The following is a 57,671-nucleotide window of genomic DNA, read 5'->3' on the forward strand; positions in this document are numbered from 1 at the left end:
ATAGATATTATTCATTAGCAATTGATTCTTCTCTAGAATTACTTAAGAAATTAATCATTACTGTTGAACAACATTGTTAATGAATCGTAATGACATAAAAGGGACTCCGACTTTTGTCAGAATCCCTTTTACTTTTTATTTATGATTAAATCCAAATAGACATTTCTTTTGCAGAAAAACGTGTTGTATGATGTCCTGGTACTTTTTCTTTACCAATAGCAATCAACATCGTTGGAATATAGCGATCATCAGTTAAGAAAGTTTCTTTAAACGCTTGTTCGTTAAACCCACCGATTGCACAAGTGTTCCAACCTTTTGCAGAAGCAGCCATTATTAATTGCATAGCAGCAAGAGAAGAATTTAAAATACCTTGTTCACGATTACGTTGCTCTGTTGCATAAGCATTTTCAACGTTGGCTTTTAATTTGTCTTTTGCTTCTTGAGTCATAAAACCAGCTTCCACAGCAGGTCCGAAAACTAAGTCAACATTTTTTGCTGATTGTGTATCCGCTAATACAGCAATTACACATGAAGCATCTTTAATCTGACCTTGGTTGTATGCAACAGGTAATAACTTACCTTGAGCATTTTCACCATGGAATACAACGAATTTCCAATGTTGTAAATTCCAAGCAGATGGTGCAGTCATTGCAGCATTAAGAAGTTCAGTAATTTCGCTGCTACTGATTTCAGTAGAAGCATCGAATACTCGAGTCGAGTTTCGTTCTTTAATCATTTCAAAAAATTGTTCATTTTTCATATGAAAATACCTCCAAAAATTAGGTGCATTAGATACATTTTTATGTACTTTTTTAATATAGATAGTTCCATTATTAGAGTCAACAAATTAGTGTTGAAATAACCTAAATTTAATTTGAAATAAAGTTTAGTTTGCTTATTTTTTTATAAGAATAGCTCAGGCTTTTTTATTAATATTTTTTATGTTAGTTTATTTATGGATATTAAAAGAGGAGTGTGTAAAATGGAAGCAATTAATTTAAAAGATTTACAGGTTGGATTTATCGGAATTGGCGTTATGGGTAAAAGTATGGCAAAGCATTTAATCAATGCAGGTGCAAAATTACATATTTATAACCGTACAAAAGAAAAAGCAAATGAACTAATTGATTTAGGTGCTACTTGGTATATTACACCTAAAGAATTAGCACCAAATTGTCAGGTTATTTGTACGATGGTTGGCTATCCAAGTGACTTAGAAGAAGTTTATTTTGGCGATAATGGGATCATCCAATCTGCTTCAAAAGGAACTACTTTTATCGACTTTACAACTTCGACACCAACTTTAGCTAAAAAAATTGATGAGCTAACAAAATCAGTAGGTATGTCATCATTAGATGCACCAGTGTCAGGTGGAGATTTAGGGGCAAGAGAAGCTAGATTAGCAATTATGGTTGGTGGAGAAGAAGAAACTTTTCATAAAATGTCCGCATTATTTGAAGTTTTAGGAAAAAATATTGCGTATCATGGAAATGCTGGTAGTGGACAACATGTAAAAATGTGTAATCAAATTGCAATTGCTTCAGGTATGTTAGGAGTTTGTGAAGCCCTTGCATATGCTTCATCAGCAGGATTAGACGGTGAAAAAGTATTAGGAAGTATTTCTACAGGTGCAGCAGGCAGTTGGTCATTATCTAATTTAGCACCACGTGTTTTAAAAGGAGATTTCGAGCCGGGGTTCTATATTAAACATTTTATAAAAGATATGGGAATCGCAATTGAAGAAGCTGAGAAGATGGAACTAAATCTGCCAGGACTTTTACTTGCAAAAAAATGCTACGATGAACTGTCTAAAAATGGTTTAGATGAAAAAGGAACGCAAGCACTTTATACTTTATACGATCCGTCTCACCACATTCAATAATTTAATGAATAGAGGTTAACAAGTGCAAAATTTTCAACTTGCAAAGTTTTATCAACGATTAAGTGCGTTTTTATTCGATACGTTTATCGTTTCAGTAGCTTATGGGATCATCATCGCTATTATTACGATGAATCCTGAGAAGATATTAAGTCGTTTTAATTCTACATCAGGAAATTCAACGGTCGATTTAATCGTTATTTCAATTATTATGATCATATTATTTGTAGTTGTTCCACAATTTAATAAAGGGATGACATTTGGTCAAAGATTTTTAGCTATTAAAATGATAAAAGATAACTATGAAGAAACCACAATCATACTATTTTTCATTCGTTTTATCTTTATAGCAGGAATATCAGTTCTATTTTTAGGTGTACCATTAATAGTTAATGTTTATTTAATGTTATTTAGAAAAGACCATAAAACAATTCAGGACTTGTTATTTAAAACAAGAGTAATACAAGCTAGATAAAAAGGCAGGGGAGGATTAAGAAATCCACCCCTGCTTTTTTAATTTAATTTCTAAGACTAGTCACAAACTCTTCTAATCGATCACATGCAATTTCTAGTTCTTTCATTGAATAAGCATAAGATAATCGAATGTATGAATCTCCATATTCAGAAAAAGCTTCTCCTGGAATAACTGCTAGATTATGTTTTTCTACTAGATTTAGTGCGAACTCCATGGAAGGCATATTGAATTCTTTAATTGATGGGAATAAATAAAATGCACCTTCTGGCTTAATACAAGGTAGACCCATCTTTTCTAAACGATCAATCATATAATTACGTCTTATTTTATACTCCTTTGCCATTTCAATCGGAGAATCAATGCAATCAGTTAATGCTGTAATTGCTGCATATTGAGAGATTGATGTAGCGCATGATACGTTATACTGATGCACTTTTAAGATTTCCTGGGCTAAATAAGCAGGCGCATAGATAAAACCAATTCTCCAACCAGTCATAGAATGTGATTTGCTAAGACCGTTTATGACAATTGTCTTTTCTCTCATTCCAGGGTAACTAGCAATTGAGGTATGAGTCGTATCATATGTCAGCTCACTATATATTTCATCTGATAAAATGAATACGTCTTTCTGAGATAAGTAGTTAGCTAAATTCTCAAGTTCCTCTTTCGTTAATGTGACGCCTGTTGGGTTATTTGGATATGGTAAAACAATACAACGTGTTTTTTCAGTAATGTGTTCTTCCAATAATTCAGGTGTAATTTTAAAACCACTATTAGATGTATCTACAAAAACTGGTTTTGCACCACATGTCTGAATAATTGGTGCATAGCCAGGGTAGATTGGTGCAGGAAGAATAACCTCACATTCATCGTTAAGGATTGTTCTGAATGTAACATCGAGTGCTTGACTAGCCCCTACTGTAACGATTACTTCGTTCGTTGGATCATATGATAAAGAATATTTTTTCTTTAAAAAATTAGAAGCAGCATTTCTAAGTGCAGGCAAACCTGCATTAGGAGTATAGACTGTTTGATTTTGGTTAATTGCATGAATAGCAGCTTCTTTAATAGGTGCTGGAGTTGGAAAATCTGGTTGACCCAATGTTAATGCAATGACATTATCATATTTTTCAATTTTTTGGGCAAATTTTCTAATACCGGAGATTTGAATTTCTTTTACACTTTCGTTTATATATCTGTTCATTTTAAAACCCTCTACTTATTATTTTTATATTAAAATTAAACTTTTTAATCGAACTATTCAATGAAATTTTCTTCATTTTACCATATAATAAAAAAAGTATTTAGTAGTGAAATAATTTGATTGCCTAAAGAAGGTGAATAATAACTTGTTACAAGTAATCGGAATAACTAAAAATAAAGAAATCGACCGTAATATAACAATTGCAGATGCAAAATCAAATGATTACTTATGGTATTGGGTAGATATTGATGAACCGACCGAAGATGAGATTCAACTTTTATCAACCGAATTCAATTTTCATCCTTTAGCGATTGAAGATTGTTTGGAATATGTACAACGACCTAAACTTGACTACTATGAAGGATATCATTTTTTAATACTGCATGAATTAAATAAAATAGACTTAGAGGAGACGGAACTAGATATTTTTGTAAGTGATCATTATGTTATCACATTTCATATCCATAAAAGTCCAACTGTACAACTAGTTTTAGATAATATAGTGTCAGATCGTCGAGCTTCGAAGAGTCCACTTCATTTAACTCATCGAATTATTGATGAGCTTGTTGATAGTTATTTTCCATTAATTTATCGTTTGGAGGATGAACTCTCAGACCTAGAAATTGATCCTTTAAAGAAACAAGTAAATAATGCTGTAGAAAGATTATATGATATTAAATCGGATTTATCGAAATTAAGAAGGACGATTTTACCAACTCGTGATTTATTATATCGAATCCTTAATTCGAATCGATTTAAAGATATATCTGAACATCGAATTTATTTTGAAGATATACACGATCATTTAATGAAGCTTTCGGATATGATAGAGACCAATCGAGATTTAGCGTCCGATATTCGAGAAAGCTATTTTTCATTAAGCTCAGAAAAAATGAATAATATTATGAAAACATTAACAATCATATCATCTTTCTTTTTACCACTAACGTTTATCGTAGGTTTATACGGAATGAATTTCCATTATATGCCAGAATTAACATGGAAATATGGATACTTATTTATTTTAATTTTAATGGGATTTGTTACCATCCTAATGTACATATTTTTTAAAAGAAAAGGTTGGTTTTAAGTCGTTAAGCACTTAAGCTTGACGACTTTTCTTATATTTTAGAATACTTTGTAATAATGTGTCTTACTATGTAGAAATGTTTTTTTCGAATTTTTTGTATTAATAATTAGAAGTTTAAATAACTATGTTATAATTTGTTGAAAGAAGGGGTGGGGGACACTTTAATGCTGCAATTAAAAGATTTATTAATTCAATTTGCAATCATAATCATTCCGGTCTTTTTATACGAAATGTTCTGGCTTAGTAGATACCACAATACAAGCCCGAAACAAAATAGAATATTAGTTGGATTGCTAACTTTTTTTAATATTTTTATTTGCTTGCTTTACCCAATTCACATTAGTGAAAGCATGGCTATTACTTTTAGTATTTTATTAATCTATTCATCTATTTTATATGGTGGAAGATTGATTGGAACGATTATTATTTTAACGAAAGCAGTTTTTGTGTATTTGCTATATGGTTTAGCATCTTTGAAATCTTTTCCATTTGAAGTGATTTCGTGTATCTTACCATTTATAGTTTCACCACATTGGGTTAGTTTTTCTAAACGAAAGAAATTTGCTTTAAGTATATTAATGCCAATTTTATTTTCGTTCAGTATGGTCTGTTTGCTTTATTATGAAGCAACGGTAAATGGTATAAAAGAGTACCAATCAGATCAAACAATTTTTTCGGCGTGCATATTTTTTACTGTTTTAACAATTACAATGCTGTTTCATGTTTATTTAAGAGAGTTTTTATTTGAAAATGCTGAAATTCGTGTGCAAATGCAGAAATCAGAGAAATTGAATATGGTGAGTGAACTTGCGGCGAGTGTAGCTCATGAAGTTAGAAATCCATTAACAGTTGTAAGGGGTTTCATTCAGTTAATTGAGAATCAAGAAAGTGGAACGAATCGAGAATATATGAAACTTGTATTAGCTGAACTAGACCGGGCAGAAAATATCATTTCAGATTATTTAAACTTAGCTAGACCTCAAATTGAAGAAAAGAAAATAATCAATATGACAGAACAACTGAATGAAGTAACAACATTAATGTCAAGTTACGCCTCACTGCAGGGTGCTTTCCTACAAGTAAATGTAAATGAGGATATGTATACTGTTGGAGATCGAGCTAAGCTTAAACAAGCAATCATCAATGTTCTAAAAAATGGTGTAGAAGCTATAAAGGACACGAAAGGCTATATTAAAATTGAAGCAAATATTGAGAAAGTAAGAGATCGAGAGTACATAAGAATTGTTGTGAAAGATAATGGAGTAGGTATGTCGAAAGCACAATTGGATCGTTTAGGACAACCTTTTTATTCTTTAAAAGAAAAAGGCACAGGTCTAGGTCTAATGGTTACTTTTAGTATTATCGAAGCTCATAAGGGAACGATTGAGTATTTAAGTGAAGAAGGCAAAGGGACTGAAGTTCATATTGTCTTACCAGCTTATCTTCAAGAACAGAGTGAAGAGGTACAAATGAAAGAATAAAGAGAAGGGAAAAATCCTCTCTCTCAGACTGCCCGCCAAACGCTTGCAATCAGTCTGAAAATCAAGTTTTTTGTATTTTGTCTACACAGCTTAGAGAAGGGAAAAATCCCTTCTCTTTTCAAACTAAAAATCTTTAAATTTCATAATAGTGTAAAAGTGCTAAATAATAAACAAATTATTTTACTGACTTAGGTTTAAAAAAGAGTGATTTAATTGCATTTTTCCAGTCTCTTTCTTTTGAGGCAGCTACCATCTTCTTTGTTTCCTGTAATTCTCTAATCATCCTCATTAATTGAGCATCTCGACCAGATTCTTTTGATTTAATTTCTTCAAACATTTGCTCTAATTTTTCATCTTTTTCTTCAATTACTGTTGCTAATCCTTGAAGTTCTTCACTTTTTTCTTCAACCGAATATAAGATCTTTTCTAACTTTTGATCCTTCTCCAAGTTCTGTTTGATTAATGTTTGATTTTGGGTTAGGATTTGTTCATTTTGATATGCTAGATTCGTAATTTGGGACATAAACTCTTCAAACATAATTTGATTAGAATTTGTCGGTACAAAAGTAGTAACATTCTCTTTCGAAACGATAGGTTCCGTTACTACGTTTGATCCATTTAATGTTGAAAGAACGACTTCATCAGGTAGTTTATTATTTTCCTCTAGTACTTGTTCAACAGTCATTTCTTCAAAACGATATTCTTGGACTTCCTCATCCTCAGAAACTTGATCTGTTTGATTTGATAATGCACCAGATCCTATAACAGTCTCTTCTTTTGGTAAAGATTGCTCTAGTACGACTTCTTCAATTATTTCTAATTGTGATACAGAGTCCTCAAACTTCCCAGTATCTTGTGAAAAAGATTGCTCCATTACGCATTCATCAATTGTTTCTAGTTGAGAAAGTGAATCTTCTAAATGCTTTGTATCTTGTGAAGTTGTTTGATTGATTTCTACTACTTCGATTGATTCTAATTGGGAGACAGACGCTTCTAAAGGTGCTTCTTCTTGTAAAAGTGAATGATGGATTAATTCCGAATCAATTGTTTCTATTTGGGAATCTGCTTCTTCAACAATATCATTCTTTTTTACTTCAATTAATGCCATTTCATTCTTCATGTCAAAATTTTTATGTATGTTATTTTCTAGAGGAATATTCGGGGTGTTATTTGTAACGATTTCAGTATTTTTTTCTGTAATTTCATTCTCAATTGAAGTTGTTTCACTCACATGAACTTCAGATTGATTTTGTACTGATTGGTTATTTAATGCATATTCAACTGATTGTAAAAGATTTTCATTCGTTTGGTACTCTTTAATGATCATTTGAAATAATTCGAAATCGTTTTGATTATAGATCCTAGTATCTTGGTTCTTTGTAAATTGATAATCTTTCTTTTCTAGTTCCTTACTAATTTCTCTTACACGAGATTTACCTATTTTTAATTTCTTTGAAATGTCTTTACTTGTAAAAATTACTGACATTTGATATCCTCCTGAAAAATATGTGTTTTTAGAACATTCAATACAAAGTTAAATTTTTCCTACCTAATCTACTTAAAATAATTCTACAATGTATAACAAAGTCCATATGATTACTAAAATTAAAATCAATATATGAGGAAAAATAGTGAAAAATAGAAAATATTACTTAAAAAGTAGCATAAATTCGACTAAAAAATTGAGAGTGACACAATGTTTAATCACTCTCAAACCAAATCTTTAAATTTGTAATCTAATCTATTAAAAAGTAGACATAAAGTAATCTATTGATCCGAATTTGTCTGCTTATTTGTTTTTTCTAATCCTGCTTCTTGAAGTACAGCCTTTTGAGCTTGTCCTTTTTTACCTAAATAATTATGCTTAGCACCGAAATATAAAATAAAAAGGAATGAAATTATATTAATTACAGCATCAATTTGTTCATTATTTAGGAATTTAAACCCAAAAGAATTTAGTAACAATTGAAGTGCAAATAAGAACCCAGCAACATAACGAATAATATCTTGTAAGTTATTATTACCGAACATATCAATCACCCCCTATTGATATAGTATGCTTGTCTCACGTAATAGGTGAGACAAAACTACTATAAAATGAGAGGAAAATAATGAATTTCCGTACATTCAAATAAAAAAGGGAAGAATTAAAAACCCTTTAATTTAAAAGGTCTTATAATCTTCCCATTTAATCTATATTAATGTTATTTTAGTAAGAATAGTTTCAACTTATTTCTCTTGCTTACCTTTATTTTTACGAATTGGTTCACTCGGAAAAGTAAATGTAGAGTTATTTAGAAATGAAGAAGCTCTTAAAAATTGCCCTGGGGTATTTCTTCGGTAGTTCGATCCGTTTTTGAAATGGTTTTCAGATTTAACGTTTTGAATACCTAAGAAATGATGAAGTATTTTTTTGGCATAGCTTAATGACATGGAAACTTTTGGGTTACGATGAGTATTTTCTAATATTCCTAAATGCGGGAGAAGTTTAAAGTCTTCTTTTAACGGTGGTATATGAAAGAAAAAATCTCCACAAGCAATCAACACGTCAGATTGTTGTTTACTTGACTTGGGATTATTTGAAAAATGTAATCCAACTTTCTTAGCAATTCCTTTATCAATAAGCTTTAATATAGCTTGTCTTTTTAGTGAATATAGTTCACTTGGTTCAAGTGCTGTTTTAGCATGTTTATTTACAACAAATATTGCCTGAAAAATTTCTTCATTTGTAAAATTTAGTTTATTCAGGCTAGGTTCTTTCGATTTCATGCTTCTTGGTTACCTCCAAAAAATAATAGATATGAGTATATTATATCTTTTGTTTAAATTTTTTCAAATCAATTCTAGAGAAGTGGTTATATAATAAAAAGCTAATCGAAATAATATTCATTAATGCGACTAGCTTTTTTATTTAATTAGTATGGATAGGGTCCTATATTACCTGGCGAATTTAATCCTGCATTACTAGGTAAATAAGCACCAGGATTTACAGGTGGGTAAGGTTGTTGGTATCCAGGGTACCCGCCACCGAAGCCACCACCAAAACCACCACCAAATCCACCACCGTACGGAGGATATGCTGGGTATGGTCCATATGGCGGATAATAAGGTGGTCTAAACGCTAGTGCACCTAACGCGAATCCGCCTGCTAATCCCGCTAATCCTCCTATTATTGGCAAAAATGGGAAAAAAGGAACAAAGCGTTGTTCGTTATGATCAAAGTAGTAGGATGGAGCATGATCTTCTCTATAATAATAATTTAAATTAGGGTGATATTGATAATTCATGTATTTAACCTCCTCTCTTGTCTTCAATATTAGTGTATGGAGTACTAAAATAATTGAGCAAGTACCCATAAAAATAGGTAACCAACCTAGTATGGGTGAAATCTGTGAGAATTATATTTTTACTTATTAATTTGGCCAGTAATTTCAATTGATACGATTTCAGGTGGAGTAAATAGGCGAATTGGTAGTTTAGTTGTCCCAATTCCATTTGAAACGACTAAATGACTATTATATTTACTTGATAGGGTGTAAACACCTCGGTTGTATTTCTTTGCATAAGGAGGCATTATAAAGGACTTATATAAAGGTAAATAGATTTGTCCGCCATGACTATGGCCAGAGAGCTGAAGATTAATCGGATAGTTTTTCGTCAAATCAGCAATGTCGGGTTCATGAGCTAGAACAACTGTATAACTATTTTTTTGAATTCGTTCTAAAATGTCATTATATTGTTTGTTTCCTAGCATATAATCATCGAGACCGATAAATGAAACTTTTTGTTTTTGAACGTAATAAGTTTTTTCTTCGTTTTTTAATAATATAAAATTGCTTTCGGTTAACAGCTCTTCGTATTGTTCAGTAAAATAACCTCCATGATCATGGTTACCGTATATTGCAAGCTTTCCTATTTTTGGATTAAGTTCTTTTAAAAGCCGAATAACTTCATTCTTGTAAGAAAATTTTCGTATATCACTAACCAAATCCCCAGTAAATAGAATAAAATCAGGCTTCATTTGGTTTATATTTTTTACGACCATATTAAATCGATCTATATCTTTTTTATTATTAAAGTGAGTATCAGAGATTTGTATTAATTTAATAGTAGTATTCGAATTTAACCGATCGTCTGAAAATGTTAAATGCTTAGTTCGAATTGATGTTGGCTCAACATAGACTGAATAATAGATTGTACAAATTAATAGTAAAAAAAATGATGTAAGTTTTATTTTCAATTGTCCCCCGACCTTTTTAAAGAAATAAATACTGCATACTATATTAAATAGTTTAATTGTTAAAAATATTCTCAAAATAACAAAATGTTGTTAAACTATTGAATACAAAGGGAGTGATACGAGTGAAGGATAAGGTTGTGATCGTTACTGGTGGCTCTAGTGGTATGGGGAAAGCAATGGCTATGCGTTTTGCAAAGGATGGTGCAAGAGTGGTCATTGCGGGAAGAGATATAGAAAAATTAAATAGTGCAAAAGAAGAAATTGAACAATTTGATGGTCAAGTATTACCAATAGCTATGGATGTACGGGATCCCGAATTAATTAAAAATATGGTAAATGAAGTTGATCAAACATTTGGAACGATAGATTTCTTAGTAAATAATGCGGCTGGTAATTTTATTTGTGCTGCAGAGGATTTGTCTGTAAACGGTTGGAATACGGTTATAAATATCGTTTTAAATGGAACCTTTTATTGTAGTTCTGAAGTAGGACGGTATATGATACAACATAAAATAAAAGGTGCGATTACAAATATAATAGCTACATATGCCTGGGATGCGGGGCCTGGAGTCATTCATTCTGCATCAGCTAAAGCTGGTGTTCTTGCTATGACAAGAACTTTAGCAGTTGAGTGGGGTAGGAAATATGGAATTAGAGTCAATGCGATTGCGCCTGGTCCTATTGAGCGGACAGGTGGAGCGGCTAAACTATGGCTTTCTGAGGAATTAGAAAACAGAACAATACAAAGTGTACCACTAGGCAGATTAGGTACTCCGGAAGAAATAGCGGGACTTTGTGCATATTTATTTTCAAATGAGGCTGGTTATATTAATGGTTCTTGTTTTACAATGGATGGAGGACAGTCCTTACATCAATACCCATTCTAGAAGGAGGTTCAAAATGGATCCTTTAGACGTAATAAGTAACTTAGATAAAGTCGTACCATATTTTCAACCAATATATGGAGCCGATACACAAAATTGTGTAGGAGTAGAGGTTGTTGGTAGACTAAAACTTGAAAATTTACACAGCCTTGAATTCTTCTTTGCAAATGATTTGGTGCCAGATGACTACTTATTAGAGGTTGACAATCATATATTAATTCAAGCTCTCGATGAAGTTGTACATTCTAAATTCGATGGTGGTATTTTTATTAATCGTCACCCTTCAGCGCTTCTTTCAGATGACCCAGAAAATCTATTATCGATTTTACAATCATATGAAGAAAAGGGCATACAACTAAATAAAATTGTCATTATTCTTCAACATCAACTGTTTTATGGTTTTGAGAAAGAACTAAAAAATTTAATTACATATTATCAAACTTATGGTATTAAATTTGCGATTAATAGCGTAAATGAGAAGTTAATTAACTTAGAAAAACTTCGGTTTTTGTCTCCTGATATCATTAAAATAGATTTTAAAATGGTTCAACAACTTCATACATCATCATTTCAAGATTTATTAAATTCCGTAATTTATGTGGCAAGAAAAGTAGGGGCATCGATGTATTACGATGGAATAATCGATTCAATTCAATTAAGAAATGCATGGAAGAATGGTGGAAGATTCTATCAAGGCGCATACTTGTTTATACCACAACCATCAATTAGTCAGTTAAATCATGAATGTGAGCCACTAAAGAATGATATCTTAAAATATATTCGAGGCGAAAAGAACAAATTAATTGCGCTTAGAGATATGACTAATTTAATTCAACAAAAAGTCGAATCGACAATTAATAAATTTAAATTAGGAGCGGATTTAAATTCATTTTTAATGAATATATCAAGTGAATTAAATTCCTTTTGTTTTAGGATGTATATTTGTGATGAGGATGGTTTTCAGCAATCAGCTAACTTATTTAAAATTAATGGTGAACAGTGGGAGCTTCAAGAAAAGTATAAAGGTAGAAACTGGAGCTGGAGGCCGTATTTTTTAGAAACCGTTTTGAAAATGCAATCAAACGATCAGGGACAATTATCAGATATGTACAGAGATATTGAAACCGGTGAAAAGATTCGAACGTTTTCTTATCCAATGAATAATGGAAGCTATTTATATATTGACTTAAGTTATGATTTTTTATTTAAACATAATGAGTTACTTTTTTAACGACTCTCTTATAAGATTTAATCAGAAAATGACTGTCTTTGAAGAAAGGCAGTCATTTTCATGCTATTGAAAAACAACCATGTCAATTAAATTACCAAATTTTCGTAAAAGGAGTAGAGTGATGTTGATTTCCATTACAGGATGCTCGCTTTCCATGGGGCNNCTGCGGGGTCTTTAGCCTTCTCGCTAATCCCATAGGAGTCGAGCATCCCTCCATTCCAATCAACTTATTCATCAAAAACTGTCTGCGATAACCCCTAATCAAATAGCCTTTACTTAGAGTAATCTAACAGTGGTATATTAATCAGATTGTAGATCAATTAATATTGAACATATATTAAATTAAACAATCGAATTGGTTTTCTAAAAAAAGCTCATAATATTTTTAACTTCTAAAAAAAATCATTTCTAGTGTTATTGAAATAATGAAATTGCTCAAACATATTAACATTTAAAACCATTTAAAGATCAAAAAATGCTAATTTTATCATTATAAAATGTTCACTTAAAGTCCGTTTTCCCTTTTGACGATTTTATATTTCAACACTCTAAAAATGACTATCTTTGAAAAAAGGCAGTCATTTTTTTTGATAGCAAAAAAATTTGTCAATTAAATAAGTACTGTCATGTTGATTTCACGATGCTTTTTTTATTGGAGTGGAAGACGACTTGAGCCTTCCCGCATCTCCAAAAATTTATAATTTTATTTAAAACAAGAAAAGACAAGTACGATTGGTATTCTTTGTCTTCTTAAAAACTCTTCTTCACTTTTAAAATGTATTTGTTTTGGAGTACCTTCATGTAATTGGTCGATCCGGAATCCAGTTTTTCTTAAAAGATTAAAATATTGTTCAATTGTTCGATGGTATTTGACTACTACTTTATTCATCCATGGTTCTTTTCTTTCACCAGTTCGAAAGTAATCATCTACAATCCAATTTTCGCGTCGATCTCCTGAGAGTTTGCTTAAAAAGGAGGCAGTAGTTAATGGATGTTGTACACTAAATATAAAATGGCCGTTTTCTTTTAAGCTGTTAAATATTTTTTGAAATACTAGCTCAATGTTTGAAATATAGTGTAGTGCAAATCTAGAAGTGACAAGTTCAAATGAATTCGTAGGAAAATGATAATCCTCGATTGAAGTATGATGGATGGTTCCTACTGTATCCTTTAAATTAGTCAATGCTGCTTTAATCATGTGATCTGATCCCTCGATACCTGTATAGGTTTTAGCTCCTAGTAGTAGAAGTTCATTACCGAAGGAAGCGTCACCACAACCTAAATCTAATATGTTTTTTCGATCAACTTTCCCAATTAGTTCATTGATGATTGGTCCTTCGATTGCATTATTAGGACTATCTTCTCTATTTTTTCGTCGAATGTATTCTGAAAAAAAATCATCTTGATTGTAAACCGTTGAACCACGATACTCCATAATAACACTCCCTAACCGTTTAAAAAATTTTAAAAAAATTGAAAAGTAGACACAAATTATCTAACTTTAACATTAAATTTGATCTAGATAAAGGGAGAAATTACCTAGTAAAAAATTTTGATTTGGAGCATAGGGTTTTAGTTGATCTTAATCAAAAATCGACGAATTCATATATAATAGCCTATTTAAATTAAAAGTAGTGTTTTTCTCTGTCAACTAATGTAAAAAAGATAAGAACGATTCGTATAGTATATGTCAATATAATAATGATACGATTAGTAAAAGTTCAGCCTGAGGAGGATATAATTTGAGAGGACTTATTTCGAAAGTTCTTTTTGCATCGTCCGTCATGTTTTTTGTTTTTCATTTTATAGGAGTTGGGTAATTAGGAACTATTTTTTGGACATGTCGTTGAAACAATCTTAAAAACAAATGTAGTATAGAATGATAAAAAACACCTAAATGAATGTTTATTTAGGTGTTTTTAATTTGATAGATAATGGATTAACGTTTTTGTAATGCTGCTTCAATTTGCTCCATCTGAACGCCTCTAATAACTTCATCATCAATTATTAAAGTAGGTGTTGAGTATGAATCTAACTCAAACATCATTCTTTTTTTAGCACCTTCATCTTGTGATACGTTATATTCAATATAAGAAGCATTCATTTCTTTTAAATAATTTTTCAAAAATTCACAAGGAGGGCAACCATCTTGTGTGAATAATTCGATCTTCATAAAACGACATCCTTTTTTATTTTTTCTTAAAGCATTTGTATAAAACCATTATGACATAGAAAAATATAGTATATAAAGAAATTTGTTTTTTAGTTGAAACGACTATTTTTCTTGAATTTATCTTGAAATACAAGTATTCTTATTAATGGACACTTACATAGCTGAAATCTATCAGAAGTTTTTTGGATAGAAATTGTAAGAAAGTAAAACCTATATTTAGGGAATGACACATGGTAGAAAGGAGTTCTAATATGTCTTTATTATTAGGAATTTTAGAACGCTTAGAAAGTTTAAAACAACAAGCTACGAACGGTGAGGTTGCTCAAAGATATTTTGAAGTTAACGGTGAAAGAAAGTGTAGCGTTAAGTATTCTGAGAAAAATGAAACTTTTGAATTAGAAGTATTTCAACAAGGTGAAAAACCACAAACGTTCCCATTCGATAATATCGATATGGTAGCAATTGAAATATACGAAATTATTTCATAAGAAAAGAAAAAACAAGCTAAGCTTGTTTTTTCTTTTTTTTTTTAATATTTTATTACAAAATAGTATGGGTGTGCTAATCCCAATTCTTAATGAATACATTATTATGTATTGTTATGAATAGGGAGGTCATATACGTGAATAAAGATCAGTATCGATTTTACAATGTAAGTGAAAGAAATATGAGTTTTGATCATGTAGTTGATCGGCTATATCATTTTGTAAAAAGTGATCCTAATAAACAATATCGACTTTCCATTGGAACAGATTCTCAAGTTCATAGTAATGGAACTAAGTTTATTACAGCACTTCACTTGCATCGGGTAGGTAATGGCGCTTGGGGATGTTTACATACTTGTTGGCATCACAAGAAAATCCGAAATTTAAAAGAGAAAATATTTCTAGAAACTATGTATAGTCAGGAAATAGCTTTTTTATTATCACCCTTTCATTTAGAAAAAATTTTTAGTCCTCTTCATGAAAATGCTAATTCGAATAATTTTAGTTTTGAAATTCATCTAGATATTGGTACGATGGGGCTAACGAAAGAGTTTATACAAGAAATGACATCTAAAGTAAGTGCAATGGGCATCATTCCTAAGATAAAACCTGATTCTTATACAGCATTTAGTTATGCAAATAAATTTACAAAATAAGAAGTTTAAACTAAATAAACATTGATTAAAATGAGGATTAGGAGGGATGATGGATGTTAAGTGAACAAAATTTCACAGAAGATGAATTGTCTTTATTGGTCGACACAGTGATGAAACAAAATTATGCAATTGAACTCATTTCATCACAGATAACTGATATAGAAAATGGTTTAATGGCTGCAGGCGAGGATCAATACGAAAGATTAATACATTTATATCAAAAATTAAGGGATTTAGGGCTATGAAGACAAATATAGATGAACGTTTAGATAATAAATTATTTATCTAAACGTTTTTTTGTTTTTTGAATAGTTATAGTTAAATGAGTAAATTTTTAAGAAAAGTTAAATTGGAAAGGGGTTACAAATCTGATAATATAGGGATGGGGACATAGTCCTTAATCTAATAAAATAATGTATAGAATTTTTTCTATACAGATGATGAGCAAAGTTGTATGTGTATTTATTTGATGTTTATTTATGAATTGATAATTTCTACCATTTTTAAATACTTTTGCTTTTCTATTGGGGGACGATGTTTTTGATTAGTATTGATGGTTCACAATTTTTTGAACATAAAGTAGAAGAATTCATTATTTCAAGTGAAAAAGTAGCTCATGTACAAATTGGCAATAGTTTGGAGCATGCCTTATTAGTACTTACAAAATCTGGATATTCTTCAATTCCAGTGTTAAATCCAAAGTTTCAGTTGCTAGGTTTGATTAGTACATCTATGATATTAGATGGAATACTTGGATTAGAAAGAATTGAATTTGAACGTTTAAGCAATATGAAAGTTGAAGAGGTAATGGGAACTGAAATACCATTATTAAAAACGACTGATACACTCGCTAAAGGGCTTGAATCTGTAGTTGATCATCCTTTTGTATGTGTGGTTGATGCTAATAATACGTTTGAAGGTATATTAACTCGTAGAGCGATTTTAAAACAATTGAATAAAAATGTTAGAAGATATAATAAGCATTAACGATAAAAAAGTAAGTCATCATCAAATTGACTTGCTTTTTTAGTGTTGAACAGTCTGATCCAAATAGGTTTAAGGCAAGGGGGGCTTATGTGCAAATTGATGATATACGTTTAATAATTACTTTGTCTGAAGAAAAGAATATGAGGAAGGCAGCTGAGAGGTTGTTTGTTTCTCAACCAGCTTTAAGTCAAAGACTACAAAATTTAGAGAAGCAGATTGGTAGTGAATTGTTTATTCGCTCTCAAAAAGGTTTGATTATTACGGCCTCTGGTGAAATCATATTAAACTACGCGAAAAAGATGGAAGAAACGTATCAAACAATGTTAGAGCAGTTACAAATTTTAAAATCAGATATTTCAGGGACTTTAAAGATTGCCGTTTCATCTGTTGTTGCGCAATACTGGTTACCGCCAGTTTTAAAAAAATATGTGTCAAGCTATCCAGAAGTACAAGTTTCACTTTTTACCGGTTGGAGTAGTGAAATCACAAATCGCTTATATGAAAATGAAGTTCATCTAGCAATTGTTCGAGGAAACCAAAATTGGTTTGGAGAAAAGGAATTACTGTTTTCTGATGAATTATTATTAGTTGATACAAAAAAACATAGTCTTGAGGAATATAAAACGATACAAAGACCATTTATTCAGTTTAAAAGTAATTCAAATTATTATCAGTTGATCCAGTCATGGTGGTATGAGCATTTTAATTCATTACCAAAACATGAAATTGTAGTCGATCAAATTGAAACATGTAAGCAATTTGTATTGAATGGACTAGGCTTTGCGATCTTACCTTCCTCGGTATTACATGATGTTATTGATGAAAATATTATAAAAACACCTTTAATTACTAAAGAACAATCAGGCTTATATCGCGATACATACTTACTTTATAATCGAGATACATTGAAATTAAAACAAGTAGAAGGATTTATAGAATCAATTCGAAAAAAAAATTAAGATTAATCGACAAAATGTTGCTAGTTACTTACTAGATTTGATAGAGTATTCTTATTGATAATAATAAAGGGGGCAATTCATTATGAAATTAATGGACGCAAATGAAATTATTGCATTTATTGCAAATAGCACGAAAAAAACACCTGTAAAGGTTTATGTAAAAGGTCAATTAGACAAGCTTACTATTTCTGAATCAGTTCAATCATTTATTTCTCAAAATTCTGGAGTTTTATTTGGTGAGTGGGATGATGTTAAAGTAATCCTTGAAGAGCAAAAAGAATACATAGAAGATTATGTAGTAGAATCAGATCGTCGTAATTCAGCGATTCCACTTTTAGATGCTAAAGGTATTAAAGCTCGCATCGAGCCAGGTGCGTTTATTCGTGATCAAGTTACAATTGGAGACAATGCAGTTATTATGATGGGTGCTGTAATTAACATCGGTGCTGTAATTGGAGAAGGAACAATGATCGATATGAACGCAGTACTTGGTGGACGTGCTACAACAGGTAAAAACTGTCACGTTGGTGCTGGAGCTGTTTTAGCTGGCGTAATTGAGCCACCATCAGCAAATCCAGTTATTCTTGAAGACAATGTATTAATTGGTGCTAATGCAGTAGTTTTAGAAGGTATTAAAGTAGGGGAAGGCGCAGTAGTAGCTGCAGGTGCAATTGTTACTGAAGACGTTGCTCCTTACACTGTAGTTGCAGGTGTTCCTGCTAGAAAAATCAAAGATATCGATGATAAAACAATTTCAAAAACTGAAATCATTCAGGCTTTAAGACAACTAAATCAATAATAACAAGAAGTAAGCGTAGAATTTATTTTTCTACGCTTACTTTATAGACATTATATTAAAATATAAGTTCAGAACTGATTACAGCATTTGACTTACGAGGCGTGAAGTCTGATAAGGAGTGAAGTTACCTTAGACGGTAATGAGCATCGCTCAACAGGCGAAGCAACGAAGAAAGCGAGTGTTTGGTGGGCAGTCTGAAGCGTAGAATTATATTCCTACGCTTTTTTTGGAGGAATTAAAATGGATTCATTTATTAAAATTAGAAGGGATTTACATTTGATCCCCGAACTTGGATTTCAAGAATTCAAAACACAAGCGTATTTACTAGATTATTTATCTAGTTTAGATCAAGAAAGAATGGTAATTGATACTTGGAGAACAGGTATTTTCGTTCGAGTAAAAGGGTTAAAACCTACTAGAACAATTGGTTACCGTACAGACATTGATGGATTACCAATGAAAGAAAACACAGGTTTAGAATTTTCATCGATTCATGTAGGTAATATGCATGCCTGTGGTCATGATGTACATATGAGTATTGCACTTGGTGTTCTTACTAACCTTGTTAATGAGCCAATAAATGATGATGTCGTTTTTATTTTTCAACCTGCAGAGGAAGGTCCTGGTGGAGCGGAACCTTTACTTAAAAGTGAAGAATTTAAACCATTTAAACCAGATATAATCTATGGTTTACATATCGCTCCAGAATATCCTGTTGGTACAATTGCGACGAAACCTGGTATGTTATTTGCTCATACATCAGAGCTTTTTATTGATTTTCATGGCTTAAGCGGTCATGCAGCTTTCCCTCATTTAACGAACGATATGATCGTTGCATCAAGTCATTTTATCACTCAAGTACAATCAGTTGTATCAAGAAATGTTAATCCATTAGACAGTGCTGTCATTACGATTGGAAAAATAACTGGTGGTACAGTTCAAAACGTTATTGCAGATCATGTTCGAATTGAAGGTACGATGCGAGCATTAAGTGAAGAAGCAATGCTAAAATTAAAAAATAGAATTGAAAGTCTTGTGAATGGATTTCAAGAGAGTTTTCAGTGTAAAATAAAAGTAGATTTTGGAAGTAATTACTATGGAGTAATCAACGATGAATCGTTGACGAATGAATTCTTTAATTTTGCGAAACAATATGACGGTATTGAGGCCGTCCGTTGCAATGTTGCAATGACAGGTGAAGATTTTGGTTATATGACAAAAGAAATTCCAGGCCTAATGTTTTGGATCGGCGTAAATTCAGAATTCGGACTCCATAACCAAAAATTAAATCCAGATGAAAATGTGATTCCTTTAATGATTCGATTTATTTCGGACTTTTTGAAACAATAACAATGAAAATGATTTTCAGTTAATAATAATTATAAATTAATATTGACTTTAAATAAGTAGTTTACTATAATATCACTTGTATGATAAATAGTTACATAAATATTGGAGGTAATAACGATGGCAGAACGTTTAGTAGGAAAACAAGCACCACGCTTTGAAATGGAAGCAGTTTTAGCAAATAAAGAATTTGGTAAAGTAAGCTTAGAAGAAAACATGAAAAACGATAAATGGACAGTATTATACTTCTATCCAATGGACTTCACATTTGTATGTCCAACTGAAATCGTAGCAATCTCTGATCGTTACGAGGAGTTTGAAGATCTTGATGCAGAAGTTGTAGGTGTTTCTACAGATACAATTCACACTCATTTAGCATGGATCAACACTGATCGTAAAGATAATGGCTTAGGTCAATTAAAATATGCATTAGGTGCAGATACAAACCACGCTATTTCTCGTGACTATGGCGTATTAATTGAAGAAGAAGGTATTGCATTACGTGGATTATTCATCATCAGCCCAGAGGGTGAATTAATGTACCAAGTAGTACACCACAACAACATCGGTCGTGAAGTTGATGAAGTTTTACGTGTACTTCAAGCTTTACAAACTGGTGGACTTTGCCCAGCTAACTGGAAACCAGGTCAAGCAACTCTATAATTCTAAACAATTAAGAATTAATGTCAAAGGTCTAACTTATAGTTAGGCCTTTTTAAACACAATAACGAAAAGTGGAAGGCGTTTGTTAAAGACCGACAAGCATAAGGCAAGGGCCGAGAAAAGTTGGTTTTTACTTTTATCGGTCATTGACTTATGACCTCGAGGGTCTAACGCCTGGAACTAGACAAAACGAAAAGTGGAAGGCGTTTGTTAAAGACCCGACAAGCATAAGGCAAGGACCTAGAGGGCCAAACGCCTATAACTAGACAAAAACTAAAAGTAGAACAAGCTTACTTAGAGCTAATGAAAACAAGTAGGAGGACTATAAAATGAGACTTCGCTCACCAATGCCTGAATTAGATGGTGCAACAACAGTATTAAATGGAGAAATTCAAAAAGAAAACTTAATCGGTGACAAACCAACATTAATTCATTTTTGGTCTGTTAGTTGCCATTTATGTAAAGTAGCAATGCCAAACATTAATGCTTTTAGAGATGAATATAAAGATCGATTAAATGTAGTAAGTGTTCATATGCCAAGATCTGAAGATGATTTAGATATTGATAAAATTAAAGAAGTTGCAAACGAACACGGCATTACACAAACAATACTAGTTGATAACCAACATACTATTACAGATGCTTTTGAAAATAAATATGTACCATCATATTACGTATTTGATAAAACAGGTGTATTACGCCACTTCCAAGCTGGAGAAGGCGGAATGCCAATGTTAGAAAAGCGTGTTAATCGAGTGCTAGATGAAGCAGCAAAAGTAGAATAGTATAGATTCAATCATCACTTAAGAGACTTTTTTTAAAGTCTCTTTTTGTATGTAGAGAAAATACAAAAAATTTGAGTTTCAGACTGATTGAAAGCGCTTGTCTTTCGAGGCGCGAAGCCTGGTGAGGAGCGGAGTTACCCTTGACGGTAATGAGCACCGCTCAACAGGCGAAGCAACGAAGAANNAAGAAAGCGAGCGTTTGTCAACAGTCTGAAGAGACTTTTTTTGAAGTCTCTTTTTTGTATTATCCTAATCTTCGTCTTGAAACTAGTAGAAAGCGTATTTTATAGGTATAATTAAAGTAAACTAATCTTTAGTTTAAGGAATTATTCTGTAGGAGGAAAAAAGTTTGGAGATTCAAACAATCGCAATCTTTATCTTATGGTTGTTTTTATATGCCTACATGATTATTGCTTCAATTGATTTTGGTGCAGGATTTTATGCGTTTTATGCGATTTCAACTAAAGAAGAACCAAAATTAATTGGCTTAATAAATCGACATCTTTCATCTATTTGGGAACTTGCTACCTTATTTTTCATTTTTTTCTTTGTAGGTGTAGTTGGTATATTCCCAAGGGTAGCATATTATTATGGTGTTCCTTTATTAGTTCCGGGTAGTGTAGCAATGATTTTTTTAGCAATTAGGGGATCGTTTTATACTTTTCAGCAATATGGAGAAAATAGGAGTAAGTTCTTTTTAATTTTGTATGGCGCGACAAGTCTATTAATACCTGTTACATTATCTACTGTTTTAACAATTTCTGAAGGTGGATTTATTATCGAGAATGGAACAGATATACGATTTTATCCATTTAAATTGATTACGAATTCTTATTCTCTATCCGTTATGCTATTGGCTGTATGTTCAGTATTATTTATTAGTGCAATGTTTTTAATTTATTCTGCAAAACTAATCAATGATTCGGAGTCGGAAACTAAATTAAGAAAGTATGTACTAGTCTGGTCATTGCCAACTATTATTTCGAGTATCATCGTATTTTTATCAATGAAATTACATAATAAAGTTCATTTTGATCGAATGCATAATGTATGGGAATTCTTTCTGATCTCTTTGATTTGCTTTTGTATAGCAATTTATTTTGTTATAAAAAGAAAAAGATATGGTTTAGCGTTTATATTAGTATTATTACAATATTTCTTCGCATTTTTTGGGTATGGTATAAGTCATCTACCATTTATCTTATATCCATATTTAAGAATCGAAACAAGTTTTGCTAAGAGTAGTTTAGCAATCGTACTAATTATTCTGTTTGTTGTATTTTTTATCTTATTTACTGTGTATTTTATATTTTTAGTTCTTAATAAACCTTTTTTTATGAAAGTGTTTTTAAAAAGTAATGAAAAAAATGACTTTCAAGATTAATAAAAAAGGGCGATTTCAAAAGTATTTTTACTTTTGAAATCGCCCTTTTATCATGTACTAATGATTAAACTTCCATAATAATTGGGAGAATCATTGGTTTACGTTTTGTTTTTTCGTATAAGAAAGGTGATAAAGTATCAGTAATTTCATTTTTGATCTCAGACCATTGAGAAGTTTTACGTTCCATGATTTTGTTTAAATGAGTAGAAATCATTGCTTGTGCTTCATTTATTAAATCGCCACTTTCTCTCATATAAACGAAACCGCGTGAAATGATATCTGGTCCTGCCGAGATTTTAAATTCCTTCATATCGATGCTTACGACAACGATTACAAGACCTTCTTCAGATAAAATTCTACGGTCTCTTAAAACGATATTACCAATATCACCGATACCGCTTCCATCAATATAAACATTACCAGAAGGTACTTTACCTGCAACCATAGCCTCATCTGCACGAAGAGCTAAAACCTCACCATTATCCATGATAAAGCAGTTTTCTTCAGGTACTCCACAGTCCATAGCAAGCTTAGCATGCATGCGCTGCATTCTATATTCACCGTGAATCGGCATAAAATACTTAGGCTTCATTAGTCTAAGCATTAATTTTTGCTCTTCTTGACCGCCATGACCACTAGTATGAATATCATTTAATGAGCCGTGAATTACTTCAGCACCAGCACGGTATAGTAAGTTGATTGTACGATTTACACTCATGGTATTACCTGGAATTGGTGAAGAAGAAAATACTACAGTATCTCCAGGAATAATTTGAATTTGACGATGTGTACCATTTGCTATACGTGATAATGCAGCCATAGGCTCACCTTGACTACCTGTACATAAAATGACTAATTGATTTGCCGGAATACGATTAATTTGAGATGCATCAATAAATGTATCCTTAGGGCATTTAATATAACCTAAGTCATGACCGATCTCGATATTCGCTTCCATACTTCTACCAAAAACAGCAATTTTACGTCCAGTTGCCATAGCAGATTCGACAACTTGTTGAAGACGATGAATATTAGAAGCGAAAGTAGCAAAAATGATACGACCATCAACCTTACGGAAAATTTCACTGATCGTGTCACCAACTTTTCTTTCTGACATCGTAAAGTGAGAAACCTCACTGTTCGTACTATCTGAAAGTAAGCATAAGACACCTTCTTTTCCTATTTCAGCCATTTTAGTTAAATTAGCCGAATCTCCAACAGGTGTGAAATCAAATTTAAAATCACCTGTATGGACAACTTGTCCTTGAGGAGTTTTAACGACGATACCATAACAATCAGGAATACTATGTGTAGTACGGTAAAATGTAACACTAGTTTTTCTGAATTTGATGATGTCATCTTCTTTGATTTCTATTAATTTAGCTTTACGTAATAGACCGTGCTCTTCAAGTTTATTTTTGATTAAAGCTAAGGCAAGTTTACCACCATAAATTGGAATGTTTAATTCTCTTAATAAATATGGAATACCACCAATGTGGTCTTCATGTCCGTGAGTGATAAATAAACCTTTAATTTTTTCCTCATTTCGAACTAAGTAGGAATAATCAGGTATAACATAATCTATCCCTAGTAGCTCATCTTCAGGGAACTTGATTCCGGCATCTATTAATATAATTTCATCTTGATATTGTACTGCGTATGTATTTTTACCAATTTCCCCTAAGCCACCTAGTGCGAATACGGCAGCTTGATCATTTTTAAGAAATTTCATAAATTACGCTAGCTCCAAAATTTTAAAGCTTTCACTTTGTTTTTCGAATTCAAGATGAGCACCGGTTAAAGCTTGAACAAGCTCAATATTATAATTGAAAGGTAATAATTTCGCACGAACTTCTCTTTCACTATCTGCTTCTACATAAACTGTTTTAGTTTTTTCTCTTACAGGTACCTCTAAAGGTAATTCCTGATAGTATACTTTAAAAATCATTTAAATCTCTCCTTGTCAAATCACTATCTTCTCAATATTATAAGTGATTTTTTATATATTTTCATTCTTTTTATTGAAGATTACCTAAAATACGGTCATTTTAAAAAAAAATTTGAAATTATAGAGATATATTTCTTCTTTTTCAAAAAGTGTTTTAGCCGTTTTTTTAATTTTTTTCTAAGTTTACGTAACATTAGTTTTACCTCCTAGACATGAAATTAAACTTATATGTAGAGAACACGGACATAGTATATTTATGTGTAGTATTGAACGAAAAAACATTTTCATACAATATAATCCAAAAAACAGTTAAAATAGAGGGTATCTTAAAGTTAAGGGGAGAAGAATGTGAAGAAGTTATATGGAGCTTTGTTTTTATTAAGTATTATTTGGAGTACATCTTTTTTATTTATTAAGCTCCTTTTAAACGATATAGGGCCAGAAGCAATTGTTTTTTATCGCTGTTTCTTTGGTGCTATGACATTATTAATTATTATGTTAATAAAAAAGGTAAAGATTGATTTTAAAAATTTACCGAAAATGAGTTTAATTATTGTCATCTCATTATTTAATCATGCTATACCGTGGCTTTTTCTTTCTTTTAGTGAGACCCATCTGCAAAGTAATGAAGCGGCAGTATTAAATGCTTTTACGCCAATTGCAACACTCATTATTGGCTATTTTTTATTTTCTCAAAAAATTCATAAGAAACAATGGATTGGACTTATGATTGGGATCATTGGACTTATGATTATGATGAGTCTTAATCCATCAACAATTTTCTCGGATAATATAATTTATTCAATATTAATGTTATTTGTTACTTTTTGTTATGGGCTTGGTTCACATTTAACTAAAAAGTATTTACAACACATTGATGTAATGATTATTTCATTTTTAACCTTAGGTATTTCTGGTGTATTCGGCTTTTTTTATATGGTCGTTGTAGGGAAGGGCACTTTAAAACCATTTGTTAATTTTGAAGTTTTTAGTGGTGTATTTGGACTAGGCGTTGTATGTTCGGGGTTGGCATATTTATTATTTTATTATATGGTTAAAGAGGGAAGTGCAGAATTTGCAACAATGGTTACTTATATAGTACCTGTATTTGCTTCTATTTGGGGATTTTTCTTTTTAAACGAGCCTTTATCTTTCAAAATGATTTTAGGATTGTTAATCGTACTTCTAGGTGTATTTATTACGAATAGTAAACAGAAGTCAAAAATGAAAAACTCAAAAGCAAATGCAGCGTCTTAGTGAGGAGAGAATAATATGACTAAACCAATCGTTTTTTTTGATATTGATGGAACGATTTTAAATCATGATAAAGTAATTCCGGAAAGTACTAAGAAAGCAATTTCGGAACTTCAAAATAAAGATATCCACGTAGCGATTGCAACTGGTCGTGCGCCATTCATGTTTAAAGAAATTCGTGAAGAGTTAAATATAAATAGTTTTGTAAGTTTAAATGGACAATATGCTGAATTTGAAGGTGAAGCTATTCACAAACATGCCCTACATCCAGAACAACTTCACCAATTTACTCAAAAAGCAAAAGAACTAGGTATTCCGCTAATCTATTTAAATAACGAGACAATGAGGGCGTCAATTGATTCACATCCTCATATAAGAGAAGCAATGACATCGATTAGAATGCAACACCCTGAAGTTCAGCATGATTTTTATCATAATCGTGAAATTTACCAAGTCTTACTGTTCTGTGAAGAGCATCAAGAGCCATCTTTAACCGATGGGTTTAATGATTTTAATTTTATTCGTTGGCATGAGTATTCGTCAGATGTCTTACCAATAGGTGGATCTAAAGCGAATGGAATACTTCAAATGGTAAACCATCTTGGGTTTGATATGCAAAATGTAATCGCATTTGGTGACGGATTAAATGATTTAGAAATGATTGAAAAAGTTGGTACGGGGATTGCCATGGGTAATGCAGTGGATCCACTAAAAAAATTAGCTAATCATATCACAACGAATGTTGATGAAGATGGAATTTTAAACGGTTTAAAATGGGTCGGACTTCTTTAAGAATATAGAGAAAGTACAAAAACATGAATTTTAGACTGACTGCAAGCGCTTGTCTTTCGAGGCGCGGAGTTACCTTTAACGGTAATGAGCACCGCTCAACAGGCGAAGCAACGAAGAAAGTTAGCGTTTGTCAGCAGTCTAAAAAGAGCGATTGGTTTTCCAATCGCTCTTTTTTATTTTCTCTCTAAAGGTGAAGCACCTTCTGGAGGAGAAAAAGGATTTGTTTTATTAATATGATCATAAAACATTACGCCATTTAGATGGTCAATTTCATGTTGGAAGCAAATTGCTGGTAAACCTTTTAAACGGATTTTTACATTTCCCAATTCTGTATCGAAGCCAGTGACTGTAATTCTTGCGTAACGAGGAACATATCCAGGAACATCACGATCAACAGATAAGCAACCTTCACCACCTGATAAATAAACTTGTTCAACAGAATGACTAACAATTTTAGGATTTAATAGTGCATAACTATATAAATTATCTTGTGAATCAGTTACATGAACACCTATTGCTCTTTTATTAATTCCGATTTGTGGTGCAGCTAATCCGATACCTGATCGTAGACCGTATTCGGCAGATATTTCTGGATTCTGACTATTTATAACATACTCTAATAATGAATTAGCTAAATTAATATCCTCTACCGATGGAGGTAAGCTTACTTCACTCGAGACTGCCCTTAATCTAGGATCGCCTTCTCGAATTATATCTTTCATTGTAATCAATTGAATCTCACTCCTGTCTAATATTTCATAAATATAAGTATGTACTATTCACTAGTATTATTAATTTAGTCTAACAAATCTTTTTTAAATTGTCAGTCTCAAGGCAATAGAATGGAAAAAGGAGCGATAAAATATCGCTCCTTAAAGTTTGTGGTTATACATTAATAATAGAGGCTTACTAGTGTGAATTATAAAACGAAAGCTGCACCAACGATAATTAATAAAATGAATAGAACAACGATTAATGCGAAACCGCCGTAACCGCAACCGCATCCGCCGCCGTAACCATAACCAGGGTATCCACCTTTTCCACCGTATCCGTAACCGTACATATAATAACCTCCCTTTAAACTGTTTCCGCATATAGCGGATACTACAAATTATGAAAAACTACATAAAGTGTGTGGGTATGTGACCATTTTATTTTTTAGGACGTATAAAAAGTGTGAAAAGATGCAACATGGAAATAATAATGAAAAAAAATTGGGTGAAATTATGTATAAAAAATTCAATTCCTTATTTCTTGTAATAGTCATACTCTTTATCCTTTGTTCGGGTTGTACTTCTCAAGCAAAACAAAAGAATTTAGTCATAAATCAACTAGCTGAAATTGCTAAAATGGAACAGAAATTTCAAAAAGCTGGAGAACGTATTCAAAAACTGGAAGTAAAAGAATTGGAGTATTATGAAAAAATTTATTTATATAAAATAAGCGAAGTAAACAAAAGACAAGATTCAGCAAAACAAGCAATTAATTTATTAAATGAACGAAAAGAACGAGTCAATGAGGAGTCAAAATTAATTCACGATATAGACATAAAAATTAAAGAACTTCAAACAATAAATATTGAAACGAAGGATGAACAGTTTCGAAATGAAGTTAATAACTTTATAAAAACATGGAGAGAAAGAACTGAGTTATACGATAAATTGAATTCAAAATATAAAGATGCAATGGAAACGGATCTTTCAATTTATAACTTATTATCCCAGAAAAAAGTTGATTTAAAAAATGTAAAGAGTGAGACAAAGGATACAAATCATATTTATAAAGATGTCATTAAATATAATGATCAATTAAATCTTTATACTCAAAAATTAAATAATTTACAAAAAGACATATATGAAAAATATGGTAAATAACAGATTGGGACTAGAATTACTAAATAAAAATCGTTGTAGTACAGTTTGGAATTTATGATAAAAAAAATCCGTTATTAGCTATTTGAGTATAATTTAACGGAGTTTCTGTTATTGTATAACAGATTGCTGTTTCAAAGGTAGTACAGGGTTGAAATTTTATGGCAAATTTTTCGAAAAATCATGAATAAAATAATACAACAAAATATTTGACGAGTTTATGAACGTGTTATAAACTGTACTAGTGTTCAATGTTGTACTAGTGTAATACACGAATAGTATAAGTACAGATTTTAATTATAAGTTAAGGTTACTTGTAATTACTCTTAAGAAAATACACATGATGGATAAAGAAAATAAATCCTCCATAATTAAAGAAGGGTGTGGGTTTTAGTGGCAACTACTACGAAGAAAGTAGCTGGAAAGGAAACAACAGAAATGAAGAATACACAAACTGTTTCTGAATTAATGGATCAAATGCTTCAATTTGGTGATTCAGTTGGAACTCTTCAAATTTTAAATGAAGAGGGCGAAATCGTTAATGAATCAGCGATGCCTGATTTATCAGATGAGCAATTAAAAGAATTAATGAAACGTATGGTATGGACTCGTGTTCTTGATCAACGTTCAATTTCATTAAACAGACAAGGACGTTTAGGTTTCTATGCTCCTACTGCAGGACAAGAAGCTTCTCAATTAGCAAGTCAATTTGCTCTTGAAAAAGAAGACTTTATCTTACCTGGTTACCGTGATGTACCTCAAATGATCTGGCACGGTCTACCATTATATAAAGCATTTTTATGGTCTCGTGGACATTTAGTAGGAAGCCAAATTCCTGAAGATGTAAATGCAATCTTCCCACAAATTATTATTGGTGCTCAAATTGTTCAAGCTGCAGGTGTTGCACTTGGTATGAAATTAAAAGGCCAAAAATCTGTTGCCATTACATATACAGGTGACGGTGGATCTTCTCAAGGTGATTTCTATGAAGGTATGAACTTTGCTGGTGCTTATAATGCTCCTGCGATTTTCGTTGTTCAAAATAACAGATACGCAATCTCAACTCCAGTTTCTAAGCAATCAAAAGCTAGAACAATTGCTCAAAAAGCAATTGCAGTAGGTATTGCTGGTATTCAAGTTGATGGAATGGATCCATTAGCAGTATATGCTGCTACATCAGAAGCTCGTAAACGTGCAGTAAACGGTGAAGGTCCAACATTAATTGAAACATTAACATTCCGTTATGGACCACATACAATGGCTGGTGATGACCCAACTCGTTACCGTACAAAAGATACTGAAAATGAGTGGGAAGCAAAAGATCCAATCGTTCGTTTCCGTAAGTTTTTAGAGAAAAAAGGTCTTTGGACTGAAGAAGAAGAAAATGCAATTATCGAAGAAGCAAAAGAAGCAATTAAAGATGCGATCAAACTTGCTGACCAAGAGCCAAAACAAAAAGTTACTCATTTAATGGAAAATATGTTCGAAACAATGACAAGTAATATAGAAGAGCAATATGCAATTTACAAAGAGAAGGAGTCGAAGTAAGTCATGGCGCAAATGACAATGATTCAAGCTATCACAGATGCATTACGCGTTGAAATGAAAAACGATCCAACTGTAGTAGTATTCGGGGAAGACGTTGGAGTAAACGGTGGTGTATTCCGTGCAACTGAAGGTTTACAAGCAGAATTCGGTGAAGCGCGTGTATTCGATACACCTCTTGCTGAATCAGGAATCGGCGGATTAGCAATCGGTCTTGGAATTGAAGGCTTCCGTCCAGTACCAGAAATCCAATTCTTCGGATTCTTATTCGAAATTTTTGACTCAATCGCTGGTCAAGCAGCACGTATGCGTTACCGTACAAGCGGTCGTTTTACTTCACCAATTACTTTCCGTTCACCATTTGGTGGTGGGGTTCATACACCAGAAATGCACGCGGATAGTTTAGAAGGATTAATGGCTCAAACTCCAGGTTTAAAAGTAGTTATTCCATCAACTCCTAAAGATGCTAAAGGTCTTTTAATTTCATCTATTCGTGATAATGACCCTGTTATCTATTTAGAGCACATGAAATTATACCGTTCATTCCGTGAAGATGTACCTGAAGGTGAGTACACAATCGAATTAGGTAAAGCGGATGTTAAACGTGAAGGTAAAGATGTATCAGTATTTGCTTACGGTGCAATGGTTCACGCTGCATTAAAAGCTGCTGAAGAGTTAGAAAAAGATGGCGTATCAGTAGAAGTTGTTGACTTACGTACTGTTCACCCATTAGATATCGAAGCAATCGTTGCGTCTGTTGAGAAAACTGGACGTGCAGTAGTTGTACAAGAAGCACAAAAACAAGCTGGTATTGCTGCAAATGTAGTTGCTGAAATTAATGATCGTTGTATCCTTTCATTAGAAGCACCAGTTGTACGTATTACTGCAGCTGATACTGTTTACCCATTCTCTGAAGCGGAAACAGTTTGGTTACCAAACCATAAAGATGTAGTTGAAGGTATTCAAAAAGTTTTAAACTTCTAATCAGTTTATAACAAAAATAGAGAAAGGTATTTGATAATCCATCAATACCTTTCTTACATTATTAGATAAAATATATTAAAAAATTAATTTAACTTTGTTCGGAGGTAGAAATCTGTGTCAAACTCAGTGGCAAGTCTATTTGAATTTAGATTACCAGATATCGGTGAAGGTATTCACGAAGGTGAAATTGTAAAATGGTTTATTAAAGCAGGCGACGAAGTAAATGAAGATGATATCATTTGTGAAGTTCAAAACGATAAATCAGTAGTAGAAATTCCATCACCTGTAAAAGGGAAAGTATTAGAAGTATTAGTTGCAGAAGGTACAGTTGCAGTTGTTGGTGACGTATTAGTACGTTTAGATGCACCTGGTTATGAAAACATTAGCTTCAAAGGACAACATGCAGAAGAAGCTCCAACTACTACTCCAGTACCAGAAGCTGCTGAAGCAGTTCAAGCAAAAGTACAAGAATCTTATGAGCAAAGTGAACCAAAAACAGATGCTGCACCACTATCACCTGTTGCTGCGATTGAACCAAAAGCTCATGTAATTGCAATGCCATCTGTACGTAAATACGCTCGTGAGAAAAACGTAGATTTACGTATTGTACCAGGTTCAGCTAAAAATGGCCGTGTAACTAAAAAAGACGTAGATGCATTCTTATTAGGTGGAGTAGCACCAGCTGCTGCAGCTCAAACAGAAGTTGCAGTTGAAGTTGTAACAGAAGCGAAAGCGTCGACACAAGAAGCTCCAAAAGCAATGCCAATTCCAGAGGGTGCATATCCTGAAACTCGTGAAAAAATGAGTGGAATTCGTAAAGCAATCGCTAAAGCAATGGTTAACTCTAAACATACTGCTCCACACGTAACATTAATGGATGAAGTAGATGTAACGAAACTAGTTGCTAGCCGTAAAAAATATAAAGAAGTTGCAGCTGCACAAGGTATCAAATTAACGTTCTTACCTTATGTTGTTAAAGCTTTAACTTCTGCATTACGTAAATTCCCAGCTTTAAATACATCAATCGATGATGCTACTAGCGAAATCGTACACAAACATTACTATAACGTTGGTATTGCTGCAGATACTGATAAAGGTCTATTAGTACCAGTTGTTAAAGATGCTGATCGTAAAGCTATCTTCTCAATTTCTGCTGAAATTAATGAATTAGCTACTAAAGCTCGTGATGGTAAATTAGCTCCTGCAGAAATGAAAGGTGCTACTTGCACAATCTCTAATATCGGTTCAGCAGGTGGACAATGGTTTACTCCAGTAATTAACCACCCTGAAGTAGCGATCTTAGGTATTGGTCGTATTGCTGAAAAACCAGTAGTATTAAATGGAGAAATCGTTGTTGCTCCAGTATTAGCGTTATCATTAAGCTTTGACCACCGTATTATCGATGGTGCAACTGCTCAAAACGCATTAAACCATATTAAACGATTATTAAATGATCCAGAATTATTATTAATGGAGGCGTAAGATAAATGGTAGTAGGAGATTTTGCAATTGAACTAGATACGGTCGTTATCGGTGCCGGTCCTGGTGGTTATGTTGCAGCAATTCGTGCAGCACAACTTGGACAAAAAGTTGCTGTTATTGAAAAAGGTAATCTTGGTGGGGTATGTTTAAACGTAGGTTGTATCCCTTCAAAGGCATTAATTACTGCTGGTCACCGTTATGAAACAGCTAAGCATTCTGAAGACATCGGTATTACAGCAGAAAATGTAAAAGTTGATTTTACAAAAGTTCAAGCTTGGAAAAGCAGTGTCGTTAATAAATTAACTGGCGGTGTTGCTGGTTTATTAAAAGGAAACAAAGTTGAAGTTATTAAAGGTGAAGCTTACTTTAATGATGCTAACACTCTTCGTGTAATTACTGAAGAATCAGCTCAAACTTATACTTTTAACAATGCGATCATCGCAACAGGTTCAACTCCAATCGAAATCCCAGGTTTCAAATGGAGTAACCGTGTAATCGATTCAACAGGTGCATTAAACTTACCTGAAATTCCAAAAAAATTAGTTGTTATTGGTGGCGGCTATATTGGTATGGAATTAGGTACTGCTTATGCTAACTTTGGTACACACGTAACAATTCTTGAAGCTGGTGACGAAATCTTAAATGGTTTTGAAAAATCTATGAGTTCAATTGTTAAACGTGGATTAAAGAAAAAAGGTAATGTTGATATCGAAACAAAAGCTTTCGGTAAAGGCGTTGAAGAAACTGCAGATGGCGTTACAGTTAAATTCGAAACAAATGGCGAAATGAAAGAAATCGAAGCTGATTACGTATTAGTAACAGTTGGACGTTTCCCGAACTCTCGTGACATGGGCTTAGAAAATGTTGGTGTTGAAATTAACGAACGTGGTGTTATTACGACTGATAAACAAGCTCGTACAACAATTAATAATATTTACGCAATTGGTGATGTAATTGCTGGACCTCCATTAGCACACAAAGCTTCTTATGAAGGTAAAGTTGCTGCTGAGGCAATCAGTGGTATGTCAAGTCAAATCGAATACTTAGCAATCCCTGCAGTAGTATTTACTGATCCAGAATTAGCAACTGTTGGTTATACTAAAAAACAAGCAGATGAAGAAGGATTAGCTGTTAGTGTAGCGAAATTCCCATTCGGTGGAAATGGTCGCGCATTATCTCTAAATTCAACTGATGGATTCGTTCAATTAGTTTCTCGTAAAGAAGATGGAGTACTAGTTGGTGCTCAAGTTGCAGGTGTAAATGCATCAGATATCATTTCTGAGCTTGGTCTTGCAATTGAAGCTTGCATGAGCGTTGAGGATATTGCACAAACAATTCACGCTCACCCAACATTAGGTGAAATCTCAATGGAAGCTGCAGAATTAGCGATGGGTCATCCAATCCATGTTTTAAAATAATTACTTAAAAACCTCCTATATTTTATAGGAGGTTTTTTACTGTTCAAATTCATTTAAAACGCTTTATTCAAAGCTTAAAGTAGTTTGTTAAACATAGATGCATTAAGGGCAATACGATGGCAAAATAACGAAAAAAACGATTGTCAAAAACCTCCTATTTGTTAGGAGGTTTTTTGCATGATTAAGGCATGTCTCGCATAACGTTTAAAAAACAAACTTTCTAGTATTGATGATTGATTGGTGGGAATATTGATGCGAAAACAATTAATAGTATTAATGATACATCAACTATTTTGGGTAGGATTTTCATTTGTTTTATTCTTGTCGAAAAGGGATCAATTATATTCTAAAGTCATATTGTTTCTAGTATTCTTTTACCAGCTTTATTTAGTTGCAAAATACGTTGGAAACACAAGAAAAGCAAGTATTATTATTACTTGCTTTTATGCATCGGTATTTTTCTTTTGTCAGGCGATTGTAAATTTATTTTAAATTATCGTTTGTAAAAATACATGACTCGATTGTTAAATAATTCAAGCTTTGCTTCAATTTTTTGAGCTAAATATCTACATAGCTCATTTGCTTTGCCTTTATCACCATAAGTTGAGTTTGGTAATAGAGTAATCACGATATTTTTATCATCTTGAATAGAAACAACAAAATGTTTATAACGTGATTCATTGCTCTGTAAATAAAGTGCATCTTGGTCATCTAATTTTTTATTTGAAATAGAGTAAGGAAAGGAAACCCTTTCATAATTCCAGTCAACTTGTTGTCCGATCTTAGTTGAAGATTGTATGTAATCATTTATTAAATTATTTATTAAATTTAAATTTGCTTCTTGGTATTTTGATTTATCTACTAATTGAATGGTAGCTTGTTGAACCATTTTTAAATTTTCCCCCTAAGATGTTTTTATGAAAAACATCACTTTTAATCTGTTTTTATCATAACATTATTTCAAATTTTTAGACAAGTATTCGGTATGAATTTAATTTTTTCTTCATATGTATTAACTTACAATACTAAAACGGAGGAGTGGGTGAAACAATGTTTGAGAAATTATATGATGATCACGAAAATGTAAGAGTCCGATTTGTTGGCTTTGTTACGAACGATACAAGATACGATATTGGTATTGTATATACGAACATGTTCTTTGGAAAGCCACTCGTCATCTGCATGCAATCTAGACAATGCATTGTATTAGATCGACAGGATGTTTCATTTCCAAATCAGTTGAAATTTTTATGTAAACTAAAAAGTGAGGAAGAAGCGATGGAACTCGCAGAATATTTAGCTGACTGGCTACCGTCACCAAGTATAGAAGAGAGTTATGAATAAAAATAAATGTGTTATACTAATTAAATCGCATTCACCTTATAAAACCCCTTGAATAATCTAGTATTAGAAAATTTAAGTTATACTTATTTACCACTTGCGTAAATAAGTATAACACATTATAATGAAGTTAGTTAATTGATACAACATTATGAAAGGGGTTACAAAGATGGGAACATTCGTATGTAAATGTTGTGAAAAAACAGTAGGTCATTTCGAGGATGAAAAGGTAACAACTCTTTACGTTAAAAACTGTGAAGATTGTGAACCAACTGATCATGAAGTTTGCTAATTATAATTAATTAAAACATAAAGTCTAATAGAGTAACTATAGACATCTATAAATGAGAAATTCCACAAGGGGATCGTTTTTCCTTGTGGTTTTTTATGTTTTTATTTAATTAAATCACAAAAAAGGGAGACTCAATTAAGAATCACCCACTTTTCTTTTTATGCAATTTGAGTTTGATCTCCAATTCTTGCAGTTATAACGTCGGATGAAGCTTCGCTTGTTGTAACTGGTATTAATTTTGAATTATCTTTTAAATATTGAGCCATTTCATTCGAGTCAATTCTAGTATTTAAATTTGTTAAGAAGGCAGAAATCATCGCAAAAGGATATCTATGCATATTTAAATGGTAAATAATCTCATGTAATGAACGTATTCCGATACCATGACCATAATAATAATTACTTCCCATAGTAACAGTGTTTTCTCCTTGCCATTCTGGAGTCATTGGGTCAACTTCAGGATTTTTTATATAAACAACGTCACCAGGGGCTGGACGATCAACTTCAGCCGTTAAAATAGCTAATTTAGGGTCGTAATTCCAAGTGTATAAGTATATGCCATTATCGAATAGTTGATCAAAAATTTCATAGCCGAAAATGTCTAGAAGGGCTTTATAAAATATCATAATGATTGCAGTTGCACATTCTGTTGCGTAAAATTGTCCGTTACGAAAAATATCATAAATTCCCATGGAAGTTCTTATGCCTGGCCTAAGTCTAAAACCACCCATAGGTGTACGAATCCAAAACATTGGATTACAATATGCTCGTCTAAAAGTCCTAAATTGCATGCCGCTTGTTAATAAATCTTTAGAAGCCTGAAGTACATAAGTTCTGATTGTCAAATCAAAAGATAATTCACGGTCCGATTTATAAATATGAGACTTTTTACTGTTTGTTAAACTAGACAATATTTCTTGATAAAGTTTATTATTTGAATCTTCGCTATTTTTTAATGAAGCATGAACAATTTTATTATTCACGACTATCAATTAGTCCACATCCTAACATAAAAACAATTTTTTTGTACGAAATCAATATAATTACCTTACCTATCATATGCCTATCTAATTTAGATGTGATTTAGAATACAAAAAAACTAGGATTCATTTCCTAGTTTCTTCATGAAAGCTTTAATTATTTTAATACTTTTAACGTTAATAATTCTTCGTCTTCTGGGCCTTGAACAGGTAATCCTGCTTCAATATTCTTTTTAATATAAACTAGATTTTCAAGTGTAATTTCTTCACCAGGTAAAAAGATTGGAATTCCAGGTGGATAAACCATTACAAATTCAGCAATAATTCTACCGACTGAATCCTCAAGTGGAACAGATTCTGTTTCGGAGTAAAATGCATCCCTAGGAGAGACTGCTAAATTTGGAATCGTTGGGATCTCAACGTTTAAATTTGTATTGCGCTCTGAGATGTCAAATTCAGTTACTAAAACTTCTAGTGCATGAATTAACTGCTGAATGTCTTCTTCACTATCACCTGGTGTTAATATGCAAAGAACATTATATAAATCAGACATTTCAACTTCAATATTAAATCGCTCTCTTAACCAAACTTCAACATCATGGCCCGTTATACCCAGTTTTTTTACACTGACTAATATTTTAGTAGGATCAAAGTTGAATGTAGCCTCTTTACCAACTAAATCATAACCAGGGCAATATAAACCATTGATTGAATTAATTTTATTTCGTGCATTATTTGCTAGTCTAATAGTATTCGTAAGTAATTCTTCACCAACAGTTGCTAATCTCTTTCTTGCAACATCTAGTGAAGCAAGCAATAGATAAGATGTTGAAGTAGTTGTTAGCATACTTAGTACAGATTGTACTCTGTGGACATTCACAATGCCTTCTCTTACATTTAAAATGGAACTTTGAGTCATAGAGCCACCAAGCTTATGTACGCTCGTAGCAGCCATGTCAGCCCCTGCCTGCATCGCAGAGATTGGTAATTCGTTATGGAAATGAATATGTACACCATGCGCTTCGTCAACTAATACGGCTAAGCCATGTGAATGTGCTAATTCAACAATGCTTTTTAAATCTGCTACAAATCCAAAGTATGTAGGATTAATGACTAATACTGCTTTTGCATCAGGATTCGTTAAAATGGCCTCTTTCACTGCATTTGTCGTAATACCGTGTGAAATACCTAATTCACTATCAATTTCAGGATGAACAAAAATTGGTGTAGCGCCTGAGAAAATGATCGCAGATAAAACAGATTTATGAACATTTCTTGGAACGATAATTTTATCGCCAGGTCCACAAACACTCATTACCATTGTCATGATCGCTCCACTTGTACCTTGAACTGAAAAGAATGTGTGGTCAGCACCAAAAGCTTTTGCTGCAAGATCTTGTGCTTGTTTTATTTTACCTTTTGGATGATGTAGATCATCTAAAGGAGCAATGTTGATTAAATCGATCGATAATGCATTATCACCAATAAACTCTCTAAATGTTGGATCCATTCCATTTCCTTTTTTATGTCCTGGAATATGGAATTGAATAGGGTTCTTCTTTGCATGCTCTAATAAAGAAGAAAATAACGGCGTTTCAATTTGTTTCATTTAACATACACCCCATTTAATAAATAATAGTGTTTTTCGGAAGTGATATGTTTGTAAACAATTCAACTGTTTACTCTCATTAAGTTATAAACTGTCTTACCTTCATTTGAAAAACAAAAAGATTATATCATTCTATGAATTTTCTGTATAGAAAAATATTATAAAGTTATGGAATTTTATTCATCTGAATGAAATTATATCAATTTTAAAAATAAGAATGGAATTTAAAAAATGTGTTAAAATGGAATTTAAAAAATGTGTTAAAATGGAATTAATTAGAAAATTGTAGGAGTGAAGTAAATGGATTACCAATACCCAATTTCATATGATTGGACAACAGATGAGACAATTGAGGTAATACAGTTCTACACATCAGTAGAAAAAGCGTATGAAAAGGGAATAGATCGTGAAGTGTTAATGGCTACATACAAACAGTTTAAATCAATTGTACCTAGTATTGCAGAAGAAAAAAAATTATGTAATGAGTTAGAGGAGATATCTGGCTATTCTGCATATAGAGTCATGCAAAAAGCTAAAAATGGCGCTTCTGGTGATAAAATTAAAATGTAGTATGAAATAAGTTAATCGTTAAGAATTGAATAGTAAATAAAATCTTAAGTAAAAAATAGAAGCCCATTAAAGGATTATTAGCTACCTTTAATGGGCTTTTCTTACCTATGTATTGTTTAAATAAATCTATTAAATATTTCGTCCTGTCGAAAAATGTGTAAAGAATGGGCATAGACTTTTGTTTTTGACATATGTATAATTAAACAACACTTATATTAATTCAGTTTATACTTATCTTGTATAAAGGAATTAAAGTATTATATGTTTCTATAATACGATGGATTAGTTCTTCCTTTGTAAGTGTAATTGCTTCATCTTTTGCAATTGTAATTCCACATAGGTATTCTGCTTTTTTTACATCATGAAATCTTTGAATACCTTTATTGAATTCATCTTTATTCATTTGACTTTTTTGTATCACATCAGGCTTCATATGATCGTAAGATACCACAAAATCTTTCGGAATCATTTTGTAAAGTTTATTTTTATTCTTTTCAAAATTTATGGCAATCGATTGCTTATTTGGACTTTCGTAAATAATTCCAAAGTAAACAAACAGGTGAGTACCCCACAGTCCAAATTGGAAATGAGGAAGCATCTTGTATCCACGATTATTTGTTGCAAAAGCAATCCAAGTATCTTTTGGAGCATTTACAGTACGTCGAGCATGCTTAGCAATATGGCCAAAAAAGTTTTGATCAGTTTGTACATTTAAAAAAGGTAATATTTCTTCTTCAATTACTTTAAATTTTGGTTGAATTTCATTTTGTATAGCACTCATTCTAGTTTCTAATGTTGAGTCAGTTGTAAATATTTCAAAATCACTTTCTTTAAAAAAAGTTTGAGTCATTTTTGAACCCCCTAATTACATTATCTAATTAGTATACCATGTTTGTCCAAAACAAATGGGTAATATGTTTCTTCATAAAATAGTTACATTATAAGCTTAAACAACATATATTAGTAGCAAGATAAAAATCAGAAAATTTTGTTAATTAACTTTTACAATTTGTTTTGCCAACTTATATTCTATGGAGGGATAATGATGAGACAAGTGATTAATGCGTTAAAAAGAACTGATGCAGAAAAGAGAATTCCTGTACTTAGATTAGAATTAGATTACGAACTAGCTACACTATTCGATGCTATGACAGTCAATGATAATGAAGCAATGATTGAATCTAAAAAGAAATTAGAATTATTAAGATTAGAATTAATTCGTCTAGAAGCTTAGCGAGTTTATTTACCGAACCTTTAAATAGGTTCGTTTTTCTGTGCGCTAAATCTTCCGCTAAATGCCCAATGGTCTATCGTATGCCCACCCTCCAAAATAGTTCCTCATCTTAAATAAAAATCATTTCATTAGGTTTTTTTAGGTTAAAATTGGTAAACTGATAAACAGGACCATTAAATATAAGTTTTAGCACGTAGAGTTTGGAGTGTTTAATTATGAATGTAGACTGGAAAGAAATTGAACAATTCGCGAGGAATTTGCTTCAAGAGGCAGCTGAAAATATTAAAAGCTCTTTATACGACTCCATAACAATCAATACGAAATCAAACGAAAATGACTTAGTAACAAATAAAGATGAAGAAATTGAAAAATTCTTTTACGAAAAAATAAAAAAGAAATTTCCGAATCATTACTTACTAGGTGAAGAAGGTAAAGGCGATGATTTGGATCAAGTAACTGGAGTTGTGTGGATTCTTGATCCAATCGATGGAACGATGAATTTTGTTCACCAAAAACGTAATTTTATGATTTCTTTAGGTATTTATGAAAATGGAATCGGTAAAATGGGTTTTATAATGGATGTAATACATAATGAACTATATTTTGCTAAAAAAGGTGAGGGAGCTTATTTAAATGATCTTGAATTAACACCTTTGAAAAATGTAGTACTTGAAGAGGCTATTGTAGCTGTAAATGCTATTTGGTTAACTAAAAATCGTTATATAAACCATGAAAAATTAAGTAATCTTGTTCGAAAAGTTAGAGGAAGTAGGTCATATGGTTCGGCAGCGATGGAAATGGTCTATGTGGCAATGGGAAGGGTTGATGCATATATCACACCAAGATTATCACCTTGGGACTTTGCCGCGGGTAAAATTATTGTTGAAGAACTTGGCGGAATATGTACTACGCTCAAAAATGAAAGCCTTTCAATTCTTAAAAAAAGCTCAGTGCTAGTAAGTAACGCTTCGATTCATAACGAATTACTCACTGATTATATCGAATTTCTACAAAAATAATAAAAAGAAGGTAAGTTGGGTTACTAACTTGCCTTCTTTTATTAGTGTGTAGACAGTGTTCAAAAAAAAGAGAAGAAGTTTATAACTTACCTTCTCTTTTTAATTTAGCACGTAATGAAAAACCATAACCAACTAATGATATTGAAATAATTAGTGAAATGATAGCGCCAATAGTACTTAGTTCCGCTAGCATAATACCAACTAGAATTAAGAAGATTACGGATAAAGTTGCAACGCAGAAAAGTCTGAATTTTATGCTAGACATGGTGAATCCTCCTGTTCATAATTCTTATTTTACTCTTTGTCGAATCGGATGTAAATTTGAAAAAAATAAATCTTTCCTAAATATTTATTAATAATTTATATTTTTGATTAAACATTTTCTTGATATATTTCCGTGTGCATGTGCTATAATGTTTTAGTTAATAATGAAAATAGATGTGTAGACATTTTAGGAGTGAATATATTTTGAAAAAAAGAGAAGATTTACGCAATATAGCAATTATTGCGCACGTTGACCATGGGAAAACAACGTTAGTTGATGAGTTATTAAAACAATCAGGTACATTCCGTTCAAACGAAAACGTTAATGAACGTGCAATGGACTCTAATGATATAGAACGTGAACGTGGAATTACAATTTTAGCTAAAAATACTGCAATCCAATACGAAGGTAAACGTATTAACATCATGGATACTCCTGGACACGCCGATTTTGGTGGAGAAGTAGAACGTATCATGAAAATGGTTGACGGTGTTCTTTTAGTTGTAGATGCATATGAAGGATGTATGCCACAAACTCGTTTCGTATTGAAAAAAGCTTTAGAACAACATTTAACACCAATCGTAGTAGTAAATAAAATCGACCGTGATTTCGCACGCCCTGATGAAGTAGTAGACGAAGTAATCGATTTATTTATTGAATTAGGTGCAGATGAAGATCAATTAGAATTCCCAGTTGTATTCGCATCAGCTATCAACGGAACTTCTAGCTTAGAATCTGATCCTGCTAAACAAGAACCAAATATGAATGCATTATTCGATACAATTATTGAGCACATTCCATCTCCAATCGATAATAGTGAAGAACCTTTACAATTCCAAGTAACATTATTAGACTACAATGACTATGTTGGACGTATCGGTATCGGACGTATTTTCCGTGGAACAATGCAAGTTGGTCAATCAGTTGCTTTAATGAAACTTGATGGATCAGTTAAACAATTCCGTATTACAAAAATGTTTGGTTTCATTGGATTAAAACGTATTGAAATCCAAGAAGCAAAAGCTGGTGACTTAGTAGCAGTATCTGGTATGGAAGATATCAATGTTGGTGAAACAGTATGTCCTGCTGAACACCAAGAAGCACTTCCAATCTTACGTATTGATGAGCCAACTCTTCAAATGACTTTCTTAGTAAATAACTCACCTTTTGCTGGTCGTGAAGGTAAATTTGTAACTTCTCGTAAAATTGAAGAGAGATTATTACAAGAACTTCAAACAGACGTAAGTTTACGTGTTGAAAATACTGATTCTCCTGATGTATGGATCGTTAGTGGACGTGGAGAACTTCACTTATCAATCCTAATTGAAAACATGCGTCGTGAAGGATATGAGCTTCAAGTTTCAAAACCAGAAGTTATCATTCGTGTGATTGACGGTGTAAGATGTGAGCCAGTTGAGCATGTGCAAATTGACGTCCCTGAAGAATATACTGGTTCAATCATGGAATCAATGGGTGCTCGTAAAGGTGAAATGAGAGATATGGTGAATAATGGTAACGGCCAAGTTCGTTTAACATTTATGGTACCAGCTCGTGGATTAATTGGTTATACTACAGAGTTCTTAACTTTAACTCGTGGTTATGGAATCATTAACCATTCATTCGATAGCTACCAACCAGCTATTCAAGGTCAAGTTGGTGGACGTCGTCAAGGTGTATTAGTATCAATGGAAACTGGTAAAGCTTCAACATACGGAATTATGGGTCTAGAAGACCGTGGTGTAATTTTCCTTGAGCCAGGTACAGATGTATATGATGGTATGATTGTTGGTGAACACAACCGTGATAATGATTTATCAGTAAACGTTGTTAAAGTTAAACACGCTACAAACATCCGTTCAGCGAATAAAGACCAAACGACAACAATGAAAAAACCACGTATTATGACGCTTGAAGAATCTTTAGAATACTTAAACGATGATGAGTACTGTGAAGTAACGCCAACATCAATTCGTTTACGTAAAAAGCTTCTTGATAAAAATGAGCGTGAGCGTGCAGCGAAAAAGAAAAAATTCGCTGAACAAGAATAATTAAATTTTAAAATAATTATGATATAATAAAACCGACTAGAAATAGTCGGTTTCATTTTTGTAGACAAAGTACAAAAAATTAATATTAGTGGATCAAAAAACGAATAGAAGTATTTAGTTTTATTATTTAATAGGGGGATATGGATTTGGAAAAAGCTCCAAAGGGATTTGAATTTGTCATAACACAGTTAATAAATATAACTCATGATATTCATCTTTCAATGTGGATATTATATGGTTTAATTGTTGTATTATGTATTGTGGTATATCATTTAGGTTTCGCAAAAAAATTGAGCATCCTTAAAAGTTTAATCATTTATGTTTTGCTTATGATTGGATGTAGTTTCCTTACTTTCTTAGCTTTAAGGATACCAATTGTTGAAGCATTACTTGCAAGTGTGTTCGTGTTAGGGGTATATAAGATTCGTTTACATCAATCAAAAAAGAATAATGCTACTACATAATGTAAACTTTTTTAGAAAGTTGGTATTTAGATGAAATCTGTTCAGGATGCTTTATATAATTGGTTAACGATAAAAGTTATATATGAAGGTAGACCTTCGGATGAAGCTGCTAAAGAGACGTATGAGATGTTTGATTCGATTTTAAAAGAAGATCATCAAGTATCTAACGTGAATATAGAAAAAATGGAAGATTTTTATTTAATCACATTTACACAATCAGAAAAAGAGCGTACTACACGCTTTCCAATTGAAATGATTGATTGCTTTTTAGATCAAGTAAAAGTTAATCCAGAGAAGTATTAAAAACCTAGAAATTAATCTAGGTTTTTCTTTGTTTAAACTTTTGGTGGATTTAGACAAACAATATATCTAAGATTTAATTGTCTTTCCGAAAAAAATGGCCCAATTGACTTTCTTTTTTCAGTAGGTTGAAATAAACGTATATAGGGAAAACAATATTAAGTGGGACATTATAGATTTTAAAATTCATTTTTTGATGACTTATTAATGATTTTATATGTTTAAGTGGTTTTAACAATTTTAGTATACCAACAAACTATAGTAATTGTTTTTTCGGAAATTAAAATATTAAGAGCAATTTTTAGACATATAGTTTTAAATGAATAGTTTATAAGTTGATGTTCAATCTCTATTGACTTACAAACTGATTAATATTCTGTTACGTTACACTAAGTAAAGGATATTAAATTAGGTTTTTATCGTAAACTTTTTTAATGAATTAGTTGATTGGAATGAAGGGATGCTCGACTCCTATGGGATAAGCGGGAAGGCTAAAGACCCCACAGGCTTGCCGAGGAGGCGAAAGAATCTCGCCCTATGGAAAGCGAGCATCCTGTAATGGAAATCAACATCACTCTACTCCTTTTACGAAAATTCGGGAATTTATCGACACGTTTTTCAACAGCGTAAAAAAAGAAGCCCAATTGGCTTCTTTTTTCATAATTTACCACTCGTCATTGTCTTTTACCGGTTTTAAAAAACGGAAATTTCCTGTTGCAATTCTTTGTTCTGTTTTTATTTTAATTCGATCGTAACATTCAGAGCATGTATATGTATGGATAGGACGATTTCTTAATTTTTTTGCAATAGGTGATTCATCGCTAATAGATTCGCTTTTATCACAAATCATGCATTTAACTCTCATGTGAAATTTCTCTCCTTATATATGGAACTTAAATTAACATAATTATAACAGGTTTTAGAATATATTTTTAGAAAACAGTGGTTTTAGCAGGAAGTTTTCAATAAACTTTGAATTATATTAGTATACTCTTTATTTGAAGGAGATGAAATAGTGATGGCAAACAGTATTGAGAAAACATTATCACCAAGCTTATTAGAAGATTGTAATAAAGAAAAGATTGTTTTTTTAAGTACTTTTAACTCCGAAAAGAATGCACCAGTTACGAATGCAATTTCTTGGCTTGTTGCTTTAGACGATAAGACGATTCGTTTTGCAGTTGATCAAAGATCAGCAATTATATCGAATATCGAAGAGGTTGAAGGGGTATCATTAAGCTTATTCTCAAATGAAACAGTTTATAGTATCTCGGGAAATGCAAAAATTTTAACAAAGCAAATGCCTGGGATTCCATTAAAATTAGCGTGTATAGAAGTAGAAGTTAATGAAGTAAAAAATATATTGTTTTATGGGTCAAAAATAACAGTCGAACCAGAGTATGCAAAAACTTATGATGAGAGGGCTGCAAAAAAATTAGATGTAGCAGTTTTAAGTGGTCTTAGATCCACGGAGCTTTAAACATTAAAAAATATTCTAAAGTAGAGAGAATTTCATATAATATATTAACGGTTCGTCCATTCTTCGACTAGTAACCAATTGTAAGACCTATCAATTTAGAATTAAAACTAATTATTCTAATCTGAGTTATTTTTAGTCAGGAGGTTAAGGATTGAGTAAAATATATGTTCTCGACACCAATGTACTACTGCAAGACCCACTAGCAATCTTTTCATTTGAAGATAATGAAGTAGTTGTACCAGCTGTTGTATTAGAGGAAGTAGACTCAAAGAAGAGATATATGGATGAAGTTGGTCGTAATGCTAGGTATGTATCCAAACTAATTGATAGCTTTCGAGAACTAGGGAAATTACATGAAAGTATTCCTCTTGAAAACGGTGGTTCATTTAGAATTGAATTAAATCATCGCTCATTTCAACAATTGCAAGAGATCTTTGTTGAAAAAACGAACGATAATCGCATTTTAGCTGTTGCAAAAAACTTATCACTTGAAGAAGAAGCAAAAGAAAGCGGAAAAACAGTCATTTTAGTTAGTAAAGATACGTTAGTTCGTGTAAAAGCGGATGCACTAAATTTATTAGCTGAAGATTATTTAAGTGATCGAGTAGTGGAAGTTGATCATATTTATACCGGTTATCTAGAGTATTACATAAATACAGATTTATTAAACAAGTTTTATGAAAAAACTGAGCTTCCTGTTTCAGATATAGCGAACCATCCATTTTATCCTAATCAATTCATCGTATTAAAGGATGCTCTCGGTGGTAAGAGCTCAGCTCTTGGAGTTGTAGATAAAACGGGTACAAAAATTAAGAAATTTGTTTTCTCAAATGAACATATTTGGGGCATAAGACCAAGAAATGCACAACAGTCCATGGCCTTAGAATTACTACTTCGAGATGATATACCATTAGTTACATTGATTGGTAAGGCTGGTACAGGGAAAACTTTATTAGCTTTAGCAGCAGGTTTAATGCAAAGTGAGGATCTGCAAAGCTATAAAAAGTTATTAGTTGCGAGACCAATTGTTCCAGTTGGAAAGGATCTTGGTTATTTACCGGGTGAAAAGGATGAAAAACTTCGTCCATGGATGCAACCGATTTATGATAATCTAGAATACTTATTCAATACGAAAAAACCAGGTGAACTTGATGCGATATTAGCCGGAATGGGCTCAATTGAAGTAGAAGCTTTAACTTATATAAGAGGTAGAAGTATCCCAGAGCAATTTATTATTATAGATGAAGCACAAAATCTAACTAGGCATGAAGTGAAAACAATTTTAACTCGCGTTGGTGATAAGAGTAAAATTGTATTAATGGGGGATCCAGAACAAATTGATCATCCATATTTAGATGAATACAACAATGGATTAACTTATGTAGTTGAAAAATTTAAAGATCAAAAAATAAGTGGACATGTAAAACTAATAAAAGGCGAACGTTCCTCAATTGCCCAACTTGCAGCGGATATATTGTAATAATTAAATGCTTACAAAAGCAACATCTTACCAAAATCTATCAGTAAGATGTTGCTTTTGTTTTAAACTATAAAATAATTTTCTTGATTGAAGTAATTGGTGTTTCTTTATTTGTAGCATCAGCAAAATATAAATGTACTGGACCATCTTCAAGGATTCTCTTGCCATTGTATGAAAATGCTAAATAACTTTCATATACAGTTTCAAAAGGTAATTTTATTAATTCACCTTCTGTTTCAATCGTAACTTCTAAATCACGATTTTTCGGATTACTATTATCTATAAAATAAGAAAATGGCATTGCATACGATTCCTTAAGCCATTCTTTCTTTTGAGTAGCGTATAAAGGGCTATTATCGACCTTCGCACCTTCAACAATTTCACGATCCCAATGCTTTGAAACACTTTTCGTATATTGCTCAAGCTCATCAACCTTTTTGAAATCACCAGCTAATAAACTATCTAACTTAACCTTTCTTTCATCAAATATCCAAACACTTGGATCAATTGTTAACGGAAACTCTACATTACCTGTTAATTGAAAAACATCACTCATACTAAAACCCCTTCTATGTACTAAGTCTACCTATAGTGTACGACTATTTTAAGTAAAAAGACAAACAATTGAACAAAAATAGATCTTATTTTCATTTCAGTTTTTTTATGTTTTCAGCATTTTTATCGGTGATTAAATGACCGATTTTTTTGTAAAAATTAGATTATAAGATAAATCTAAACTCTAACATAAGAAAATTCTAATAAATAAACTGTTGCAAAAAAAATTTTTCTAAAATACATATTTGCAAAACTTTTGATTTAAGTTGATTTTTCTTAAAAAGAACTATAATATTAAATAGATAGCTTGTACGGAAGCGGAGGGAGAAAATTGAGGTCTGATGCTGTAACAGATTACAAAGATAAAGCATTTGAATTATTAAAAAAAGATGCTGAAAAAATATTAAAATTAATAAATGTGCAACTTGATCATTTAACGATGCCACAATGCCCTCTATATGAAGAGGTTTTAGATACTCAAATGTTTGGTTTATCAAGGGAGATTGATTTTGCTTCTCGTTTAGGTTTAATTGAAGTAGAACAAGGTAGAGAACTTCTTTCTGAACTTGAGCGTCAACTTTCTGCTCTACATGAAGCGTTTACAGATCAAAAGAATAAATAATTATTAGCAAAAAAAGCTCAAACAATAAATGTTTGAGCTTTTTTTTTGTGAATTTTTTTAATTGTTATAAGTAATAAATCTATTAATCTATGTTACAATATTTTTATTTAAAAAGGGAATTTAGCAAAATAGTTGAATACATAAAGTATAATTAATCAAAGCAGGGATGATTAAGTAATGTTAAAAAAATATTTGAAAAATATTGATTATATGATTTTTGTTCCATTATTAGTGTTATGTTTATTTGGATTAATCATGGTGTATAGTGCAAGCTCACCATTACCATCCATTCGTTATCAAAGTGAACATTGGCCAAGTGACTATTTCTTTCATAAGCAATTAATTGCCTTTGAGGTAGGGATGTTTGCATTTGTTTTTTTAATGTTTTTACCTGCAACTTTCTTTAGAAAAAGAATTGCCATGATATTAAATATAGCTGTAAGTATAGGATTACTTGTTGCAGTGCTACTCTTTGGTGAAGTTAGAAATAATGCAAAAAGCTGGGTATTCGGAATTCAACCAGCCGAGCTAATCAAATTCGGATCAATCGTTCTTTTAGCAGGATGGTACTCCAAAAGACAAAAGCGAATTACAAAGAACTGGAAAATGCTATTTGCTCCATGGACCATAGTAGCTATTTATATCATCCTATTGAGATTACAACCAGATACAGGTACAGCATTATTAATAATCGGTGCTTGTGCTGTAGTTTCATTTTGTAGTGGTTTTATTGTAAAGAGATTAATACTCCTATTCGTTGGTGGGATTGGTTTACTATATCCATTAATTAGTATTTGTATCAGTTTAGGGATCGGGTTAACAGATGTACAAGTTAATCGATTTTTAGCTTTCCGAAATCCTTTTGACTATGCACAAGGAATCGGATTTCAAATCGTAAATTCACTTATCGCATTTGCCAATGGTGGGCTAACTGGAGTTGGATTAGGAAAAAGTATTCAAAAACTAGGTTACTTACCTGAGCCTCATACCGACTTTATTCTAGCTATAATCGGTGAGGAAACAGGGTTAATAGGTGTAATTGTAGTTATTTTATGTATATTCATAATTGTTTGGCGTGGATTGTTAATAGCTCATCAATCAAAGGATTCTTTTGATTCATTATTAGCTACTGGGATTAGTGCAATCATCGTCATTCAATCATTTGTAAATATTGGAGGAGTTACTTCGTTAATTCCACTTACGGGTGTTCCGTTACCTTTTGTTAGTTATGGAGGAACTTCGTTAATCGTTATGCTTTCTATGGTTGGTATTTTAATGAATATTTCAATACGAAATAAGATTCATAAAGAAACTTTATAAAATCTTCAAAAATGCATTTTGAAAAAAGTTTATTCTTAATTTATTGATAATTATCTTTCATAAATACAGGAGGCTTACAAATGACTTACACGAAACAGATTAAAAAAGTTCTTGTTGCTAACCGAGGTGAAATTGCAATTCGAGTATTTCGAGCTTGCACTGAGTTAGGAATTAGAACAGTTGGTATTTATTCTAAAGAAGATGAAGGGTCATATCACCGTTATAAAGCTGACGAAGCATACATAGTTGGAAAAGGTAAAAAACCAATTGATGCTTATCTAGATATTGAAGGTATTATTGAAATTGCAAAGAAAAACAATGTAGATGCAATCCATCCTGGATATGGATTCTTATCAGAAAATATTAAATTTGCTCAGAGATGTGAAGAAGAGGACATTATTTTTATTGGGCCATATTCAAGACACTTAGATATTTTTGGAGATAAAATTAAAGCAAAGCAGCAAGCTCTTCAAGCTAATTTGCCAATCATTCCAGGGAGCAATGGTCCAGTAAACTCATTGGATGATGTAAGGGAATTTGGAGAAACTTATGGATTCCCGATTATTATTAAAGCTGCTCTAGGTGGTGGCGGTCGTGGAATGAGGATTGTCCGTACGAATGCAGGATTAAAAGATGCATACGAGCGTGCTAAGTCAGAAGCAAAAGCTGCTTTTGGTAATGATGAGGTTTATGTTGAGAAATTTATTGAAAATCCAAAGCATATTGAAGTTCAAATATTAGGGGATAACCAAGGGAATATTATTCATTTGTTTGAACGCGATTGTTCAATTCAAAGAAGACATCAAAAATTAGTTGAAGTTGCACCATGTACTTCGATTAGTGAAGAGTTAAGAAATCGAATTTGTGATGCAGCTGTTCAATTGATGAAAGAAGTAGAATATATAAACGCTGGAACAGTTGAATTTTTAGTTTCTGGTAATGATTTTTATTTTATTGAGGTTAACCCTCGCGTACAAGTTGAACATACAATTACTGAAATGATTACAGGAATTGATATTGTTCAAACACAGATCTTAATTGCACAAGGTAATAGTTTACATAGTGCTAAAGTAGGGATTCCATTACAAGATGAGATTCCAAGAATTGGATATGCGATTCAAGCACGTGTTACAACAGAGGACCCACTAAATAATTTTATGCCTGATACAGGAAAAATTATGGCATATCGTTCAGGTGGAGGTTTTGGTGTAAGGTTAGACACGGGTAACAGCTTCCAAGGTGCTGTTATTACACCTTACTATGATTCGTTATTAGTAAAAGTAACGACACATGCATTAACATTCGAAGGTGCAATTGCGAAGTTAAATCGAAATTTAAAAGAATTCCGTATCCGTGGGATTAAAACAAATATTCCATTTTTAGAAAATGTTACGACACACCCAGATTTCTTATCTGGTGAATATAATACTTCATTTGTAGATTCATCTCCGGAATTATTTGTTTTTGCAAAAAGAAGAGACCGTGGAACAAAATTATTAAATTATATCGGCAATGTAACAGTGAATGGATTTCCAGGTATATCGGAAAAAGAAAAGCCAGCTTATGATGAGATTATCATTCCAAATGTAAATCATATTAAAAGTGCTGAAAGTGGAACTAAACAATTACTAGATCAATTAGGTGCTGATGAATTTTCGAAGTGGTTAAAAAATCAACCGAATGTTTTATTTACAGATACAACGTTTAGGGATGCTCACCAATCACTGCTTGCAACAAGAATCCGTTCAAAAGACCTAATTACAGTAGCAGAACAAACGTCAAAATTATTACCTAACTTATTCTCTATGGAAATGTGGGGCGGAGCGACTTTCGATGTAGCATACCGTTTCTTAAATGAAGACCCATGGGAAAGATTATTAAATTTAAGAGAAAAAGTTCCAAATGTATTATTCCAAATGCTTTTACGTGGATCAAATGCAGTTGGATATAAAAATTACCCTGATAATCTTGTTAAAAAGTTTATTGAAGCATCGGCTCAAGCAGGAATCGATGTATTTAGAATATTTGATAGTCTAAATTGGATTAAAGGGATGGAAGTCGCAATTGATGCTGTAAGAGACAGTGGAAAGCTTGCTGAGGCATCGATTTGTTACACAGGAGATATATTAGACCCAACTCGAACAAAATATAATCTAGCGTATTATAAAGAGCTTGCAAAGGATTTAGAATCAGCTGGTGCACATATTTTAGCTATTAAAGATATGGCTGGTTTATTAAAGCCTCAGGCTGCTTATACGTTAATTAGTGAGTTGAAGGATACTGTAGATCTACCAATCCACTTACATACTCATGATACGAGTGGAAATGGTTTATACACATATGTAAAAGCAATCGAAGCTGGCGTAGATGTTGTAGACATCGCAATTGGAAGTATGTCTGGATTAACTTCTCAGCCAAGTGCAAATAGTTTATATTATGCTCTAAAAGGTTCAAAGGACGAGACAAACTTAAATATTAACGGCTTAGAGCAGTTATCAACCTACTGGGAAGGCGTTCGTAAGTATTATAGTAGTTTTGAAAGTGGTATGGTTTCACCACATACAGAGGTTTATCAGCATGAAATGCCAGGTGGTCAGTATTCTAACTTAAAACAACAAGCTAAAGGTGTTGGTTTAGGAGAAAGATTTGAAGAAGTTAAGGATATGTATGGTAGAGTAAATCAACTATTTGGAGATGTCGTAAAAGTGACACCATCTTCTAAAGTAGTTGGAGATATGGCATTGTTTATGGTTCAAAATAATTTAGACGAAGATTCTGTATATGAAAAAGGAGAAAATATCGATTTTCCTGATTCAGTAATAGAATTTTTTGAAGGGAAATTGGGACAACCTCATGGAGGATTTCCAAAGAGCTTACAACGCATCATCTTAAAAGGCAGAAAGCCATTAACTGAAAGAGCTGGTGAGTCATTAAAACCAATCGATTTTAAAGATGTTGAGGAGTATTTATTCAAGACATTAAATCGCCAGGTTACTAATTTTGATATATTAGCTTATTGCCTATACCCTAAAGTATTTATGGACTATCAAAAAAATGTTGAAAGCTACGGAGACTTATCTGTACTTGATACACCTTCTTTCTTCCATGGAATGAAACTAGATGAAGAGATTAAAGTAGATATTGAACGTGGTAAAACACTGATTGTTAAACTAGTTTCGATTGGTCAAGCTCAGCCTGATGGAACAAGAGTTATCTACTTTGAATTAAATGGTCAGCCCAGGGAAATAGTTGTTAAGGATTACTCAGTTAAATCTACTGTCGTTCAAAAAAGAAAAGGGGACACTAGTAATCCAAACCATATTAACGCAACAATGCCAGGTACTGTTTTAAATGTACTTGTTAAAAAGGGCGATGTAGTTGAAAAAGGTCAAACTTTAGCAATTACAGAAGCGATGAAAATGGAAACAACTGTCCAATCTCCATTTACAGGTGTAATAAGAGACATTCTGATTACATCAGGAGAAAGTATTTCTACAGGTGATCTTCTAATAGAACTAGATCAAAGATAAAAAGTAAAATGAAGAGCGAAGTTAGAGAAGCTGCTGTAAAAGGGCAACTCTTCTTCGCTTCAATTTTATATGTAAAAAAAGGTATTTCTTCTACAGTTAAGTGGAAGAAATACCTTTTTTAAGAGATATTTTTATTTTGAAGTAACTCAGAATTTGAGCTTTTACTTCTAGTACAAACTAAACTTTGGAAACTAAATATTGCAAACAAGCACGAGATTAAAATAGCATGTGTTAATGCAACATAAATATTTAGGTTTGTAAAAACAATTACCGCGCCACAAATTACTTGAAGTGTAACAAGAATTAAAGATACAAGCCATCCAAAATAAATGCCACGTTCATTACGATAGTATTTATAAGCATGTACAAATGCAATAATTACCCAGACGAACAAAAGAAAAGCAGCAAATCGATGCCCCATTTGAATCCATTCATGAACCTGTGTAGGAAATCCATTGTTTGCTTTACTGCATAATGGCCAGCTAGGACAAGCTAAGCTAGCATTTTCGTGTCGAACAAGAGCGCCCGTATAAACTACTAAGTATGAATAAATCCATAAACCGTAAGTATGAAATTTCATTCTTTTTCCGACGTAAAAAGAATTTTTTTGATAATTGCGATCACGTTCAAAAATTAATAATGTTAACATGACTACAGCAGCAAAACAAATTAGAGAAATACCAAAATGAATTGCTTTTACAGCTGGGACTTGACCCCAAACAACTGCGGCTGCCCCGATTAATGCTTGAGCAACTAGAAAAATACAAGAAATGATTGCTAAAAACTTTGTTTCTCTTTTATGAGGAATGACAATCCAAGCAAGCACTGCTAATAATAAAACAAATATCCCAGCAAGGCCTGATGCTGCACGATGAGATAATTCAATGACAGTTTGAATAGTTAGATGATCAGGAATGATTTGACCTTTACAAAGTGGCCATGATCTTCCACAACCGAGTCCAGAATTAGTCTTTGTTACGAGTGCACCACCCAATAAAACAATTAAAAGAATGAATGAGGTAATTAACGATACCCCTTTTAAAACACGTAGCAAGTATACCCACCCACTTTTATAAAATAATAATAATTTTAAAATTTAATTATTAAAAAAATTATTCTGTAAATAATACTTCTATATCATATAAGATTGCGACACAAAATTCAAAGGTAACCTTCATATTTAGACATAATATTTGTTTTTTCTTATCTTTGAATGTATTCATTTTTAAAATATAGAAATAATTAATTTTATAATTAAATAGTATTTAGTATTGAAAAGATAGACTGTTTACGTTAAAATTTTTTTGAAACGTACACAATTTGTTCATATATTTATCACAAAAATTTCATTAAATTTAGTTTAATAGAAGTATGTCTAAATTAAAAACTCATTATGAACCATTAAAAAATGGGTATGAAAAATGAAGTTTTGCAAAAAAAGAGGAGGATTGACTTGGAACAATTAGCTAATAATGTTTCTAAAAACGAAGAAACTAATCATCCTTCTAGTTCACTGAAGAAAGATTTACTTTCTTTAATGAAAATAGGGATCGTAAACTCTAATATACTGACAACTTTTACAGGTATCTGGTTAGCAATCCAAATAAATGGATTAGATATATTAGATTCTTTACCAAAAGCAATTATTACTGTAATTGGTTCATCACTTATTATTGCGGGATCATGTGTAATCAATAACTATATTGATCGTGATATTGATCCATATATGGAGAGAACTAAAAACAGACCAACTGTAACCGGTAATATTAAACCAAGCGTTACAATTTCGATTGGTATTCTTTTATTAATTGTGGGCTTTACATTTATGGCGTTCACAACCTTAATGGCTGTTGTATATGCATTTATTGGTGCATTTACATATATCGTACTATACACTCTTTGGACGAAACGTAATTACACGTTAAACACAGTAGTAGGTAGTATATCTGGTGCAGCACCCCCATTAATTGGATGGGCAGCAATCGATGCGAATTTGCATCCAATTGCTTGGATGCTGTTTTTAATCATGTTTATATGGCAACCACCTCATTTCTTAGCACTTGCGATGAGACGTTCTGAAGAATACAAAAGAGCGGGAATTCCAATGCTACCAGTGGTTTACGGATTTGAAATGACGAAACGTCAAGTGATGATCTGGGTATTATGTTTATTACCACTGCCATTTTACATGCAAGCTCTAGGTTTACCATTTATTATTTTTGCAACAATATTGAATATTGGATGGGTTATTTTAGGATTATATTGTTATAAACAAAAGGATGATCAAAAGTTCTCTAAACTGATGTTTATATACTCCATTAACTATTTAACTCTTCTATTTATGTCAATGATTGTGTTTACAATTTCGTTTTAATTAGGGGTATTACGGGGGATTTTTTTATTGTTTGTTTAATCTTATTTTTAAATAAGAATGAAACACTTTAAATTGAAAGAGGGGGAAGTATACTTATGAAACATTGGCGATTAGTCTCGCTAATTTCCTTGATAGCAGTTATTTTGAGTGCATGTGGACATGCAAATCAATCTACACTGAATCCTCAAGGTGAAGTAGCAAAAATGCAATACGATCTTATGAAGCTAAGTACGTTGATCATGGTATTCGTTGTTGCTGTAGTAACAGTTCTTTTCCTTTACGTAATCGTGAAATATCGTCACCGTAAAGGTCAAGAGAATATTATTCCAAAGCAAGTAGAAGGTAATCATTTCTTAGAGCTTCTTTGGACGATTATTCCTGTTATTTTACTTATTGTTTTAGCAGTACCAACAGTATCACAAACGTTTAAGCTTTCAGATGAGAAGCAAATAGCAAAAGATGAGAAGAAAAAAGATGCAATTGTTATTAATGTAAATGCTCATCTTTTCTGGTGGGAATTTGAGTATCCAAAACAAAAATTCATTACTTCTCAAGACATGTATATCCCAGTTGGTAAAAAAGTTATCTTAAACCTAAAAGGTCAAGATATCAAACACTCATTCTGGGTACCATCATTAGCAGGTAAACTTGATACAAACGTTGAAGGCGAAAACAAAATGTGGCTTTCAGCGGATAAAGAAGGTACATATAATGGATTCTGTGCAGAGTTTTGTGGTCCTTCACATTCATTAATGCAATTTAAAGTTAAAGTTGTAAGTCAAGCCGACTACGATAAGTGGTTAGCTGATATGAAGAATCAAAAGGGTCAAGCTGTAACAGCAGATGCACAAGAAGGTGAAAAAATCTTCAAACAAAGCTGTATTGGTTGTCATGCTGCAGATGCAAATGATACAAGACCACCTGCTGCACGACTTGCTCCAAACTTAGCTAACTTCGGTGATCGTGATATGGTTGCTGGTATTGCTAAAAATAATGAAGCAAACATCAAGAAATGGTTAACAAATCCGGAAGCTATGAAGCCAGGAAACCTAATGTCAGGTAAATATGGTGACTTATCAGCTGATCAGATTGATGCATTAACTGCATACTTAACTAGCTTAAAAATTGCAAAATAAATTAATGGATATGAAGCAAAGGGGGTAATACTGTGAGTTCTGTAGCGAAAAAGAAACCACTATTGTGGGACTACTTAACGACAGTCGACCATAAGAAAATTGCCATCCTGTATTTAATTGCAGGCGGATTCTTTTTCTTAGTTGGTGGGATGGAAGCGTTATTTATTCGTATACAATTAATTAAGCCAGACAACACATTTTTAGTTGGTGATGCTTATAACCAAGTATTAACAATGCATGGTACAACAATGATTTTCTTAGCGGCGATGCCGATGATCTTTGCATTTTTTAACGCGGTAGTACCATTACAAATTGGTGCTCGTGACGTAGCTTTCCCGTTTTTAAATTCTCTAGGTTTCTGGTTATTCTTCGTTGGTGGAGTTTTCTTAAACTTAAGTTGGTTCTTAGGTGGAGCGCCTGACGCAGGTTGGACATCATATGCGACACTAGCTCTACACAGTAAATCACATGGTGTAGACTTCTACTTATTAGGTCTACAAATTTCAGGTATTGGTACATTAGCAGGTGGTATTAACTTCCTAGCAACGATTATTAACATGCGTGCTCCGGGGTTAACATACATGCGTATGCCACTATTTACTTGGACAGTATTTGTAACATCAGCACTTATTTTATTTGCGTTCCCGGCATTAACAATCGGGTTAGCGTTATTAATGTTTGACCGCCTATTTGGGACTGCATTCTTTGATGCATCTTTAGGTGGAAACTCAATGATTTTTGAACATTTATTCTGGATTTTCGGACATCCAGAGGTTTACATTCTTATATTACCGGCATTTGGTATCTTCTCAGATATCATTCCAGCTTTCTCTAAGAAACGTTTATTTGGATACTCTTCAATGGTATTCGCAACAGTTTTAATTGGTTTCCTAGGATTCATGGTATGGGCTCACCACATGTTTACAGACGGTCTTGGTGCAGTAGCAAATGCAATTTTCGCTGTTGCAACTATGGCAATTGCAGTTCCTACAGGGGTTAAAATCTTTAACTGGTTATTAACAATGTGGGGCGGACA

62 protein-coding genes (2 of these 62 cut by a window edge) are annotated in these 57,671 nt (G+C 32.4%); 41 read left to right on the top strand and 21 right to left on the bottom strand.

Features of this window, described 5'->3' with window-relative positions; genetic code table 11:
- Positions 1-80, top strand: the 3' portion of a protein-coding gene (locus tag COJ46_RS14025; RefSeq protein ID WP_097975740.1) for an ArsR/SmtB family transcription factor. 220 nt of this gene lie to the left of the window's left edge; 80 of the gene's 300 nt are visible here — the last part of the coding sequence; its start codon lies off the left edge, out of view; it ends in the stop codon at positions 78-80.
- Between the two features lie 65 nt (positions 81-145).
- Here the strand turns inward: COJ46_RS14025 and COJ46_RS14030 are convergent, their stop codons facing one another.
- On the bottom strand, positions 146-760 hold the full coding sequence (locus tag COJ46_RS14030) for a nitroreductase family protein (RefSeq protein WP_097975738.1): 615 nt from the start codon (positions 758-760) through the stop codon (positions 146-148).
- Positions 761-991: 231 nt separating this feature from the next.
- Between COJ46_RS14030 and COJ46_RS14035 the strand changes: the two genes are divergently transcribed.
- Entirely contained in the window at positions 992-1,882 is an 891-nt protein-coding gene (locus tag COJ46_RS14035; protein ID WP_097976178.1) for an NAD(P)-dependent oxidoreductase, read from the top strand.
- 22 nt (positions 1,883-1,904) lie between these two features.
- Positions 1,905-2,354 (top strand): RDD family protein, encoded by a 450-nt coding sequence (locus COJ46_RS14040; protein WP_097975737.1) that lies wholly within the window; start codon positions 1,905-1,907, stop codon positions 2,352-2,354.
- Between the two features lie 43 nt (positions 2,355-2,397).
- Here the strand turns inward: COJ46_RS14040 and COJ46_RS14045 are convergent, their stop codons facing one another.
- Entirely contained in the window at positions 2,398-3,558 is a 1,161-nt protein-coding gene (locus COJ46_RS14045) for an aminotransferase A (protein WP_097975735.1), read from the bottom strand.
- Between the two features lie 145 nt (positions 3,559-3,703).
- Between COJ46_RS14045 and corA the strand changes: the two genes are divergently transcribed.
- Both corA and COJ46_RS14055 read left to right on the top strand, forming a co-directional pair.
- The gene (corA, locus tag COJ46_RS14050; RefSeq protein WP_097975733.1) at positions 3,704-4,648 is read left to right on the top strand and encodes a magnesium/cobalt transporter CorA; all 945 of its coding nucleotides are present in this window, start codon (positions 3,704-3,706) and stop codon (positions 4,646-4,648) included.
- 164 nt (positions 4,649-4,812) lie between these two features.
- Positions 4,813-6,129 (top strand): sensor histidine kinase, encoded by a 1,317-nt coding sequence (locus COJ46_RS14055; RefSeq protein WP_097975732.1) that lies wholly within the window; start codon positions 4,813-4,815, stop codon positions 6,127-6,129.
- Between the two features lie 175 nt (positions 6,130-6,304).
- Here the strand turns inward: COJ46_RS14055 and COJ46_RS14060 are convergent, their stop codons facing one another.
- From COJ46_RS14060 to COJ46_RS14080, 5 genes are all read right to left on the bottom strand, one after another.
- Positions 6,305-7,615 carry a DUF3967 domain-containing protein gene (locus COJ46_RS14060; RefSeq protein WP_097975730.1) on the bottom strand — a complete coding sequence of 437 codons (1,311 nt, stop codon included), beginning with the start codon at positions 7,613-7,615 and terminating at the stop codon, positions 6,305-6,307.
- A gap of 281 nt (positions 7,616-7,896) precedes the next feature.
- Positions 7,897-8,160 (bottom strand): phage holin, encoded by a 264-nt coding sequence (locus COJ46_RS14065; RefSeq protein ID WP_088013908.1) that lies wholly within the window; start codon positions 8,158-8,160, stop codon positions 7,897-7,899.
- Between the two features lie 198 nt (positions 8,161-8,358).
- Entirely contained in the window at positions 8,359-8,898 is a 540-nt protein-coding gene (locus COJ46_RS14070) for a YkyB family protein (protein WP_025568646.1), read from the bottom strand.
- Positions 8,899-9,044: 146 nt separating this feature from the next.
- Entirely contained in the window at positions 9,045-9,416 is a 372-nt protein-coding gene (locus COJ46_RS25355) for a hypothetical protein (protein ID WP_176522504.1), read from the bottom strand.
- Positions 9,417-9,535: 119 nt separating this feature from the next.
- Positions 9,536-10,369, bottom strand: coding sequence for a metallophosphoesterase (locus COJ46_RS14080; protein WP_176522513.1), 834 nt, complete (start codon positions 10,367-10,369; stop codon positions 9,536-9,538).
- Between the two features lie 122 nt (positions 10,370-10,491).
- On the opposite strand from COJ46_RS14080, the gene fadH reads away from it, so the two are divergent.
- Together fadH and COJ46_RS14090 are read left to right on the top strand one after the other, a co-directional pair.
- The gene (fadH, locus tag COJ46_RS14085; protein ID WP_097975726.1) at positions 10,492-11,256 is read left to right on the top strand and encodes a 2,4-dienoyl-CoA reductase; all 765 of its coding nucleotides are present in this window, start codon (positions 10,492-10,494) and stop codon (positions 11,254-11,256) included.
- Between the two features lie 13 nt (positions 11,257-11,269).
- Positions 11,270-12,484, top strand: coding sequence for an EAL-associated domain-containing protein (locus COJ46_RS14090; protein ID WP_176522512.1), 1,215 nt, complete (start codon positions 11,270-11,272; stop codon positions 12,482-12,484).
- Positions 12,485-13,187: 703 nt separating this feature from the next.
- Here the strand turns inward: COJ46_RS14090 and COJ46_RS14095 are convergent.
- Together COJ46_RS14095 and COJ46_RS14100 are read right to left on the bottom strand one after the other, a co-directional pair.
- Positions 13,188-13,919: a class I SAM-dependent methyltransferase gene (locus COJ46_RS14095; protein ID WP_097975723.1), complete on the bottom strand. Its 732-nt coding sequence runs from the start codon at positions 13,917-13,919 to the stop codon at positions 13,188-13,190.
- 504 nt (positions 13,920-14,423) lie between these two features.
- Positions 14,424-14,657: a glutaredoxin domain-containing protein gene (locus tag COJ46_RS14100; RefSeq protein WP_097975721.1), complete on the bottom strand. Its 234-nt coding sequence runs from the start codon at positions 14,655-14,657 to the stop codon at positions 14,424-14,426.
- 251 nt (positions 14,658-14,908) lie between these two features.
- On the opposite strand from COJ46_RS14100, the gene COJ46_RS14105 reads away from it, so the two are divergent.
- The 10 genes from COJ46_RS14105 (at position 14,909) to COJ46_RS14150 (ending at position 22,722) form a co-directional block, all read left to right on the top strand.
- Complete coding sequence (locus tag COJ46_RS14105) at positions 14,909-15,145, top strand: YkuJ family protein (RefSeq protein WP_056474223.1); 237 nt, start codon at positions 14,909-14,911, stop codon at positions 15,143-15,145.
- Positions 15,146-15,324: 179 nt separating this feature from the next.
- Positions 15,325-15,798, top strand: coding sequence for a ribonuclease H-like YkuK family protein (locus COJ46_RS14110; protein ID WP_387324921.1), 474 nt, complete (start codon positions 15,325-15,327; stop codon positions 15,796-15,798).
- A gap of 53 nt (positions 15,799-15,851) precedes the next feature.
- Positions 15,852-16,043 (top strand): antirepressor AbbA, encoded by a 192-nt coding sequence (gene abbA, locus COJ46_RS14115; protein ID WP_097975719.1) that lies wholly within the window; start codon positions 15,852-15,854, stop codon positions 16,041-16,043.
- A 295-nt stretch (positions 16,044-16,338) separates the two neighbouring features.
- The gene (cbpB, locus tag COJ46_RS14120) at positions 16,339-16,785 is read left to right on the top strand and encodes a cyclic-di-AMP-binding protein CbpB (RefSeq protein WP_097975717.1); all 447 of its coding nucleotides are present in this window, start codon (positions 16,339-16,341) and stop codon (positions 16,783-16,785) included.
- 89 nt (positions 16,786-16,874) lie between these two features.
- Complete coding sequence (locus COJ46_RS14125) at positions 16,875-17,744, top strand: transcriptional regulator CcpC (RefSeq protein ID WP_141437781.1); 870 nt, start codon at positions 16,875-16,877, stop codon at positions 17,742-17,744.
- An 82-nt stretch (positions 17,745-17,826) separates the two neighbouring features.
- Positions 17,827-18,543, top strand: a complete 717-nt coding sequence (dapD, locus tag COJ46_RS14130; protein ID WP_069035532.1) for a 2,3,4,5-tetrahydropyridine-2,6-dicarboxylate N-acetyltransferase — start codon at positions 17,827-17,829, stop codon at positions 18,541-18,543.
- A gap of 240 nt (positions 18,544-18,783) precedes the next feature.
- Positions 18,784-19,893, top strand: coding sequence for an N-acetyldiaminopimelate deacetylase (locus tag COJ46_RS14135; protein ID WP_097975713.1), 1,110 nt, complete (start codon positions 18,784-18,786; stop codon positions 19,891-19,893).
- Positions 19,894-20,010: 117 nt separating this feature from the next.
- On the top strand, positions 20,011-20,553 hold the full coding sequence (locus COJ46_RS14140) for a peroxiredoxin (protein WP_097975712.1): 543 nt from the start codon (positions 20,011-20,013) through the stop codon (positions 20,551-20,553).
- A 329-nt stretch (positions 20,554-20,882) separates the two neighbouring features.
- Positions 20,883-21,338: a TlpA family protein disulfide reductase gene (locus COJ46_RS14145; protein ID WP_069035534.1), complete on the top strand. Its 456-nt coding sequence runs from the start codon at positions 20,883-20,885 to the stop codon at positions 21,336-21,338.
- A 349-nt stretch (positions 21,339-21,687) separates the two neighbouring features.
- Complete coding sequence (locus COJ46_RS14150; protein ID WP_097975710.1) at positions 21,688-22,722, top strand: cytochrome d ubiquinol oxidase subunit II; 1,035 nt, start codon at positions 21,688-21,690, stop codon at positions 22,720-22,722.
- A 64-nt stretch (positions 22,723-22,786) separates the two neighbouring features.
- Here the strand turns inward: COJ46_RS14150 and rnjA are convergent, their stop codons facing one another.
- Both rnjA and COJ46_RS14160 read right to left on the bottom strand, forming a co-directional pair.
- Complete coding sequence (gene rnjA / locus COJ46_RS14155) at positions 22,787-24,454, bottom strand: ribonuclease J1 (RefSeq protein WP_097975708.1); 1,668 nt, start codon at positions 24,452-24,454, stop codon at positions 22,787-22,789.
- Positions 24,455-24,457: 3 nt separating this feature from the next.
- Positions 24,458-24,670, bottom strand: coding sequence for a DNA-dependent RNA polymerase subunit epsilon (locus tag COJ46_RS14160; protein ID WP_056468578.1), 213 nt, complete (start codon positions 24,668-24,670; stop codon positions 24,458-24,460).
- A 348-nt stretch (positions 24,671-25,018) separates the two neighbouring features.
- Between COJ46_RS14160 and COJ46_RS14165 the strand changes: the two genes are divergently transcribed.
- Positions 25,019-25,927, top strand: coding sequence for a DMT family transporter (locus COJ46_RS14165; protein WP_098566009.1), 909 nt, complete (start codon positions 25,019-25,021; stop codon positions 25,925-25,927).
- Between the two features lie 15 nt (positions 25,928-25,942).
- On the top strand, positions 25,943-26,716 hold the full coding sequence (locus tag COJ46_RS14170) for a Cof-type HAD-IIB family hydrolase (protein ID WP_097975705.1): 774 nt from the start codon (positions 25,943-25,945) through the stop codon (positions 26,714-26,716).
- A 173-nt stretch (positions 26,717-26,889) separates the two neighbouring features.
- Here COJ46_RS14170 and def read toward each other — a convergent pair whose 3' ends face one another.
- Together def and COJ46_RS14180 are read right to left on the bottom strand one after the other, a co-directional pair.
- On the bottom strand, positions 26,890-27,447 hold the full coding sequence (gene def / locus COJ46_RS14175) for a peptide deformylase (protein ID WP_097975703.1): 558 nt from the start codon (positions 27,445-27,447) through the stop codon (positions 26,890-26,892).
- Positions 27,448-27,635: 188 nt separating this feature from the next.
- Positions 27,636-27,779 (bottom strand): YjcZ family sporulation protein, encoded by a 144-nt coding sequence (locus COJ46_RS14180; RefSeq protein ID WP_069035541.1) that lies wholly within the window; start codon positions 27,777-27,779, stop codon positions 27,636-27,638.
- 163 nt (positions 27,780-27,942) lie between these two features.
- Between COJ46_RS14180 and COJ46_RS14185 the strand changes: the two genes are divergently transcribed.
- The 6 genes from COJ46_RS14185 (at position 27,943) to COJ46_RS14210 (ending at position 34,508) form a co-directional block, all read left to right on the top strand.
- Positions 27,943-28,590 carry a YkyA family protein gene (locus tag COJ46_RS14185; protein ID WP_176522511.1) on the top strand — a complete coding sequence of 216 codons (648 nt, stop codon included), beginning with the start codon at positions 27,943-27,945 and terminating at the stop codon, positions 28,588-28,590.
- A 465-nt stretch (positions 28,591-29,055) separates the two neighbouring features.
- On the top strand, positions 29,056-30,135 hold the full coding sequence (pdhA, locus tag COJ46_RS14190; RefSeq protein WP_286145513.1) for a pyruvate dehydrogenase (acetyl-transferring) E1 component subunit alpha: 1,080 nt from the start codon (positions 29,056-29,058) through the stop codon (positions 30,133-30,135).
- Between the two features lie 3 nt (positions 30,136-30,138).
- Positions 30,139-31,116, top strand: a complete 978-nt coding sequence (locus tag COJ46_RS14195; RefSeq protein ID WP_097975699.1) for an alpha-ketoacid dehydrogenase subunit beta — start codon at positions 30,139-30,141, stop codon at positions 31,114-31,116.
- 126 nt (positions 31,117-31,242) lie between these two features.
- Positions 31,243-32,598 (top strand): dihydrolipoamide acetyltransferase family protein, encoded by a 1,356-nt coding sequence (locus COJ46_RS14200; RefSeq protein WP_097976171.1) that lies wholly within the window; start codon positions 31,243-31,245, stop codon positions 32,596-32,598.
- Between the two features lie 5 nt (positions 32,599-32,603).
- On the top strand, positions 32,604-34,016 hold the full coding sequence (gene lpdA / locus COJ46_RS14205) for a dihydrolipoyl dehydrogenase (RefSeq protein WP_097975698.1): 1,413 nt from the start codon (positions 32,604-32,606) through the stop codon (positions 34,014-34,016).
- A 252-nt stretch (positions 34,017-34,268) separates the two neighbouring features.
- Positions 34,269-34,508, top strand: coding sequence for a hypothetical protein (locus COJ46_RS14210; RefSeq protein WP_097975696.1), 240 nt, complete (start codon positions 34,269-34,271; stop codon positions 34,506-34,508).
- Position 34,509: 1 nt separating this feature from the next.
- Here COJ46_RS14210 and COJ46_RS14215 read toward each other — a convergent pair whose 3' ends face one another.
- Positions 34,510-34,905 (bottom strand): DUF1885 family protein, encoded by a 396-nt coding sequence (locus tag COJ46_RS14215; protein WP_097975694.1) that lies wholly within the window; start codon positions 34,903-34,905, stop codon positions 34,510-34,512.
- 161 nt (positions 34,906-35,066) lie between these two features.
- Here COJ46_RS14215 and COJ46_RS14220 point away from each other — a divergent pair, with 161 nt between their 5' ends.
- A complete protein-coding gene (locus tag COJ46_RS14220; RefSeq protein ID WP_097975693.1) occupies positions 35,067-35,360 on the top strand; it encodes a DUF3055 domain-containing protein in 294 nt (97 codons plus the stop codon).
- Positions 35,361-35,526: 166 nt separating this feature from the next.
- Entirely contained in the window at positions 35,527-35,649 is a 123-nt protein-coding gene (locus COJ46_RS14225) for a GapA-binding peptide SR1P (RefSeq protein WP_097975691.1), read from the top strand.
- Positions 35,650-35,807: 158 nt separating this feature from the next.
- Here the strand turns inward: COJ46_RS14225 and COJ46_RS14230 are convergent, their stop codons facing one another.
- Entirely contained in the window at positions 35,808-36,632 is an 825-nt protein-coding gene (locus tag COJ46_RS14230) for a protein-glutamine gamma-glutamyltransferase (protein ID WP_286133553.1), read from the bottom strand.
- A 154-nt stretch (positions 36,633-36,786) separates the two neighbouring features.
- A complete protein-coding gene (locus COJ46_RS14235; protein WP_097975687.1) occupies positions 36,787-38,238 on the bottom strand; it encodes an aminotransferase class I/II-fold pyridoxal phosphate-dependent enzyme in 1,452 nt (483 codons plus the stop codon).
- A gap of 300 nt (positions 38,239-38,538) precedes the next feature.
- Between COJ46_RS14235 and COJ46_RS14240 the strand changes: the two genes are divergently transcribed.
- On the top strand, positions 38,539-38,808 hold the full coding sequence (locus tag COJ46_RS14240; RefSeq protein WP_097975685.1) for a UPF0223 family protein: 270 nt from the start codon (positions 38,539-38,541) through the stop codon (positions 38,806-38,808).
- Positions 38,809-39,028: 220 nt separating this feature from the next.
- Here COJ46_RS14240 and COJ46_RS14245 read toward each other — a convergent pair whose 3' ends face one another.
- The gene (locus COJ46_RS14245) at positions 39,029-39,658 is read right to left on the bottom strand and encodes a YktB family protein (protein ID WP_097975683.1); all 630 of its coding nucleotides are present in this window, start codon (positions 39,656-39,658) and stop codon (positions 39,029-39,031) included.
- Positions 39,659-39,853: 195 nt separating this feature from the next.
- Here COJ46_RS14245 and COJ46_RS14250 point away from each other — a divergent pair, with 195 nt between their 5' ends.
- Together COJ46_RS14250 and COJ46_RS14255 are read left to right on the top strand one after the other, a co-directional pair.
- Complete coding sequence (locus COJ46_RS14250; protein WP_056468536.1) at positions 39,854-40,042, top strand: hypothetical protein; 189 nt, start codon at positions 39,854-39,856, stop codon at positions 40,040-40,042.
- A gap of 215 nt (positions 40,043-40,257) precedes the next feature.
- Positions 40,258-41,061 (top strand): inositol monophosphatase family protein, encoded by an 804-nt coding sequence (locus COJ46_RS14255; protein ID WP_097975682.1) that lies wholly within the window; start codon positions 40,258-40,260, stop codon positions 41,059-41,061.
- A gap of 79 nt (positions 41,062-41,140) precedes the next feature.
- On the opposite strand, the gene COJ46_RS14260 is transcribed toward COJ46_RS14255, so the two are convergent.
- Entirely contained in the window at positions 41,141-41,326 is a 186-nt protein-coding gene (locus COJ46_RS14260) for a DUF5325 family protein (RefSeq protein ID WP_088013083.1), read from the bottom strand.
- A gap of 203 nt (positions 41,327-41,529) precedes the next feature.
- On the opposite strand from COJ46_RS14260, the gene typA reads away from it, so the two are divergent.
- The 3 genes from typA (at position 41,530) to COJ46_RS14275 (ending at position 44,141) form a co-directional block, all read left to right on the top strand.
- Positions 41,530-43,374, top strand: a complete 1,845-nt coding sequence (gene typA, locus COJ46_RS14265; RefSeq protein ID WP_176522510.1) for a translational GTPase TypA — start codon at positions 41,530-41,532, stop codon at positions 43,372-43,374.
- A gap of 146 nt (positions 43,375-43,520) precedes the next feature.
- A complete protein-coding gene (locus COJ46_RS14270) occupies positions 43,521-43,838 on the top strand; it encodes a YlaH-like family protein (protein ID WP_235821791.1) in 318 nt (105 codons plus the stop codon).
- Between the two features lie 30 nt (positions 43,839-43,868).
- Complete coding sequence (locus COJ46_RS14275) at positions 43,869-44,141, top strand: hypothetical protein (RefSeq protein WP_097975680.1); 273 nt, start codon at positions 43,869-43,871, stop codon at positions 44,139-44,141.
- 661 nt (positions 44,142-44,802) lie between these two features.
- On the opposite strand, the gene COJ46_RS14280 is transcribed toward COJ46_RS14275, so the two are convergent.
- Complete coding sequence (locus COJ46_RS14280; RefSeq protein WP_056468526.1) at positions 44,803-45,003, bottom strand: YlaI family protein; 201 nt, start codon at positions 45,001-45,003, stop codon at positions 44,803-44,805.
- A gap of 153 nt (positions 45,004-45,156) precedes the next feature.
- Between COJ46_RS14280 and COJ46_RS14285 the strand changes: the two genes are divergently transcribed.
- Together COJ46_RS14285 and COJ46_RS14290 are read left to right on the top strand one after the other, a co-directional pair.
- On the top strand, positions 45,157-45,618 hold the full coding sequence (locus tag COJ46_RS14285; protein WP_097975678.1) for a pyridoxamine 5'-phosphate oxidase family protein: 462 nt from the start codon (positions 45,157-45,159) through the stop codon (positions 45,616-45,618).
- A gap of 151 nt (positions 45,619-45,769) precedes the next feature.
- Positions 45,770-47,098 carry a PhoH family protein gene (locus tag COJ46_RS14290; RefSeq protein WP_056468520.1) on the top strand — a complete coding sequence of 443 codons (1,329 nt, stop codon included), beginning with the start codon at positions 45,770-45,772 and terminating at the stop codon, positions 47,096-47,098.
- A gap of 67 nt (positions 47,099-47,165) precedes the next feature.
- On the opposite strand, the gene COJ46_RS14295 is transcribed toward COJ46_RS14290, so the two are convergent.
- Positions 47,166-47,654, bottom strand: a complete 489-nt coding sequence (locus tag COJ46_RS14295; RefSeq protein ID WP_097975676.1) for a hypothetical protein — start codon at positions 47,652-47,654, stop codon at positions 47,166-47,168.
- Between the two features lie 330 nt (positions 47,655-47,984).
- Between COJ46_RS14295 and COJ46_RS14300 the strand changes: the two genes are divergently transcribed.
- The 3 genes from COJ46_RS14300 to pyc all read left to right on the top strand — a co-directional run bounded on the left by COJ46_RS14300 (position 47,985) and on the right by pyc (position 53,125).
- Entirely contained in the window at positions 47,985-48,275 is a 291-nt protein-coding gene (locus COJ46_RS14300; RefSeq protein ID WP_097975674.1) for an Fpa/YlaN family protein, read from the top strand.
- A gap of 177 nt (positions 48,276-48,452) precedes the next feature.
- Positions 48,453-49,595, top strand: coding sequence for an FtsW/RodA/SpoVE family cell cycle protein (locus tag COJ46_RS14305; protein ID WP_097975672.1), 1,143 nt, complete (start codon positions 48,453-48,455; stop codon positions 49,593-49,595).
- A gap of 80 nt (positions 49,596-49,675) precedes the next feature.
- A complete protein-coding gene (gene pyc, locus COJ46_RS14310; RefSeq protein WP_097975670.1) occupies positions 49,676-53,125 on the top strand; it encodes a pyruvate carboxylase in 3,450 nt (1,149 codons plus the stop codon).
- Positions 53,126-53,243: 118 nt separating this feature from the next.
- On the opposite strand, the gene COJ46_RS14315 is transcribed toward pyc, so the two are convergent.
- On the bottom strand, positions 53,244-54,179 hold the full coding sequence (locus tag COJ46_RS14315; RefSeq protein ID WP_097975669.1) for a COX15/CtaA family protein: 936 nt from the start codon (positions 54,177-54,179) through the stop codon (positions 53,244-53,246).
- Positions 54,180-54,578: 399 nt separating this feature from the next.
- Between COJ46_RS14315 and cyoE the strand changes: the two genes are divergently transcribed.
- The 3 genes from cyoE to ctaD form a co-directional block, all read left to right on the top strand.
- Complete coding sequence (gene cyoE, locus COJ46_RS14320; RefSeq protein ID WP_286133524.1) at positions 54,579-55,499, top strand: heme o synthase; 921 nt, start codon at positions 54,579-54,581, stop codon at positions 55,497-55,499.
- 95 nt (positions 55,500-55,594) lie between these two features.
- Positions 55,595-56,635, top strand: a complete 1,041-nt coding sequence (coxB, locus tag COJ46_RS14325; protein ID WP_056468498.1) for a cytochrome c oxidase subunit II — start codon at positions 55,595-55,597, stop codon at positions 56,633-56,635.
- A gap of 32 nt (positions 56,636-56,667) precedes the next feature.
- On the top strand, positions 56,668-57,671 hold the 5' portion of the coding sequence (gene ctaD, locus COJ46_RS14330; RefSeq protein ID WP_097975667.1) for a cytochrome c oxidase subunit I. The gene runs 853 nt beyond the window's last position; 1,004 of the gene's 1,857 nt are visible here — the first part of the coding sequence; its start codon is at positions 56,668-56,670; its stop codon lies off the right edge, out of view.

It is taken from the genome of Bacillus sp. AFS077874 (genome assembly GCF_002566505.1).
Classification (GTDB): domain Bacteria; phylum Bacillota; class Bacilli; order Bacillales; family Bacillaceae_G; genus Gottfriedia.

Excerpts from the sequence above, each read along its gene's own strand:
- COJ46_RS14260 (WP_088013083.1), bottom strand. The coding sequence starts at position 41,326 with ATGTCTAGCATAAAATTCAGACTTTTCTGCGTTGCAACTTTATCCGTA.
- COJ46_RS14240 (WP_097975685.1), top strand. The coding sequence starts at position 38,539 with ATGGATTACCAATACCCAATTTCATATGATTGGACAACAGATGAGACA.
- COJ46_RS14285 (WP_097975678.1), top strand. The coding sequence starts at position 45,157 with ATGGCAAACAGTATTGAGAAAACATTATCACCAAGCTTATTAGAAGAT.
- COJ46_RS14225 (WP_097975691.1), top strand. The coding sequence starts at position 35,527 with ATGGGAACATTCGTATGTAAATGTTGTGAAAAAACAGTAGGTCATTTC.
- dapD (WP_069035532.1), top strand. The coding sequence starts at position 17,827 with ATGAAATTAATGGACGCAAATGAAATTATTGCATTTATTGCAAATAGC.
- COJ46_RS14250 (WP_056468536.1), top strand. The coding sequence starts at position 39,854 with ATGAGACAAGTGATTAATGCGTTAAAAAGAACTGATGCAGAAAAGAGA.
- COJ46_RS14245 (WP_097975683.1), bottom strand. The coding sequence starts at position 39,658 with ATGACTCAAACTTTTTTTAAAGAAAGTGATTTTGAAATATTTACAACT.
- COJ46_RS14280 (WP_056468526.1), bottom strand. The coding sequence starts at position 45,003 with ATGAGAGTTAAATGCATGATTTGTGATAAAAGCGAATCTATTAGCGAT.
- COJ46_RS14180 (WP_069035541.1), bottom strand. The coding sequence starts at position 27,779 with ATGTACGGTTACGGATACGGTGGAAAAGGTGGATACCCTGGTTATGGT.
- COJ46_RS14275 (WP_097975680.1), top strand. The coding sequence starts at position 43,869 with ATGAAATCTGTTCAGGATGCTTTATATAATTGGTTAACGATAAAAGTT.
- COJ46_RS14305 (WP_097975672.1), top strand. The coding sequence starts at position 48,453 with ATGTTAAAAAAATATTTGAAAAATATTGATTATATGATTTTTGTTCCA.
- COJ46_RS14145 (WP_069035534.1), top strand. The coding sequence starts at position 20,883 with ATGAGACTTCGCTCACCAATGCCTGAATTAGATGGTGCAACAACAGTA.
- COJ46_RS14030 (WP_097975738.1), bottom strand. The coding sequence starts at position 760 with ATGAAAAATGAACAATTTTTTGAAATGATTAAAGAACGAAACTCGACT.
- COJ46_RS14055 (WP_097975732.1), top strand. The coding sequence starts at position 4,813 with ATGCTGCAATTAAAAGATTTATTAATTCAATTTGCAATCATAATCATT.
- COJ46_RS14095 (WP_097975723.1), bottom strand. The coding sequence starts at position 13,919 with ATGGAGTATCGTGGTTCAACGGTTTACAATCAAGATGATTTTTTTTCA.
- COJ46_RS14195 (WP_097975699.1), top strand. The coding sequence starts at position 30,139 with ATGGCGCAAATGACAATGATTCAAGCTATCACAGATGCATTACGCGTT.
- COJ46_RS14090 (WP_176522512.1), top strand. The coding sequence starts at position 11,270 with ATGGATCCTTTAGACGTAATAAGTAACTTAGATAAAGTCGTACCATAT.
- COJ46_RS14070 (WP_025568646.1), bottom strand. The coding sequence starts at position 8,898 with ATGAAATCGAAAGAACCTAGCCTGAATAAACTAAATTTTACAAATGAA.
- COJ46_RS14100 (WP_097975721.1), bottom strand. The coding sequence starts at position 14,657 with ATGAAGATCGAATTATTCACACAAGATGGTTGCCCTCCTTGTGAATTT.
- pdhA (WP_286145513.1), top strand. The coding sequence starts at position 29,056 with ATGGATCAAATGCTTCAATTTGGTGATTCAGTTGGAACTCTTCAAATT.
- COJ46_RS14220 (WP_097975693.1), top strand. The coding sequence starts at position 35,067 with ATGTTTGAGAAATTATATGATGATCACGAAAATGTAAGAGTCCGATTT.
- lpdA (WP_097975698.1), top strand. The coding sequence starts at position 32,604 with ATGGTAGTAGGAGATTTTGCAATTGAACTAGATACGGTCGTTATCGGT.
- pyc (WP_097975670.1), top strand. The coding sequence starts at position 49,676 with ATGACTTACACGAAACAGATTAAAAAAGTTCTTGTTGCTAACCGAGGT.
- abbA (WP_097975719.1), top strand. The coding sequence starts at position 15,852 with ATGTTAAGTGAACAAAATTTCACAGAAGATGAATTGTCTTTATTGGTC.
- COJ46_RS14170 (WP_097975705.1), top strand. The coding sequence starts at position 25,943 with ATGACTAAACCAATCGTTTTTTTTGATATTGATGGAACGATTTTAAAT.
- rnjA (WP_097975708.1), bottom strand. The coding sequence starts at position 24,454 with ATGAAATTTCTTAAAAATGATCAAGCTGCCGTATTCGCACTAGGTGGC.
- COJ46_RS14135 (WP_097975713.1), top strand. The coding sequence starts at position 18,784 with ATGGATTCATTTATTAAAATTAGAAGGGATTTACATTTGATCCCCGAA.
- COJ46_RS14065 (WP_088013908.1), bottom strand. The coding sequence starts at position 8,160 with ATGTTCGGTAATAATAACTTACAAGATATTATTCGTTATGTTGCTGGG.
- COJ46_RS14255 (WP_097975682.1), top strand. The coding sequence starts at position 40,258 with ATGAATGTAGACTGGAAAGAAATTGAACAATTCGCGAGGAATTTGCTT.
- COJ46_RS14105 (WP_056474223.1), top strand. The coding sequence starts at position 14,909 with ATGTCTTTATTATTAGGAATTTTAGAACGCTTAGAAAGTTTAAAACAA.
- COJ46_RS14110 (WP_387324921.1), top strand. The coding sequence starts at position 15,325 with ATGAGTTTTGATCATGTAGTTGATCGGCTATATCATTTTGTAAAAAGT.
- COJ46_RS14235 (WP_097975687.1), bottom strand. The coding sequence starts at position 38,238 with ATGAAACAAATTGAAACGCCGTTATTTTCTTCTTTATTAGAGCATGCA.
- COJ46_RS14045 (WP_097975735.1), bottom strand. The coding sequence starts at position 3,558 with ATGAACAGATATATAAACGAAAGTGTAAAAGAAATTCAAATCTCCGGT.
- coxB (WP_056468498.1), top strand. The coding sequence starts at position 55,595 with ATGAAACATTGGCGATTAGTCTCGCTAATTTCCTTGATAGCAGTTATT.
- COJ46_RS25355 (WP_176522504.1), bottom strand. The coding sequence starts at position 9,416 with ATGAATTATCAATATCACCCTAATTTAAATTATTATTATAGAGAAGAT.
- COJ46_RS14160 (WP_056468578.1), bottom strand. The coding sequence starts at position 24,670 with ATGATTTTTAAAGTATACTATCAGGAATTACCTTTAGAGGTACCTGTA.
- COJ46_RS14210 (WP_097975696.1), top strand. The coding sequence starts at position 34,269 with ATGCGAAAACAATTAATAGTATTAATGATACATCAACTATTTTGGGTA.
- COJ46_RS14140 (WP_097975712.1), top strand. The coding sequence starts at position 20,011 with ATGGCAGAACGTTTAGTAGGAAAACAAGCACCACGCTTTGAAATGGAA.
- COJ46_RS14060 (WP_097975730.1), bottom strand. The coding sequence starts at position 7,615 with ATGTCAGTAATTTTTACAAGTAAAGACATTTCAAAGAAATTAAAAATA.
- COJ46_RS14295 (WP_097975676.1), bottom strand. The coding sequence starts at position 47,654 with ATGAGTGATGTTTTTCAATTAACAGGTAATGTAGAGTTTCCGTTAACA.
- COJ46_RS14215 (WP_097975694.1), bottom strand. The coding sequence starts at position 34,905 with ATGGTTCAACAAGCTACCATTCAATTAGTAGATAAATCAAAATACCAA.
- COJ46_RS14185 (WP_176522511.1), top strand. The coding sequence starts at position 27,943 with ATGTATAAAAAATTCAATTCCTTATTTCTTGTAATAGTCATACTCTTT.